This window comes from Natronoarchaeum rubrum (assembly GCF_024494695.1).
In genome coordinates, this window is record NZ_JANHDP010000010.1 from 1 (window position 1) to 43,571 (window position 43,571).

The window sequence follows — 43,571 nt, forward strand, 5'->3', positions numbered from 1 at the left end:
GCCGGCGACGATCTCGTCATCGAGTTCGGAACCGAAGAGGCGGACGTCGATCGCGAGTGGTTCGAGGAAGTGTTCGGCGCCGAGGAGGAGCTACCGGAGGGCGATATGCCGACGATCGCGCTGCTGAAGCCCGCCGACGAAACGCCGTTCGCGGAGTACGAGGAGCTGCCAGAAGACCAGCAATCACTCGACGAGGTGGGGCGATGAGCACGAAGTACGACACCGGCGGCGGTGTCACCACGCTGCCGCCGATGACGGGCCACGCCCGCGGGCGCTACGAGAAGCGCCTGCCCGACGACGCGGTCGAGCCCGAGGTGGCGTGGGATCGCGGCGAGGACATCCAGCACCCGGCCGTTGTCGAGACGTTCCACACTGATCCGCCGAAGCGCGTCCGCGTCTACCACCACAACCAGGAGTACCTCGTGGTGTTCATCGTCGGCAGCGACGGGCCGGACTTCGGCGACGAGTACGTCGCGACGGTCTACAACGGCCAGACGCACGAACACGGCCCCACGAGAGCGTATCTCTACTCGCACGGGCCGCACTACGTCGAGAACGATGTCGGTGGTTCGATATGATCCAGTCCGAAGATTTAGGGACCAGCGTTCCGAAGCGCGGAGTATCGACTAAGAACAAGTCAAACGCCAGTCCAGAATCCGACCGTGCTGACGACACGGTCGCAGACTGGCGTTTCCGCACCAGTACGATGACCTTCGCAAGCCAGCTTAATAGCAGTTACGACAGGAGTAGCGTATACCAGCCGCCGGTGTCGGTTTCCGGGGTGTTTGGCGCGTGAGTGACGAATGTTACTTTTGCGGTGAACAGGAGGCGCTCGACCAGCACCACATCGTCCCGAAACGACACGGCGGATCTGACCGGGACAAGAACCTCGTCACCGTCTGCCCGACCTGCCACCGGAAGCTCGAAATGCTGTACGACGACCAGTTCTACGCTGATCTGGGCGTCGAAGACGACCCGGAAACGGTCTACAACCGACAGGAGCCCACGCTTGATGTCGTGAAAGAGGCAGAGCAGCGGGGTGGGAGCGATGAGTGAGCAGTTTGAGAACATCCCGGACGAGCTCACGCAGCGTGATCAGTGGCTCTACTGGAACGCCTCCGCGGACAAGCCGCGCAAGCCACTCGCCTCGCCGGCGGCCGACTACGGCGCTGCGTGGTCCGACCCCGACGAGTGGATGTCGTTCGACGAGGTCGTCGACGGCGCCGGCATGGTCAGCGATGCCGGGATCGGATACGTAAACGCCAGCGACAACGACGACTACGCCCGCGGGCTGTACGGTGTGATCGACATGGACGGCTGCGTCAACGACGAGGGGCGGCCGAAAGAGTGGCTGCCGTCACTGCAGCCGTTCTTTGACCGTGACGCCTACATGGAGTTCTCGCCGTCGAGCGAAGGCATCCACATCCCGATCGCCGGCTTCGAGCCGCCGGAGTGGTGGACCGACCAGCACTTTAGCGATGACGAGCACGAGGGCGTCGAGGCGCTGACGAACAAGTTCTCGACGTTCACGGGTGACACGCTCAAGAACTCCGGCGAGGAGGTCGTCGACTACGGCGAGTGGGTCGACGAGTGGTTGCTCGAGGCCTACAAGGCGATCACCGGCGAGGATCCGTTCGACAACGAGACCGACGTCGACCCGGACGATGCGCCAGACGGATCGAGCGCCGGCCAGCCTGGCGATCGCGACGAGTGGATGGACGAAGATCTCGCGAAGGAGGCGCTGGACGAGATCAACCCCGACGTCTCCTACTCGACGTGGCGGGACATCGGGATGGCGTTGTCGAACCACTTCGGCGAATCTCGCGGCAAAGCGCTGTTCAGGCAGTGGTCGAACGGCGGGACGAAGTGGGACAGCGAGGCCGAGAAGCAGGCCGACCGGATCGTCAGCGACGCGGGCAACTACAACTACGACATCGGGACCCTCGTGTATCACGCCAGCCAGCACGGCTGGGACGCCTCCAGTGCGGCGCGGCAGGCCATGTCGGATGGCGGGACGAAGACCACCAGCGGAACGAGCGACACGGCGTCGCCCGAGACGACCACGAGCCCCGGCGACGACTGGTCGTTGGCGCCACATGACGTCATCAAGCTCGCGGTCGACGACCCGCTCCACACTCTCGGCTACGACGAGGATGGGCAGCTCACCGGCGGCATCCGAGACATCCGGACGCCCGAGAAGGCGCACTACGTCTGGGAGTTGGCGAAGAAGACGGACAACGACAACGTCCTCGCGCAGTTCAAGGGCCCGTTGTATAGCTACAACGACGGCGTCTGGCGTGACGACGGAAGGCAACGACTCCGTGAGATCGGCGGCCAGGGGCTTAACTCGGCGTTCTCGAAACGCGTCACGGCTGAGCTGGAAGAGCAGGTCCGGATGGACCGGACGAAGCAGCCAGAGGAGCTCGGGGCCCCCGATGGGACGATCGTCACCGAGAGCGGATTGCTCGACCTGCGCGACCTCGACGTCGAGCCTGTCAGACCCGACCACTACGCGCTCGCCAAGATCCCGACTGAGCACGATCCGGATGCGGAGTGCCCGCGCTGGGAGGAGTTCGTCGAGGAGAGCATCGACACCGAGGTCGAGCGCAAGAAGCTCCAGGAATACGCCGGGTACACTCTCTGGCATCACTCGCAGGACTTCGGGAAGGCGATGTTCTTCGTCGGCCCGACTGACTCCGGTAAAGGCACGGCGCTGAAGGCCATCAAGCAAGTGATCGGTGGCGACAACGTCGCCGCGGAGAGCCTGCACGAACTGATCCAGACGCGCTGGGGGGCTGCGCAGCTGTTCGGCAACATCGTCAACATCCGAAACGAGGTGACCCCCAGCGGCCTGAGCAACATCCAGAAGTTCAAGGAACTCACCGGCGGCGAGGACGAGATCAGCGCCGAGTTCAAGGGCAAAACCAAGTTCAATTTCGTCGTCACGCAGAAGTTCATGTTCAGCACGAACGAAGTGCCCACTGTCGAGAACGCTGACGAGGCGTTCTACAACCGGCTGCTGTTCGTCCGCTTCCCGAACACGGTCCCGCCGGAGGACCAGGACAAGGACCTCCTCGACAAGCTGGCTGACGAGCGGTCCGGGATGCTCAACTGGATGCTCGAGGGGCTGAACCGGCTGCTGGATCAGGGGCAGTTCACCGGCGAGCGCTCGATCAACGGCAAGAAGGAGATCTGCGACGCGTTCGGGGGCGTGCTCGACCGGTTCACCCACCACTGTCTCATGGTCACCGGCAACAAGGAGGACACGGTCAAGAAAGCCGACCTCCACGAGCTCGCGCAGGCCTACGCCGACGACATCGACAAAGAGCCCGAATGGGATACGCAGAGCGGCTTCTCCCGTAAGATGGGCAACCAGCGGAGCATCTCTGCCGGCCAGAAGAAAATCGACGGCAAGAACCACAAGGTGTTCAAGGGCGTTCGCGTGAAGCCCGAGGTCGTCTACCAGTTCAACAAGGACATCATCGCCACCAGCGGGACGTCTGACGACACCCGGAACACCGGGCTGGGAAGTTACGACGGGGTCGACCTCCGGCCTGGCTATGACAGTACGAACCCGATCGGCGGTGACGGTAGCAGCGACGACAGCGATGACGAGCGCGGCGACGATGACGAGACCTCGATTCGGGACGAGCCGCTCGCTCCGATCATCATCCAGTACGTCCGCGATCACCAACCTGGCCGCGAAGGCGTTCCCCACAGTGAGGTCCTCGAGGCGCTCGTCGATCGCGGCGCCAAGGAGAGCCGAGCCGAACAGTGGCTCGACAAGTGCCTCAAGCGCGGCGACATCCACGAACCAGTCGACGGTCACTACCGCGTCTGACCGCTGCTATTTTCCTATTTCCGCCGCAGAACCCTTGAGATGCTCCTGTAACGGCCGTAACGGCCCCGTAACCCCCACCCGTTACCGTAGATTCCCGACGCCGTCTTGTGGTTTTGTTGGGCGGGTAACGGTGTAACGGTTATTCTGATATCTAACGCAGGCGGGCACACACGCATACGCACACGCGCACACACGCCCCCAATCCGAGACAAACCGTTACTCCGTTACCGCCGGAGAGAGCCGAGTTTTCGGCAGTGCCCACGCGCGCGTACGCGGATAGCTTTTAGTAGCTGGAGATGTTACGTTACCACAACACCACAGCGCCAGCGTGGCGTCTATTCTCGACCTGGGCGCGTTCACAGCGCGCCGGGTACCCATAGCCATGAGCACAACCACACACCCCGACGGCGACGTCCAGATCTACGAGTGCGCCTACTGCGGCGGCGATCGCCGGGCGTCGGCGTCGGTCGCCGGCTCGTTCTGCTCGATCGAGTGCCACCGGGCGCACAAGCGAGCGAAGCGCGCCGGCGAGATCTTCGAGCTCGTCGAGCACGACCACCGGTTCTGCCGGACGTGCTTCGCGCAACTCAAGGAGGTCTCGAAGCCGGCGCGGACGCTGGTGATCCCGCCGTCGCTGCATGACGAGGACTGGGGCAACGCGTCGGACGTCCTGGTCGGCTACCAGTACCGGACCGAGCACGCGGAGACGGGCGAGATCTCGATGGACGTCGACGCCGAGGGCGACCGGGCGATCGTCGAGGACGGCGTCGCGATGGGGACGATCTGCGAGTGCGGCGCGACGGATCACCGCGACGACGAGCCGGCGATCCGCGAGTCGATGCCCGCCGGCCGCCTGGTACTGCAGCTGGCCGCCGCGGCCGAGACGCTGCGCCAGGAGGGCAAGCACGACGTCGACTACGACGCGGAGCACCTCGGCGTCGCGATGGACGACGGCGCCGACGTCGTCGACGCGCTCGAGGAGGCGGTGATCCTCGATGACTGACGACGACCCCTCGAAGTGTGACAGTTGCGGCCGGACGCTGACTGTCGCCCTGTTCTGCGACTGGTGTGATGACGATGACTGACGTCAAGTGTCGGGCCTGCGGCCACGTCCGCGAGACGACGGAGCCGAACCCGACGCTCGTCGCGTGTGTCGAGTGCGGATCGCACCGTCTCGACTACGTCAACAAATCGGAGGACTGCCATGTCTGACGGCGATATTGAACAGGAAGCGATCGTCAGAACTTGCCCCGGGTGCGGCTCAGAGATGGACGTGTCTGACGGCCCGTACATCTACATCGGCTACCATCTCCGCCCCGATGCCGGCGGGTTCTGCTGTTCAGCCGCCTGCGCTCACGACGTGATCGACGACCGTTCAATGGAACCGGGCGGTGATCAATCGTGATCTGCTCGGTTTGTCAGACGCCGATCTCTGGCACGCCACGGCGCACGGTCGGCGGCGAGCCGGCGCACTCGGACTGCCTCGAGGACGACGGCGACGACATCACGCCGGGCGACGTCGAGGGCGCTCGCGAGGAGCTCTTGGACGACGATCGCCTGGATGATGCGAGCGAGGAGTACGCGGCGGGCTGGATCGACGCCGCGATCGCGTTCGATCGTCTGCTGACCGATCCGGAGCACGGCGCCGAGGACGACGCGGCTTACGGAGTTACTGACTGATCATGTCGGAGACGCCTGACCTGACCCAACGGCTTGAGGAGTACCTGGATGCACTACCAGCTGAGTCCTACACCGAGTGGGGCGACAAGGTCGGCGTCGCGGGGACGTCCGCGGAGTCGGCGAAGGATCGGCTCAACGAGTGCGCCGGCGTCGACGTCCAGAAGGTCGACGGCGAGTGGTGCAACGTGGCCGGCGATCGCGACGTCCAGGCCGGCGTCGGCGATGGCGAGGACGATGACGACGGGCCGGACCCGGACGACCTGACGGGCCGCGAGGAGTACATCGTTCGGGAGCTTCAGCAGGGCGTCGAGCTTGACGACCTGGCTGACGATCTCGACGAGCGCGAGTCGGTCGTCCGGACGCACCTGGACGACCTCGAGGATCAGGGGTGGCGGATCTGCCACGACGAGGACGCGGGCCTGTTCGAGATCGAGGGCGACCACACGCTGCGGTCGTCTGAGCACAAGGGCACACGGACGCGGAAGGCAAACCGTTGGTGGGAGGTCCGACACAACGCGCTCGAACGGCAGTGGAAGCGCCTCGACCCGGCGGACGTCTCGCTGGTTGCGGAGCCCGGCAACGAGGACTGGGTGACGCACATGACCGACCTCCACGCCGGCGACGTCGTCCGCGACTACGCTGGCGAGCTGGTCTACGAGACCGAGGACATCCCGACGGTCGTCGAGTACATCACGGAGCAGTCGCTCAGTCTGGCGAGCAAGCACAACGCCGACTACGACACGGCGCACCTGCTCTACGGCGGCGACATGGTCACGAACGAGGCGATCTACAAGGGGCAGTTCGAGGACCTCGACGCGTGGCTTGACGAGCAGGCCGACGTTATCCAGCAGGCGCTGATCGAGCAGATCATCACGTTCAGCGAGCACTTCGACGCGGTCAACGTCGTCTGCCAGATCGGCAATCACGGCGTCAACCGCGCGGACGGGACGTCGAAGCACAACAACGCGGACCTCCTCGTCTACAAGGCGATCCGGAATTTCATACACAAGAGCCAGGAGCACTGGGGCCGCCTCGATAACGTCCGGATGAAGATCGGCGAGGCGCGACCGTACACGCCGGTCGAACTCCGCGGCGGCAAGCTTCACGGGCACCTTCGTCACGGCCAGGATCGGAAGCCGCAGGCCGAGACGAGTGCCCGACTCAAGGAGTGGCTATCGACGCTTTTGGATACGATCAACAGCTCCTGGGGTTCGTTCGACGTCGCCTGGATGGGCCACCATCACGTCAGCGGCAACATCCCGTGGAACGGCCCGCCGATTATCGTCTCCGGCTCGCCGAAGCCGGGCGGCGACTACGTCGAGAAGCTCGGCGTCAAGGGCGCGGCGACGCAGCCCCAGGAGATCGCGCACTGCCACGGCGTGTCAGATGAGGGTATCACCAGCATCTGGCCGATCGACACACGCCACTACGAACGATGAGACCTCATACTCGCGAGCCGAGCGTGCTCCAGACCTGCCCAGCGTGCGGTACGCTCTGGCAGGATGGCAACGACCGGCCATGCAACTGTGACCTTTCAGACCCATGAACGATCCAACCGTACTCAGCAAGCTGCTGCGCCTGGCGAAGCAAGCCGGCGCTCCCAGCGAAGACACATACGACCGTGACGGCGGGTTTTCGTACCACGCGGAGACGCACGCCGCTGGCGTCGGGTTCGGCGTCGGCGTCGTGGCGATGACGATCGGCGAGATGCGCTACGTGTCGGCACTGCTCGCGATCGCGTTCGGCGCGAACCGCGGCCCGAAGCTGTCGAGCGCGAAGATCGTCGAGGACATCCGGCAGGAACCGCACTACGCGCTGGGCGGGCTGGCGCTCGGGCTACTGCTCGGGGCTCTGATCTCACGATGACGGCGTCGAGTGAAAGCGGAGGAAACGATGCACCATGAGCTTGAAACAGCCCTCGAGCCACCGCCCTTGGTACTGCATCGACGGCCTGGTCGAGGAGTACCGCGAAGTCGCAAAAGGCGACGGTGATCTCAAGATGCTGAAGACGCTCAAGATCATCCGCAGCATCCTGGTCATCGTCGCCATCTCGGCTATTTCGCTCTACGCTCTTTACCTTGGCGCTGACGCGACCGTCGTCGCGGCGTTCAGCCTGCCGTCGCTGGCGGGCTACGCCGGTGCCGAGGCGGCCGACTACGCCGCACTCGTCCAGGGGTTTCTGGAGGCCAAACAGAGCGAGGACAACTCATGATGCGAGCGGAGGACCCCAGCGCGGCGCGGACGTTCGACGCCGACGGCGTCCGTGTGTTCGTCGTCGCGCCGAGCAAGCTGGCGATGTACGACAGCGATAACGACTCGGCTTGGCTGGCCGCCGATCAGCCGACTGACCTGCGAGACTGGCGATAACCATGGCGAAGGAACTCACTTTCGAGAACGGCGAGGTCCGAGATGCACCGCCCGACGAATCCGAGGACGACGTCGACGAGGACGACGGATGAATCCGTTCATCGAACTGTACCGCGACCCGGTCGCCACGCTGACGGCGCTCGCGTACGCGCTGACGCTGTTGACGCTGCTGGTGATCACGCTCGCGGGGACCTGGCGTAACGCGATCTGGCTGGCTACCCGCTGGAAGCGCCAGCGGCCGAACGAGTGGGAGTACATCCCGCCGACGTGGTGGCTGGTCCGCTTGGCGGCGATCCCGGCGGTCCTCGCGGTCGACGCCTGGGCCATGGCGGCCCTCATCTGGCTGGTGTTTTAACCCATGACTGACGATACTGACCTCTGCGGCTACGAGAAGGACGACGGGGAGCCCTGCGGGCTTCCGGCGTCGAAGTCGGATGGTCGTTGCCATCACCACACGGACGACGACGTCGAGCGAGCCCGTGGCGGCCGGCCGACGAAACTGGAGCAGAACCCGGAGCTGTACGACGAGATCATGGCCGCCGCCGAGGAGGGGCTGACTTACGAGGGGATCGCGCGCGTCGCCGGCATCGGCCGCTCGACGCTCGATGACTGGCGCCGGGAGTACGACGAGTTCAGCGCGAGGCTCGAGCAGAAGCGCTCGGTCGGCGAGCGCGAGCTGGTACAGGACGCCGACCCCGAGTTCATCCTGGAGCGGTCGTACGACTACACGAAGGAGCAGGAGATCGAGCACACCGGCGACGGCTTCGATCTCTCGCTGTCGGCCGACGAGAAAGAGCACCTCGACGAACTGTTCGACGTCGACCCGCAGGAGACCGACACCGACGAATGACCTACGAATGTGAGTGCGGCTGGAAGTTCGTAGGAAGCGATGATACCGAGCAACTTCTGGCACGAATAGACCACGTCAAGGAACACCACACATCAGACGTCGAGCAGGAGTTCCACGGCGACAACCTCGATCTCATCGAGATCGTTCACGAGGCTCTTCACCTGATCGACGATGATGACCTCGACGGCTGGTACACGTCGCAGATAGAGAGGATGCGGACTGATGCGGACGAGATCATCAAGTACCAAGGATAACCATGGAGATCGACCCGTCGGCGCTGGCCGAACACAACCCGCTGGCACACCCCGCCGTGGCGAGTGTTCGACTGTTCGACTTCTCGACCCCTCCGGGCGATCACCTGCTGGAGTTCTACAACTCTCTCTGGCGGGCGTGTGATCCGGACTTTCCACACGCGCCGACGCGGATCGCCCGGCTCATGCCCCGCGGCCACGGCAAGACCGAGGGCGCCGGCGTCGTGTTTCCGACGTGGGTGGTGCTCTCGCACCCGGACGTCCGCGTGGCGGTTATCTCGAAGACGAAGGGGCTGGCCGCCGAGCGAACGGAGAAGGCGGTCGAGTACATCGAGCGCTACGCGCCGCAGTTCGACATCGAGGTGACCGACTCGTCGCGCACCCAGCTGACGACGGCGTCGAACGACCACAAGGAGGCGACGATCTCGCCGTACGGCCTCGAGTCCCAGTTGACGGGGAAGCACTTCGATGCCGTTATCTACGACGACATCGCCGACTGGGACAACCAGCGGACGGAGACGCAGCGGCGGAACGTCCGGAACTACTTCGGCGACTACGTCGACAACCTGCCGAGCAACGACTCGGTCCTCCCGAATGGGCCGGTCCAGGCGGTGATCGGGACGCGCAAGCACCCGCAAGACATCTACGAGACGAACATCCTGAACTCGGCGACGTGGGACGTCGGAGTGTATACGGCGATCCACGAGGCCGACTGGCCGGTCGTCGAGACGCGCGACTGGCAGGTGCGCGGTGACGATGGCGAGATCTACGACTCGATCGCCGACCTGCCGCCGGACGTGACGCTCGCGAACAACGGCGTCCTTCCGAACCGCGACGTCGACGTCCTCTGGCCGGAGTTCCAACCGCCCGAGGCGCTGCTGTACGACATCGTCGACGGCGACGACTCGACGGCAGTGTGGCAGCGCGAGAACCAGCAGGATCCCAACGCACTCGCCGGCGAGGTGTTCAAAACGGACTGGCTGATCTACGAGGACGGCCTGCCGACTGACGAGAACGGCGAGGAGATCCCGCTTCGGTGGGTCGCCGGCCTGGACATCGGGCTCGTCGAGGACCCGCAGAAGGCCGCCGAGCAGGATAGCGACTACACGGCGCTGGCGGTCGTCGGCGTCGACCCGCGCAACCAGCGGGCGTACCTCGACGCGCTGCCGCGCAAGCGTGGTCTCTCCGTCTCCGGTATCGTCGACTGGACGGAGGACCAACTGGCCGACTACGACGTCGACAAGCTCCTGGTCGAGCAGAACGCTGGGCGCGGACCGGGGCAGCGGCTCCGCGATACGACGTCAATCCCGACGGAGAACGTCTCCTCAAGCGGTAGCAAGGAGGGTCGGATCCACAGCCTGTCGGCTGACTTCGAGAGCGGCACTCTCCGGATCCACGGTGACGCGACCAACCAGCCTTGGCGTGGCTTCGAGCAGAACGAGTGGCTGCAGTTCCCGACCGGCGCCCACGACGACCGCCTCGACGCGATCGAGCTCGCGATGCGCGCGGTCGCGTTCGGCAACGTGCCGGCGGCGACCGCATCGCTCGACGAGGGTGGCTACACGCCCGCCGGCGAGGACATCACCGCCGAGTCACGCGAGTTCAAGGAGAGCGACGTCGGCCAGGCAATTCACCAGATCGCCGAGCAGCAGCGAGGTAGCTTTCGATGAGCACGAACCCCGGCGGCATCCCACATCCGGAGCCGACGCAGTTCCAGGCGCCGGGGCGTGGAGATCCGACAGATATCCGTGCGCCGCTGGATATGGAGTCGTTCAACTCGTCGAACGTCCACTCGGCACTCTACGACTTCGGTACGGAGGACCTCTACGTCCGCTACGACCGGACGGGCCCGGACGCGATCTACGCGTACCGGTTCGTCCCGGCGTCGGAGTGGGACGGGCTCGCGAGCGCGGGCTCGGCGGGCTCGTACATCAACGAGAACATCGCGTACGGCTATCCGTACGAGCTGCTGACGAAAGGCGACTTCCCGCAGATGGGCCGCGGGCTTGAGAACGACCTGGCCCGGCGGTTCGTGACACAGTTTTAGACAACCATGGGTATCTTCGACGACGCAACTCGAGAGTACGCGGATCGCCTCAACAGCGACGGTGAGCGTGACTCCGAGACGACAATCGGCGCCGAGTCCATCACGATCGCGGACTCGGACACGCAACAGACCACCGAGGACACGTGGCTCTCGGGCAAGAAAAAGTACGGCTGGCCGCGGGGCCGCGAGGCGTACGAGGCACGACAGATCCAGCAGACGTGGGCGATGGAGGTTATCACCAACGGAATTGTCGACCAGCTACTCGGTGGCGAGCTCGCCGCTGAGAACGAGGGCGACGATGACCTCACTGGCCCCGCGGCTGATCTCTGGAATGTTATTCGGGATGTCCTCAAGGGCCCGCACCTGATGGACGACACGCTGGACGACCTGATCTCGGCGGCCGTCGCCGACATGGTCGGCCCGGGCAACGCCTACTGGGATATGCTGCCGGCCGAGAACGCCTCAATCCCGGTAGCGGCGCTCAAGCCGGTCGACGCGCTGACGGTCCGACACAACTACGACGAGAACGGCAACCCGAAGGATCCGGCGTACTGGCAGGCGGCAGGCGCGTTCGGCGGCGCCGGCAACATGAACATGGGCAACGTCAGCCCGACGCCGCTCACCAAAGACGACATCGTCGCGATGCGCTATCCCGGCTCGCGGCGGTCGTTCCGCGTCTACCCGCAGTCGCCGGCGATGCAGGTCAAGAAGACGCTGGAGCTGCTCGCGAACTCGACGTCGCACCACAACCGGTTTTATAACGACGACGAGATCCCCGCCGGCTTCGTCCAGATCATGGGCGCGTCGGACAACTCGGTCAGCAAGATCCAGGACAAGATCCAGGCCGCAGCGGGCGACCCGCGCTCGGTCGAGGTGATCGGCGGCGAGGGCGCTGCGCAGTGGATCGAGATGGGCGGCACGGCGATCAACCTCAACGTGATTGAGGAGCAGAAGTGGTTCCTCCAGCTCTGCCTCGCGGCGTTCGGTCTCGGGAAAGCGGAGATCGGCATGATCGAAGACGTCAACCGCGCCAACGGAGACGTCGAGGCCTCGCGAGTCTTCAAGCGCGTCACCGGCCCGTTTGCAAAGGAGTTTTCCAGAGCGTTCGGGCACATCGCCGACCAGTTTGAGGTTTACCGACAACTCGACCGGCCGTTCGACATCCGGCTCCGGTTCAGCGACCCGCGCGAAGAGCGCGCGCGTGAAGAGCGCCTGCTCAAGATGTACGAAGCGGGCGGGCTGACGCGCCGGGAGTGGTACCAGCGGCGTGGTGACGGGGACGTTGCGGAGGGCGACATGACGGTCGAGATAAACGGCCAAGAGGTCGACTACGGCGCCTTGCCGAAAGATGTCCTCGACCACAAGCTGCGGTCGCTCCGCGGTGACACGCCGGAGGATCAGGCCGAGGATCAGGCCGAAGACATGCCCAGCGAGGACGAGTAGATGGCTCGAGGCAGCTTCTCGCTCCGCCGGCTCACGGAGTACCTGGACGAGGGCCGCGAGGCCTTCGGCCGGCCATTGTCGCTCGGGACGACCAACGAGGCCGACCTCGCGGGCCACTATCCCTACAACCCCGAGCGCTTTCGCGTGTTCGTCAACGGCGAGCGGCAGCTGCTCCAGTACGGATCCGTCGCTGAGTACGAGGACGTCGTCGACGGGCATCGCCTCAAGCCCCAGTCGGCAGGCGACGTCGTCACGATGGAAACGGCGGAGATGTACCGCTACGTCGTCCAGTACGTCGTCGAGTGGTCGGCGGCCCTGCAACTCTCCCAGCAACTGCAGGCTGGCGAGGCGTTGATCTTCGGCTACGGTGATGCGGACCTCGCGAACAGCGCCGACGACTTCCCAGGCCCGGCAGCAGACGGCTGGTTCTGGCACTGGCACAGCGGCCTCGACGCCAACGAGGTCCGGCTGGCGGAGTATCGAAACGGGACGACTGTCGACGAGACGGTTGTCGAACTCGAGAAGGACGTCACGGTCTGGAAGCGCCTGGCGGGCGAGACGAACTGGTACAACGTCGGCAACACGCGGTTCGTCGAGACCTACACCGGGACGTACGACGACGTCGAGTCGTCCCAGCGCAACGACACTGTCGCCCGGACGTCGGTCGACGACGGCAAGGGCCCGCAGACGGCCAACAAGCAGGTCCAACTGAGCATAAAGGCGGAAGCCGGCGCCGGGTCGCTCGAGGCGGAGCTCGGCAGTGTCGGCGTGCGGACGCTGGGCGACGTCGGGGCGATCACCCGCGAGAAGACGTACTCGTTCACGGCATCGGTGTCGGCGACCGGGACGTGGGTGCCGATCGCCGCCCTGCGGATCGACCCAGACCGCGACATCGTCAACGTCCAGGTGAAGAATACGGACGTCACCGAGTTCGGCGGCGATGGCGATGTCACCGTGATGCCGATGGCGGTTGACCCGCAGAACGCGCTGACGGACGGCGGATCGCAGCCAACAGACTGGTCGGCGCCGGTCGAGTTGAACCCGACGAACTCGGTGGTCGAGACGAGCGCGTCTGTGGACCAGATCCCCGACGCGACCGGAACGGTCAGCACGTCGGCCGCCGATCCGGGCGGCTACCAACTCGGCTTTGGATCCCGATACAGCAGCGGGACGGGCTCGAAGACGACGGTGTCCTCGGGCTCGGCGACGCGGAAGCGGGAGATCTCCTCGCGCGACGTCTGTGTGTTCCTCGCGAACGCCTCGGTCGCCGGCGATGTGACGGTCGAGGTCATCACCGAGCAGGACTGGTAACGACACTCCCCGATGACCCCGCCCTGCCGTGGGCGCGGGACGAAAGGGCACCATCACCACGGCAATGCTTTTCACGAGGATCTGACAGACATGACTGACCACGACGACGTCGCACAGCGCGCCTACCACAGCCCCGACCCCGACCGGGTCGAGGTCCGGGATGTCGACGACCCCGAAGACGGAGTGATGACGATCCGGATGCCGATCTCGTCGACGGCCGAGGCTCGCGACGGCAAGGCGTTCGACCGCCGCCGGCTCGAGGGCTGGGCCGAGCAGATCCGCGAGGGCACGGTCGGCGCGTTCCTCGACCACGGCCGAAACCCGGACGTTGCGGGCTCGCGCTACAGCTCGACCGGCAAGGTCGGCTATCTGGACGAGCCCGAGCTCGTCGAGCGCGACGACGGCGAGACGGATCTCGTTGTCGACAACGTCCTGATGGACCCCGAAACGATGCCGTCGGCGACGGGCGGCCTTCGGGAGGCCCTCGCCCGGATCAAGTCCCAGGTCGAGCGCGACATCCCGCTGACCGCATCGGTGGGCTGGAGCGACGACACGGGCGACCGGGACCTGCCCGGCGACTCGGACCTTCTCGAAAACTCGCTGGTCGGCATCCCGAGCGACCCCTCGGCGAGTAGCCACGACGCGGCGGTCGCCCAGGCCCGCGACGTGCTCGCGGACCACGACCTCGACGAGGAGCAGGCCGAGCAGTTGGTCGCGGACTTCCGCGCCGTGGTGGTGGGGTCCGACACACGCAGCGACAGCAGCAGCATGAGCAACGACGACGACCCCGGCGGGGACGCCGGCACGACTGACGACGAACAGAGCTTCTCGTTCGAGCGGGCGGTGAGCGAGAACGAACCCCTTGGCGACGTTGTAGAGCGCCACGGCCCCGATGAGTTTGCGGAGTCGTTCCGCGACTGGTATCGCTGGCTCAAGCGCAACAACGACGACGCCGAGGACCCCGACCGTTCGGCCGACGCGGAGCAGTTCCGCGACTTCATGCGCGAACAGACGGAGCAGCAGACCGAGATCCTCCGCACGCTCGCCGATTCCCTCCGCGAAGACGACGAGGACGACGATGAGGACGAGGAGGAGGAGGAGGAGGAGGAGAGCGACGACGGCGAGGACGACGAGGACGAAGACGACGAGGAGAACAGCGCCGACGCCGACGACGAGCGCACCGTCACCATCGACGGCGAGGAGATGACCGCCGACGAGGCGGTCGAGACCCTTCGCGACGACGTCGACGGCGCCGAGCCTGAGACGCCCGGCGACGATGACGACGAGCGCGACGACGAACCGGCTGACGAGCGCACCAGCGATCCCAAGGAGCTCCTGTAAACCATGAGCGCAACTGACAACACCCCGTACGACGACCTGCAGACTGACCGCGACATCGCGGCCCGACTCGCAACGCCCACCGAAGACAACGCCCGGACGATCTACGACACGCTGCTGCGTGCGTTCGGCCTCCCCGAGGTTCCGATCGAGCGCGGCCGCGTCGGCGTGCCGATCAGTCATCTCCAGGACAAGCTGCTCGACAGCCACCGCGAGCACGAGGACGATCCCGACGCCGAGACGCGTGCCGAGAGCCAGTTCGGCCACCGCTCGCCGTTCGCGGCGGCGGCCGCGGCCGGCACCGGCTACGACGACCTCAGCGACGACGACCGCATCGGCGCCGTCGAGGACATGAGCGAGCGCGCGGCGATCGACCAGACGGTCGTCGGCGCCGCCTCGCCGGTCGCGGTCGACCCGCAGCTGATCGACGTCCAGCGCAGCGCCGCGCCGGTCCTGAGCGTCATCACGTCGCAGGCCCAGGCCGGGTTCGAGGCGAAGTACAACGTCATCTCCGACCGGAACGAGCCGATCGGGATGGTCTCCGAGGCCGACGCCGCCGGGGACATCTCCTCGCTCTCGGAGGGCGACTTCACTCTCTCGACGGAGAGCAAGGACATGAAGATCTACCTCGACCAGGCCCGCATCAGCGACTTCTCGCAGCGCGCCGAGGACACGCTGGGCTACATGGACCTGGGCGAGACCACGCTCGGCCAGCGCACGATCGCGCACGCGCTGTTCAAGGCCAAGCAGATCTTCTACGGCGACCCGAGCGTCAGCGCCGGCGACAACTCGATCGAGGACTCGAACGCCTACGAGGGCATGGCGGCGATCTACGACGCCGCCGGCAACTCGATCGACAAGTCGACGACGTCGAGCGGGTTCCTCGAGGACATGCTCGACGAGGTCACCACGCAGGTCACCAACACCGGCCTGATGTGGGACGCCGCGCGCTACCTCGTCAGCCCGCAGTTCTACAACGCGATCTACGACGAGGTCACGCCGACCATCCGCCTCGACGGCTACGACGCCGATGTCGAGTACGGGCCGCAGGGCCTCGCGATCGGCACCGAGCAGGGCACCGTCCAGATCACGCCCTGTGACAACATCCGGAGCTACTCCGGCCTCACCGGCGTCGGTGCGAACTCTGACGTCGGCGACGTCTTCCTGATCGACGAGCGCGCCATGCAGTTCCGCCAGCTGGCGCCCTTCTCGACCGTCCCGCTGGGCCGCACCGGCCTCGCGGACAAGGTCGCGATGTTCGAGTACGGCACCCTCGTGGACAAGGCCCACGGCGAGCACGGCCTCTGGCTGCAGGGCTACGACATCTGAGGTGACCCATGACGCACAGCACTCAGAGCGTCGAGCGTGAGAGCGGCGGGTCGACGGCGGTCGTGTTCCACACGATCGACGTCACGTCGCTCGACAGCGCCGGCGCCGAAACCTACGATCCGAGCACCGAGGTCGGGCTCGACACCGACCACACCGGCGGCATCTCCGTCGTCGGCCAGGAGGACGCGACGAATCTCGTCCGCTGGGACCACATCAACGAACAGCTCGCAGTCGTCGCCGTCGCCGACGGGACCGACGTCACCAGCGGCACGGACGTCGGCGAGGTCCGGCTCAAGGTCGAGGGGATCTGAGCCATGCGCGTCGAGCACCCACGCGCCGGTGACGGGCCGGGCACGCCGCCGGCGGCGGTCGGCGTCAACGGCGAGGCCGTCCCGGTCGACGAAGACGGCACGTTCGCGGTGCCCGACGACGCGCACTCGTGGCTCGGCCGCTTCGCTGCGGCCTACGACGCCTCGGTTGACGACCTCGTCGCTGGCGAGCGGTGTGATGTCGTGATGAGCAACGACGAGGTCTGCGGACGCGAACTACCGTGTCCGTACCACAACGACGACGAAGGCGAGGAGGAGTAACCCATGCCCACTGGCTACTGTACTGTCGACGACGTCCGCCGGACGCTCCAAGAGACTGGGTTCACCGGCGCGCTCGGCGAGGACTCCAACCAGGCGGTCGTTAACAAGATCGCCAGCCAGACGCCGTGGCTGCGGTCGAAGACAAGCCGGCACTGGTACGAGCCCGGCGGCGTCACTGGCGACACGCAGGACCTCGTCCCGACCGCTCCGCGAACGCATGGGCCCGAGGAGGGCGACATCCCGTCGACGCCGCACCCGCAGCACTCGACGCTGTTCGACGCCGACCGTGGCCGCTATCCGCTGCGGATGGTCGGCCCCTACACTCGGATCCGGCTCGACAAGCACTACGTCGACACGCTCACCAAGCTCGAGGTCCGCGACGCCGGCGGGTCATACACGGACTGGATCGCTGACAGCACCAAGCAGGAGGGCGAAGACTACCGGCTCTACGTCGAGCCAGGGACGACGTCCAGCCCGTCCTACATCGACCTCCGCGTGAGTTCGCTGCCGGCGCTGCGCCACTACGACGGCGCCGTGCGCGTCACCTACGACTACGGCGCCGAAGGGCTCTCGCGGACCATCCGTGAAGCGGTCGCGATGCGGACGGCCGCCGAACTGCTCGCGCCGGACGACGAGGCGAATCTCGGCATCCCCGAGAACGCCAACCTGCAGACGATCGAGACGAAAGTCCAGGCGCTCGAACGGCAGGCCGAGGAGAAGCTGGAGCCCTACCTATGAGCGCCAGCGACACCAGAGCCGCGGCGTCGTTTTCCGTCTCGGGCCCTGAACCCGCGCTCGACGACGCCGAACGCCGGCTCGTCGGCGAGTCTCGGCCGCTCGTCTACCAAGCGATGCGGATCTCGCACGGGACGCTCCGCTCGTACGCGTCGCGGACCGACTACGACGTCGAGGCGATCGTCGACTCGTTCGAGCAGCCGGAGATCTCCCGCTCGGACACGGAGCTGACCGTGACCTGGGCGTGGGATCACCCGGCGGCCGTTTTTATGAACAATGGCACCAGCGATCACACGATCCACGGCGACCCTGTCCTCTCGTTTATCTGGGAGGACCCGCCGGCGGACGCTCGCGAGCGGTGGCCCGAGGAGGGCGATGGCGTGCGCGTGTTCACGGACGAGGTCAGCGTCTCGGGGCTACCCGAGTCGCGGTTCGTCCAGGCCGGCCTCAACTGGCTCCGGCAGGAGGTGAGCTAACCGATGGTTCAGGACGAAGTGACGTGGGTCCTTCAGACGATCAAGTCCAACTGGCCTGGGTCCTCGTTCCCCAGCACCCTCGCGCGGATCAACCGCGACGAGCCGGAGATCCTCGAAACCGACGATCGAAAGCGCTCGCTTGAACTGGAGGAGTGGAACGCGATCGGCGCGTCGCTGGCTGACCGCCAGTCCTCGCCCATCGGAACGGAATACGACAAGCGCGTCGAGACGACGATCTCCTGCCGGCTCGAGGGACTCCACGCCGACGAGTGGGGCCAGGTCGATTCAGCGGCGGAGTTCGAGCAGTTGGTCCGGTACGTCCAGCACGCGCTCGACATCGAGCGGTCCTATCCGACTGTCAACGACGTCGACTCGGACGACATCGGCTCGGTCGCGTACCACACGCTGGTTGTTGAGAACGAGACCGACCTGAGCGACGACAACAAGGATTACTTCCGGCGCGACTGGGACGTGCGGCTGATCGGCTACGCATCCCTACCCTGAGAGTGATACAACCATGATTCGATACGACACTAACGGAGGAACAGCATGACGGGCGGGGGAGCGGCGTCTCTCGCGTTCGGCAAAGAGCAGAGCTTCAAGGGCTCGCTGGTCGACAGCGACTCCGACAGCAACCCGGACTACTGGCAGTTCGGGCGCGACGCCAGCGTCACCGAGCTCGAACTCGACCGGGCGCTCCAAGAGCTGACCGAAGCCGACGAGGCCGAGTACGTCGAGTCGGTCGCGGGCAACCTCGAGGGCGCGTTCGCTGTCGAGGCCGTGATCTCCTCGGATGTCCACGGCGACGTGGAGGATCTCGTCTTCAACGACGGCGGCACGGGCTTCACGCCCGGTCGTGCGGCGAGCGGCCGCGTCTTCGCCGGGATCAACTACCTCGACGGGACTGCCGAGCGCGAACTGATCGGCTGTGTCCCGCTCGACTACTCGGTCAGCTACGAGCAGGGCGAACCGGTCTCGTACACGCTCTCGATGGCCTACGCTGACGAGAAGCTCGACACGTCGATCACGCCGTCGTCGATCAACTCGGTCAGTGACGGCACGTCGGCGATGTTCCACGGCGTCACGCTCGACATCGACGGGACGACCGTGACGAAACTGCAGTCGGCCGAGCTCTCGATCAGCAACATCAGCCGGTTCCAGTGGGGCGCCAGCCACACGGCGGTCGACGCCGTCCTCGCGCGGCCCCAGACCGAGCTGACCGTCGACGCGATCCTCACCGGCCCGAGCCGCACCGAACTCGCGTACGGCAGCGCCGATGCGACCGAGACGGCGGCCCGGATGAACAGCGTCTCGGCGTCGTTCGATGTCGCCGTCGACGGCACGAGCGTCTCGGCGTACAACCTGCCGAAGGTCAAGCCGAACACGCACTCGTGGAACGACCTGATCACGGACGGCGACACGGACACAACCGACTCGACGACGTTCAACGTCAACGGCGGGGTGACCGTCGCGTAACCCATGCCTCTCAGAACTGAAACCTATGACTTCGACGAGGAGGAGCAGCGCCTCGAAGACAAACTCGACGAGCTGGACGACGTCCTCGACGACGTCGACGACGCCGACATCCGGCAGCGCTTCGAGAACGAGCGGCCGCAACTGCGGGCGCATCTCGAGGGCGTCCGCTGGGCCCGTGACGAGGCGTACGACGCCGAGTACGCGCCCATGTGGGACGCCGACGTCGACGCCGTCACGTTCGGCGGCCTGACTGGCGGCGAGTTCGGTGCCCTCGAGGACGACGTCGGCGAGCACGGCGGCGGCAGCGGCGCCGTCCGCGTCTACCAGGTCGCCAAGGGCACGGTCGAGGCGCCCTACGTCGACGACAGCATGGGTGACGACGAGCGCATCGGCACGGTGTCGCAGCTGCCGGTCGCCTATCTCAAGTGGGCTCGGGACCGCATCGACGCCCTGACTGGTGTCGGGGGAAACGGAGAGATGAGCTTCAGAGCGCTCTACGAGGAGATCGTCGAGAACTCTCAGTAGACGCTCGCGCTGATCTGCTCATCGGCGTCGCCGGTGTCTGTGGCATCTCGCCCCGTGAGGCACGGCAGTGCTCGGTGCGCGATCTGGAGCTGATCGAGATCGTCGCCCAGCGGCTGTACGGCGTCAGCGAGTGACGTTTGACAGTAGTTTTAACATATCTCACAATCGAGTTGAAGGCATGGGACTTGATGAGCTATCGACGGAACAGCAACTCGGCTTAGTCGGGGCTGCTGCGATCGTCGTCGGGGCGTTCCTGCCGTGGCTCGAGGCGTCGATCGCTGGCACCACGATCACCAGAACCGGCATCAACCACGATGGCATTGTCACGCTGGCCCTCGGCTTCGCCGCGATCGTCGTGATCGCGTTTGCCGAGTGGCGCGATGCGATCAAAGGACTCATGCTCGCACTCGGCGGCCTCGTCTCTGCGATGGCGGCCGTCTATATCGCCGATCCGCTGATCTTCGGCTATGAAGGCCCCGAAGCACAGCGCCAACTCGCCGAATCCACGATCAGTGCGGGATCCGGTCTCTACGTCACGCTGCTCGGCGGTTTGCTGCTGGTATTTGCCAGCGCGATTGCACTGAACGACTCGCTAACGGGCGACTTCGCGGCGCCGGCGACCGACGTCGACGAATAGCCCGCCGACGCGGCGGCAGGCGCCCTTTTCAGACGGACAACGATAACCATGACAGAATTTTCCACAGAGGCACAGCTGTCGTTCAGCGACTCGTCGCTTCAGAGCGCGAGCCGGCAGCTCCAACGCGAGTTGAGTACGACGATCAACGTGGAGACGGATGGCCCACGCGGCGGCCAGCAGGGCGGTATGAGTGTCGCCGCGGCTGCCGCCGGCGGCTCGCTCGGAGGGGCTGACACGCTCGAAGAGACGGTCCAGTTGGACCAGGAGCGCAACGTGATGCTCTCCGAGCTCCTCGACGCCACCGAACGCTCCGGTGGCGGTGGCGGAGGAGGCGGCAGCGCTGTCGGTGACCTGCTCACCCTTGGCAGCGTCGCGACGCTGTTCTCTGGAACGAGCATCGCCTCGCTAATTGCGCCTGCGAGTCTGACATCGCTGGTGACGAGAGTGTCTGCGTCAGCGCTCCTCAAGGGTGCCGTCGGAGCGGGGACGCTCGTCACCGGAGGGATCATAGTCAAGAACTTGCTCGAGGGCGATGTCGCCGCGTCAGACATCATTAGCCCCCTCAACAATCTTGGCGATCTCGTCGCCGGCCCTGTGCCGCTTCCGGACCTCGTCGAAACCGGCGTCGGGTTAGGAGCGTTCATCGCTGGCGGCGTCTCGATCGGGTCGCTTATTTCTGGGTCGTTGAGTGGGACGGCGTTAGGTGGGCTGCTGGGGACTGTCAGCATGGGATCGCTACTTGTTCCGCTCGCGGTTGGAGGTGCCACGCTCGCGACGTTCTTGGGCACCGTAAAACTCAGCAAGATCCTCGTCGACGACTACAACCTCTCGGACAAAGTCTTCGACAACGAAAGCCCGACCGCCAATGAGGTTGCCCGTGGTGACCCAGATCGGACCGAGGAGCAAGGCGACGTCTGGCGAGACACGAACCGCCCCGGACCGAACAACGTCGACGGCTTTGAGAGCGGCCCTTCGGCCGGTGAGATCGCAGACGCGAAAGCCGACGCGGCATCGGTCGACATCCCGGACTACGGCAGTCGCGCGCCCAGCCAAGAAGACATCGCTGAGTGGTACGATTCTTCGATGCCGTCGTCGGACAGCAACAAAAGCAGTGGCAACGCCAGTACCTCCAACCAGGCGCGCGACCGGTCGGGTGGCGACACGAAGGTCGACTACACGGCGAACATCAACGCCGACCTCTCGTCGGTCGAGCGCAAGCTCAACCGCGATCTCCGGCAGTTCAAACAGCGGGTCGAGAAGCTCGAAAAGGGGCTCCAAGGAGGTCGCCGATGACGTGGGTCAAACCCCAGGTGACGATCTCGAACGCCCAGATCGCCGGCGAGACCGTCACGGGGACGTTCGTCTTCCCGAGCAACGTCCTCGTTGAGTTCGAGACGCGCACACAGGAGTTTTTCCAGAGCGAGGGCACCACGCCGGTGATCGCGTCGACGGTGCTCGACTGGTTCGGCCAGCAGAGCGACGAGGACATCGACGGCGAGGGGCTGCGCCAGGAGTTGAGCTGGGACATCGGCGGCGGCGTCCACGCGATCACGATCGACTTCGCCGGCTACACTGGCTCGCCCCACCAGTGGGGCAACACTGGCGAGGGCGGCACGCCGGCGGACGCGACCGGCGAGGACGTCCACGCCCAGATGGCGGTTTTTGACAGATACTTGCAGACGGCGACGATCGACAGCAAGAATCCGGCCGTGCTGGAGGTCAGCGAGTACAGCAGCGACGCCGAGACGCGGTATGGCCCGCTGAACGTCGTCCCGGAGAACCCCAACGCCTTGTTCGACTCGACTGAGGAGTCCAGCATCTACTCGGGCTCCGTGACGTGGGTCGAGACGCTCAGCCTCGACCAAGCGCTCGGCTCCGGCGGCCAGGAGGATCGATAACATGCCCGACAAGCGCCTGCATCACGTCCGCATCGGAGCGGACAGCCAACGGCCTGGCGAGTCGTCGTCGACGACCAACCTCGCTGCGCTGGGGATCCTCTCCGGCGGGTCAAGTGTGGAGTCGCTGTCGCTCGATCCCGGCCAGCGGCGACTCGAAGCGACGGTCAAGGGGACGTACGCGGAGATGGTCGCCTCGGAGATCGAGGAACTGTTCGCGGCGCCGCAGTTTGGGCCCGTCGTCTACTGTACGCCGAACGCCGAAGCGCCGGAGGACGGCTACTACGTCCTCGAGGACGGGACGTTCGCACGCGCGAACACGCGGTCCGAGGAGGTCCAGCAGGTCGGCGGGACGATCCGCGAGGCCGGGACCAAGGGCGACGACTGGCGAGCGCTGCGGGCCTCGGAGTCGCAGGTTGAGCACGACGAGCAGTGGGGCAACAGCACCGCGGCGGTCGTGTCACTGCCGGCGGTCGCGACCAAAGTCCAGTGGCTCAACGAAGAGACGCGCGACCGCGCGCCGGCGTCGGCGGTCGCCGCGCGAACCGCGCAGTTCGGGGAGGTCGACGACTACAATCTCGCCGATGGCGAGGCCGCGGTCGGAGCGTCGAACCCGACGCTGATCTACGACCTCGACTACGCAGATGAGGTCAGCGTCGGCCAGCGCGTCTACGATACGCGAGGCTTCGCGAGCAAGTACGATACCAACGGCGAACGTCGGTGGATGGTCGTCACTCGGCCACAGCATGACTTCGACGACGCGATCGTTCTGGACTCCGGCGCCCTCCGCCTCAAGCTCGACGAGGTGGGTCAGACGATCGCCGCCGAAGAGTGGGACGCCGGCAGCTCGTCCTGGACCAGCGTCTCGCTCACCAACGACTCGGCCTGGTCGCTGTTCGACGTCGACGTCGTCGAGATCGGGATGGTCCGCGCCGAGGCCCAGCTGACGTTCTCGGCCGGGTCGGATCTGTTCGCCCTGGACGCAATCGTCACGCGTGGCGCCGATGCCGTGCTGTTCGACAACCCACAGATCGACGAGGATGGCAATGGGCCAGCGACCCCGTCGGGTATCGTGGACTGGCTCGACCCGATCGCGGCGTCGACGCTGGTCGCGACGGGCGAGACGAAGGGCCTGGTCTCGCGGGATGACGTCCGCCGGTAGGGGCCGACCACGCGTTTGACACCATGCTTATTACCAACCGCCAGACAGGCAGAATATGGACGACCGCCCGACAGTTCTTCGCCGCGAGATGCTCGCGGCGCTGGGCGCTTCTGCCTCCTTGGCGGGCTGTAGCGGGACGAGAAACGACAGCAGTCAACCAACGACTTCAGACGACACTGACCCCGACATGACTTTCGATGTTAAAAACGAGAACGGCGCGGCAGCACTGGACATCAACTCACTGACGAAGCTGCTGGACGGCTACGGCGTCGTCCTGAGCGACGGGAGCGGATGCGAGGTCACCGCCGGCTCCGGGATGGACGTCGCGGTCGCCAACGGCGCTGTGCTGATCGATGGCTCGTCGGCGTCGATCGCGTCGACGACCGTGACGATCCCGACGGCAGACGCCGATCACCCACGAAAGGACATCGTCTACATCGACAGCGCTGGTACACCGACCGTCGCGGAGGGCGTGCCTGGTGAGGCCCGTCCTCGAGGCGAGACGGGGCGGAATACGTACCATCCCGAGCCGCCGGACCTGTCGGCGACGGAGGCGGTGCCGCTGGCGGAGGTGTGGGTGCCAGCAGGCGCAAGCGAGATCACAGCCGGCGATATCAGCGACCGACGTGTCAGCTCTGAGGTGGCATTCTCGGAGGTCAGTACAGAGGATCTAAACAACGTTCGCCATATCCCCAAAGGTGCGAGCCTGTCAGAGATCAATTCGGAACTGAGCACGCCTGGGACGGTGGTCTTTGACGCCGATACCGACTATTTTGTCAGCGACCGGCTGGAGATCGGGACGAGTGATATCACAGTCGTCATCGAAAAGGGGGCGCGAATCAAGGTGGAAGACAGCGCCTCTCCGACACTCCATACTGACGACCAGGGCACCGATCATCTCTTTGTTCTCTATTCAAACGGCTACGATAACGTCTCTGTCATCAATCGCGGCATCATTGACGGTAACGCAACAAACCATCCTTCTCCGCAGAATGTGGTGTTCTTCGGGGGAGACAATCCACGATACATCCAAGAATCAGGCGAGTTACACGATGTGAACGGAGGGATATTGTTCGTTGATAATCGTCACGCCTTCTCCTTCGGAGCCTCTTCTCGGTCGCTTGACTCAAACGGTGCGACGATTATCGCCGAGGGCGTTCAGTCAGGCCAATTTATCGGGACGCATGGTGCCAACGGCCAAGAAACTATAGATCTAAACGCTCGCTGCACAGACGTGGTTCTGGAAGCGACGACTGGCCAGAACCTCTCGCAGTCGGTGATCGACCTAAACGAAGCTCCTCGGACCGTTGTTGAAGGAGTGTCTGCAGCTGATGATGCATCTGTTGATCAGGTCCTCAATATCAGTGGGGATAGCGGGAGTAGATATACGTCACGTACCGCCCTGGGCAACTCGAACGGCGTCACAGCAACCGGTCTGTCCGGCCGGGTGAGTGGTGTCGGGGTTCGCTGTGTCGGTGGTAACCCAATTCAGAATCTGACTATTGAGGGGACCGTCGTTAGCGCAGGGGATAACGCAGTAAAGATGCTCCCGAACGTTGCCAATCAGTTTGATGGCCTTACGCTTCGAGGATACTACGAGACAGAAGCAAGCACGATTGCTGTCAACCTCGGGTATGATACTCAACAAGTCGGTGCGAATTTGGACGTTGACGTCTATTCGGCTGGGGCTGGCATCGACATTACCGACTGGGCCGCTATGTCCGGCCGCATCCGGGCCAATAACTGTTCTGGGACAGGCGTTAGCATCGCTGAAAACGTTGCAAACGCGGACAATAACACACTGTATGTCGCTGCAGTCGGTAACGGAGGAGACGGTGTTGACGTAACTGGGTCCGCGACACGGAACGTGCTCTTCGGCATTGCCCAGGCGAACACGAACAGTGATCTTGCGATCGGTAGCAGTCCAGTGGACACCGTCTGGTGGGGGCGTGCTGGATCTCTCAACTACGGAGGAACACGTACCCTCATCAACGGTGTCGGGCGGAACTCGGGTGACCCATCCTCTGGAGGCGATTGGAACGGCAACGGCCGAGAAGGTGTGAAGGTCTACGACACCACGAACAGCACGAAATACTGGTACGTCAACGGAAGCTGGGTGTGACGTGCTGACCTGTACTTACCACTCTGGCGCCTGATGACCTGCGCGACCTGACACGTTTTTAGTAATCAACAGACCCATGACCGGATTCACCTACGGCGGCCGCGCCGGCGCGACGTACGGCGGCGAGGACGGCGGCACATACGGAATCGACGGCCGGATCGACCAGCTCTCGAGCACTCGCGTTCCGGCGTCAGGCTGGTACGTCGAGATCGACCACCCGTCGGGGGCGACGCACACACCAAGCATCCTCGACGACGGCGCGCAGGTCGTCCCGCGTGTCAACGGCCTCCCGCGGATCCGCATCCCGGTGAGCAAGAGCACGAAATGGCAGGCTGACGCGTTCGAACTGGCGCCCGTACGTGTGTGGCTGGACGGTGAGCGCCAGCCTGCTGAGGTCCTCTTGGACGTCGAGCAACGCCCCGGGCGCACGGTACTCGTCACGCGTGGTGGCGAACAGCTCCGCGAGCGCGTCGAGACTGAGTTCGAGAGCAAGCCCGTCCACGTGGCCGCCGAGGAGTTGATCGCCAGCGAGACGGACTACGCGGCGCACGTCGACGTCCCGGTGACGACCGAAACGGAGGACGTCGTTCAGGATGTCGATACGGACGCCGACTGGGCTGCCGTGACGCAGTCGGTGGATCTCTCCACCCGACCGCTCGAGATCGTCGATGGCCAGCTGCAGCAGCAACAATCGTGCTTCGTGAGTGAGGCCGAAGACGCCGACCGAAAAGACAGCGGTGCGGATGATAGCGACCAATACAGCCGCGGATTCATCGAGCAAATCCGGCAGAGCACCCACTACTTGGAGTGGGACTTCACACCCGAGTACACGATCCCGAGCGAGGCCGTCGGCGTCCAGCTCCTCGAGGTCAATGATAGTGACGTGCACGCCTGTGATATCATCCTGGACGTGGGCGGGGCCGAGTACACGCTGTTCAGCTTTTCCGGCGGCGAGGGCGTTCAGCGGGGCTGGTTCGACGCCGCCAGTGATTCGCGCAGTAGCAGTCCGTACGACGGCCCGGACCTGCCGGCTGGCGAGACGGTGACGCTCATCGTCCGCGGCACGACGTCCAGCGGCACGGAGTACGGGATCGACGTCGTCGCACTCGCCGACATGCGATACGAGTATACGTGGGACACGGAGGTCCACGAGCCGGGCGGGTTCCTGGATGGCCCGGAGCTCTATCCAGTCGAGCCGACGCGTCTCGATCGCGCCACCACAGTCCAGAGCGTGACCGGCGGCGAGCTCACGACCGCGTTCGACCACGTCGACGGTGAGCAGTCCGTCGGCATTACCAACGACGGCGACGACGCGCTGGTCACGGCGTCGAACAGCGAGACGGTCACCGCGGACTTCGACTCGCGGACTGGATCGATCCAGGCCGAGTTGACGCTCTCGCGCCGGCCGCTCGACCAGAACGCCCAGAGCGCCACACCGCGGTACGGCTACGAGGGCCAGAGCGTCTCGTCGCTCACGCTGACGGGCTACTTCGACGACATGCCGCTGGTGCTAAATCGATCGTTTGACGCCCGGCTCGTCGATGTCCTGCGCGAGCTCGCCGAGCGGCTGGGCGACTTCGTCTTCGCGTTCGAGCTGGACGACGATGGCGGCCACGTCGAGTGGACACGTCGCGAACAGCGCACCACGACCGTCGACGCATCGCTCGCGGACTTCGAACTGGTCACGACCAGGGATCCGATCGAGCGTGCGATCGTCTACGGCAGCAATCAGACCGTCCGGCGCGAGCAGATCACCGCCGACCACGGGACGCCGGTCTCGCTGCAGCACAAGCGCCTTTCTGAGGGCACGGTCGACGTCTATAACCCCGACACCCAAGAGACGTACGAACAGGGCGAGGACTACACGATCTCCCATCGCGACGGCACGATCACGGCGCTCGCCGACGGCGACCTTGTCGACGACGCGACCTACCGTGTGGACTACGAGTTCCAGACGCGCGGCGAGTACATCCTCAGCGACGTTGATCCCGCCGACGCGAACACGGAGGTCAAGGACATCACAGGTCTGACGACCGATCGAGCGTGCGGCCAGGCGGCGATGCGGATCGTCGAGACGGGCAAGGAACCGCGCCACGAGGTGACGGCGACGTGGCCGCCAGACGCCGACCTGCCGCCGGTGACAGATGCGCTGATCGTCGAGGAGTTCCCGATCGACGTCCCGATCCAGACGCGACAAGTCGAGGGTGCGCCCGAGGAGATCGTGACGACGGGCGGCTCTCGGCGCCCGGTCGAAGACGTGATCACGGAGATCAACGAGCGGTTCTCGTCACTCTCGCGACGCGTCTGACGTCGCCAAAAGTCTATGAAGGGCTGCTCTCTTTTTCTGCTATGAATATGTTACGCGCGGCCTATCTGACCGAATTACTTGAATAATCCTGAGTTCTGGCACCAGACCGGCAGAGATGCCGATCCGCGGCGTCTGGAGGCCTGATCAGGCGGCGTTTACCCCGGGTTCGAGCCGCCCGAACCGGCGTCTCGGCCCCGCTGTTTCCGCTGTAGAAGCTTCTATAAACCGTTATTCGGTATATCGATTCCAAGACAGAGCCAGAGAGTCAGGCGTGGTTCTCGACCGTCCACTCCGAGCGGCTCTCCCACTCCTCGATCTGGCCGACCTGGCGCGAGACAGTGCTGGGCGACTTGTCGAGCCGGTCGGCGATCTCGCGGTAGTCGTGCCCGGCCTCGAGGAGCGCCTTCGTCTTCGCCAGCTCCGGCTTATTCTTGAGGACGCCCTGCTGTTCGAGCTCGATCGCGCGCAGTTCCCACGCCTCGGCGTCGAACTCCAGCCGGGCCTCGTATTCGAGGTGCGGGCGGCGGTGCTGATCGCGGCGTTCGCGCACGACATCCGAGAGGGCCGAGCGGGCGACGTCGCGAACGCGGCCGTGCTCGTCCTCGTCGACGTTGGCGTCAGCAAGCGCGTACTTGGTCTCGTGGTAATGTGCCTCCTCGACGTGGCTCGCCCACGCGGTCGTCCCGTCGACGGCCGCGACGCCCTCGTAAACGTTGTCGCCGACGACTTCCTCGCAGCCACGGCGCCATTCTTCGACTAAGTTCGCCGCCACGGCATCGGCGGCGTCACGCAGGTCCTCAAGCCGCCGATCGGTTTTGCCCCACTCATCACGGTCGTCTCGCTGATCGCGCTCGGCGCCCTCGCGGATCGACTCGGCGATCGAGCTGGCGTCGAGGTCGATGCCGGTCAGCGACAGCCGCCCGATGCCCTTGATCGAGTGGGCGCTCTCGTTCGGGCCAGTTTGCCACGAGCGCCACGCCACCCAGATGTCGGACCCCTCGATCTGCGCGAGGTAGTTCGACCGGTTGTTCGTCGAGTCCTTCCAGCGGCACTTGATTTGGTAGTCGATCTCGTTCGGGTCGATGTCGTAGTCGTCGGCGGTGGTGGTGTGTTCGGACATGGTCTGTCTTCCTCTGTACCTATAGATACAACAGCAGCCCACTTATAGCTTTGCATCCATAGATACAACTCACCCAAACCCGAGTTCGTCGCGCATCTCGCTGATACTCCGGCGGCACATCATGTTGATCATCGCGTTCCGGCTCATACCGAGGTGATCGGCGATCTCGTCGACGTCCTCGACGAGGTCCTCCGGCATCCGCTGGGTCAACTGCTCGCGCTCGACGTCCTCCTGATCGCCGGCGTCGTGATCCTCGGCCCGGTCGGCCTGCTCTTGCGTCTGCTGTTCGGCTTCGTCCGTGATCTTCCGGCGTGGCGTCATACTGATATCACTCTGGGTTCGTTCTGCAGTCAATCTGCGATCGGGCGATGTCGCTCCGAGGTCGTTCTGATATCATTCTGCGATCTCCTTGCCCTCGACCAGCGGGTCGGCGAACTCGACCGCGTCGACAAGGTCCGTGTCGATCTCGGCGCCGAGGCCGTTCGCGTAGCGGTAGGCGGCCAGTCCGACGAGCTCCGCGCAGGCCGCCGTGATCACCGCGGGGACGCCCTGGGCCCGCTCGTAGATCTCGTCGAGCGCGGCCTCGGTGAACGGGGCGACGTCGACGCCGGCGTACTCGTCGTGGTCCAGGCCGAGCGCAGTGGCCTGCCGGCGCTGGACAAGCTCCGCGGTCTGGTGGCGATCGAGCGGCGACAACTGCAACTGGTAACTGACGCGGCGCTGGAACGCCCGGCCCTCGCTGCCCAACTGGCCGATCGCCTCCCACTGCGACGTCATCCCGGTCAGGATCACCTTCACGTCTTCGAGGTCGTTCAAGAACTGGATGACGTGGAGCGTGTCCGGATCGTTCAGCCCGAACTCGTCGATGCCGAGCAGCACCGGCTCCTCGAGGTCGGCGTCGCGAATCTTCTGCTCGGTCAGCTTCGTCGACGAACTCTTGCCGACGCCGATCTCGTCGGCGACGATCGACGCGAGCTCGTACGGCGTCACGTTGTGCTCGCCGACGTGGACGGTCTGGTACTCGTCGGCGTACTCGGCCAGGAGCACGCGCAGCAGCGTTGTCTTTCCGACGCCCGAGTAGTGAGAGTGGACAAGCACCGGCCCGGTGTAGGAGCGGATCGCCGCCGCGATGTCGGCGATGTCCTCCTCGCTCGGCAGGACGTACTCGTCAAGGCCGGCCTCGCCGGCGAACGGGTTATCGGCCCAGCCCTGCTCGGCCAGGTACTCGTCGAGCTCCGCGTCCGTCGCCTCCGCGATCTCCTTGATGCGTCCCATGGTATCTACGTGATATCACGGTGATTGCAGAGTGGCCTCAAAAAGCTACGTCAGACGCCGACCGCAGAACGATGTCGTTCTGATATCAGTCTGCTATCGGCGACATCGGAGTGATATCACTCTGGATCGTACTGACGCCGCTCGGTCTTAACCAACAGACTGGTGCGCTCACCCGGCAGTGTTGGTTAACACGAGTCGGCGGAAACGGATCATCATGGCGCCGTCCTGCGGTGCGGCCGGTCGATCACTGAGTTGGGGTAATCGAGAGCAGCATCAAAAGGAGCAAACCGCCGCAAGAATCCTCGAGGGCTTAGTTTCCGGTTCTCTCCTCGATGTTATCGCTCTCGCAGCGGATGCACGGGACGTCTTTCTCGTCGTGGGTGTACTGGACCCAATCGCGCCCGCAATCGTTGCACACGAACCGTGCGCGTCGGTCGACTACCTTCATGTGTTACTTCGGGGTGTTTTCGATCGCGCTGTTGTTTTCGCCGTAAAACTGGTCGTTGTACGATTGCGCAAGGTCTCGGACGTTCTGCTCGGTGGCGTCCCGTTCTACCGGGTCCGGTTCCTCGCCCTTCGCGAGGTCGGCCGTAACGAGCTCGGCGGTGTCCCCGTCGACGCCGATGAAGCCCGGCCCGTCCAGGTGGACGAACAACTGATCGACGCCACGGGCGGCCGGCTCCGAATCCTCTTTCCAGCACGGGGGCAGAACGACGTCGAGTTCTGGACGCTCGAAGTAGACGCACCGCTCGCATTCGGCGGTCGCGTCACTCGCCTCCGATGGCACGAGATCGCCGCCGCAACTGGGACAGGATCGGTCGGTTGTCTGTTGCATGGTATGTCTACTTCGCGGTGTTCGCGGTCTCGTCGTGCTGTTCGGCGAGCTCCTCGGCCATCTCTCGGCCCATCCGCTCGATGCAGTCCTCGCAGTACAGACGCTCGGGGTCCGGCTGGTCGGCGTCGCACGGACAGTCCCAACCCTCGAACGTTCCGGCGGTTGCGTTGCTCATCATCTATTCCTCCGTGATCGGGATGCTGTCGTACAGGTAGCTGTCCGTCTCGTAGTCCCCAAGGTTCGCGTTCTCGGCGATGTACAGCGCGGCCTCTTCGGCAGTCCACTCTCGGTCGTCGATCTTCTCTTGGGCCGTTTCGATCAGTTCGGCGTCCTCGCGGAGCTGTTCTGCCGTCCGCTGCATGTCGTCGGTGTTGACCCGGCCCTTGAGGTTGCAGAGCCAGTACGGGTCGTCCATACCGACGTCGAGTGCTTCGCGGGCGATCTCCGATCGACGGTCTCTGTCTAGCGCAGTCATGATCTATTTCTCTGCGATTTGGTCAGTGCCCGGCTCCGTTGGTCGGACAGTAAACCGCTCGTCGCACTCTTTACACTCGATCTGGAGACCCTTCCATTCGTCAGGAACATCACCGCTCAACCCGCATTCGGGGCATTCCATCCGAATCGTCTCGTCGAAGTTTTCGGGATCGACGATAGTCTCATTCTGCTCAGCACCGCCGCTCTCGGTCTCAGTTGTTTCAGTCATGATCTCGTGATTGTAACTCCGCGATTCGTTCGAGCCGCTTCTCGATCTCCATCCGAACGTCGTGGTACTCGTCGATCGGCATCCGGATCATCGACCACGTCTGGACGAGCTGGCCGAGCTTGTAGCCCAGCCAGAGCACCATCACCGTACTGGCGATGTTGCGGATCTTCTTGTTCATCGGCGACCGCCCTCCGTGATCGCACCGCACTTGCCGCACTTCCAGCGCTCGACGATCCCGGCGTGGGTGCCGTCATCGACGGCGTGTTCGCCGTCCTTCTCCCAGTCCGTGTGCGTGCGCTCGCACTCGTGGCAGCGCATCCCGTCAGAAGGCATCCAGATCACCCTCCTCGCGCGGGTCGGTCTTGAGTTCGTAGAGTCCTTCGTACACACGCGTCACGTGGTCGTGCTCTTCGAGCCGCCGCAGTCGGTTGCGGACATGGCCGTTCGACGAGTCGATCTCGTCGGCGATGTACGGAGCTGTACCTCGGCCGCCCTGGAGGACATCGAGGATCTCCTCGTCGGACGGGCTCAGTTGGTCCGGGGATAGCATTGGTGTCTGTATACTCATCACCTCACACGCGTATATGCTTCCGTCGTACTTACAACTTTGGGGTAACGACTACGTAGTTCGGAGTGCGTGGTGTAGATCGCACACAAGTTTTATAGTGGTATAGCCACAAGTGGGTAGTAGACACGGGGAGGCCGGGATCAAAACCAGATCTCGGCCGGGTGTTCCAGCACCCGACCTGTGTCCCATATACAGGACGATGGCAGCTACGACCCCCACCCAGAAAATGGGTACGATTGACGCACAGCACGACAACCTTGACGCCCGCGACGTCAGCGCTCTCACCGAGTGCATGACCGTCCTCGAGGACGTCGGCCCGGTCGCCGACGACGACGAGATGTACGAGGTCACCACCGAGTCCGGCTCGACGTACGTCGTCGACCTCGCCGGCGACGAAGCGCACTGCGGCTGCAAGGATCACCAGTTCCGCGCGAGCACCTGCAAGCACATCCGCCGCGTCCGGATGGCGACCGGCCGCCGCACGATCCCCGGCTGGGTCAACTTCGACGCCGTCGATCCGCAGCTCGGCCAGCACGTCGCCGGCGAGCCCCGCGTCGCGATGGCCGACGGCGAGGGCGGCACGAGAACGATGTCGGCCTCGACGCCGCCCGCCACGTTCGGCTACGACACCGAAGAGGTCGACGGCGGCGTGCTCGTCTACGACCCGACGATCGACAAGCCCGGCAAGCGCCTGGTCGGCCTCGCGATCGAGGACCGCGAGGCGATGCGCTCGTCGCTGATCAAGCTCGGCCACGGCGTCGGCGCGATCCACCAGCTCGAGCAGTTCGACGTCGAGGAGGTGCGGTAAGATGAGCGACGAGTCGATGCGCCGCACGCCCGGCGTCAACTACGAGCCGGACAGCGGATCTGACGTCGAGGACTTCGTCGCGGACTACGCCTTCGACGCGATCGACGCCGGTGTGCATCCCACTGCCGTGCGTGACGCGCTGCGCGAGGCCGCCGAGGAGATCGAAAACAGACAGCGCACCGGCGAGTTCCGAGACACGCCGAAGCGCTCCGAGCCGGCGGACTTCGGTGGCGGCGAGAGCACGGGGGTGCAGGACCTATGAGCGACGAGGACCACGTCCAGCGGAACATCTCGGAAAGTGCGGACAAGATCCGCGTCGAAACCCAGGTGAAGCGCGGCTCTGGAACGCGAGACGAGGACCGGATCAAAGTCAAGGTCAAGGGCGACGACCCCGACGACGTCGTCGAGCGGCTGAACGACACGATCGAGAACCTCCACGAGACTGGCGACGAGCTCCGCGAGCTCCAGCCGGGTGATCGAGATGCCGAGTGATGGGACTGGACGCATCGCCTGCCCCGAGTGCGAGCACGGAAACCTCGACGTGTCCGACGCAGTCTACGCAGACTGTGACAATTGCGACGCCGCCGTGCTCCGAACCGAGGTGGGTGTCTGATGCCGGTCGGGCTAAAAGGCGCGCCTGAATGTAGTCGCGCCGCCTGCTACAAGAAAATCTACCGCTGCGCAGAGGATGGCCGACCCCTTTGCGTCACTCACTACCGTGAGAAGTTCGACGAGCCGGAACGGGGAGCAAACGCGCGCGAAGATCAGGCGGGTGGTTGTGATGAGTGACGTCGACCCGCTCGCGCCGTTCGTCGACCGCGCCGCCGAGGCCGACGATTACGCGATGGAGTACGAAGCCGCCATCAACGGCGACGGGCTGACAATCTTCGCCGTCGACAGCCTGGACGAGCAGTGGATCACCTGCGACACTGTCGCCGAGATTCGGCGGTAGGCGACGCTTACGGCATCTAAACGTTTCTGTTCAAGTCCCGCGGCTGGATCCGACCCGACATCAACCGTTCTCCCTTGTCTGCAAGTCGATAGCGACCGCGCTCGACCTTCTCGACGAGATCGTGATCAGCGAGATGCCGACAGCGGTTGCCGACGTGCTTGCGCGACAGGCCCGTGTTGTCCGAGATGATCGCCGGCGACTGGATCGCAGGGTTGCCGCGCGTGTCGCGAGCAGCATGTAAAAATTCGAGAATGGTTACATCGGCCCGAGTGAGCCACTCGATTTGCCGATGCATTTGTGTTTCCTCGTCACCCGATTCTCGCATAACAATACCGCTCTCTCCCGAATAAAGACAATTGGGAACTTACAATTCCCGATAGGGGTTCTTACAGTCCCATTTGGGAAGTCAAACTTATGCCATTTCGGCAATAATTCGGCAAGTATGGCTAATAGCCATGTGGTCACGCCACAGGGGACACAGTCAGGAGAATTAGGTAAGCAGCGCTTCAGTTTCACTTTCACTCCGGGGATGGCTGGCGCTTTTACTACCCAGACACCAACACCTAACAGTCTATGATCTATCCACAATCAGCGCCGCAAACAAAGCGGAATCAGTCCGCAAGAAGAGGCTCACCGCCGTCAGTCTCGACGCTCTCCTCCGACTCGGCGTCGAGCCGCATCCGGATCGCTTCGCGGATCCACTCAGCCATGGTGTCGCCGTACTCCAACTCCTCCGTGATCTCCTCCTTCATCGCGCCGGGCATCGGGACCGTGATGTCTTGTCTATTTTCCATGGTGGGAACATGGGAATCAGCCTTCATAAGTATGTGGGTCGTTGGGACGTGTGGTAAGATGGTAAGGAGGGACTATAGGACAGTGGCACAACCATTATGTACCACCAACCCAAACGTGGTGATGTCGCATGAGTAGCCAGCCAGATAGTCAGGGGAGCGAGCAGGCGAAGACATCCTTGCCGCCGGATATGAAAAAAGACATCAAGGATCGGCTGGAGTACGGCGATTCGATATCAGGCTGGATCCGCGAGGCGTGCCGCCAACGCCTCAACGCCGAATCCGGCGGCAGCGACACCACAGACAACTAACCGCTCTCTGCGTGCTCGGTCACGGGTACCAATCGAGCCCGAGCACGCAGGCGGCGGCCCTCACGCAACCTTCCATGGCACACGAGAGCCTCACGGGCCACAACAATATGGACCCGCACGACGGTACGCGCAGCACAGACCTAAAAGTTAGTAGTTCGGTCGAAGTAACCGAGGTGCGAGTTTAATGGCGTTCTCCGCCATTATCGCCGGCGACACGCTCGCCAAGGCGCTGGAGCCGGTCTCCGCACTCGTCGACGAGTGCAAGATCCGACTCAACGACGACGGCATCGGCATCTGCGCCGTCGACGCCGCCAACGTCGGCATGGTCGACATGGAGCTCGACGCCAGCGCCTTCGAGTCCTACGAGGCCACCGGCGGCGTCCTCGGCGTCAACCTCGAACGTCTCGAAGACGTCCTGTCGATGGCCGAGTCCGGCCAGGTCGTCCACTTCGAACTCAACGAGGAAACGCGCAAGCTCGACATCGAGATCGGCGGCCTGGAGTACACCCTCGCGCTGATCGACCCCGACTCGATCCGCCAGGAGCCCGACATCCCCGACCTCGACCTGAGCGGGACGTACGTCTTCGAGGGCGATCACCTCGATCGCGCCGTCCGCGCCGCCGACCTGTGCTCGGACCACATCAGCGTCGACGGCGTCGCCGACGATAAGCTCGTCTTCAGCGCCCAGGGCGACACCGACGACGTCGACGTGACCGTCGAGCGCGACGACCTCCCCTCCGGCCAGCTGGGCGACGAGTGTAGCTCGCTGTTCAGCCTCGACTACCTCAGCGACATGAAGGGCCCGATCGGCAGCGACACCAAAGTGTCGCTCCGGGTCGGCGACGAACTGCCGATCAAGCTGCGCTACTCGCTGGCCGACGGCGGCGTCGAGGTCGTGAATATGCTCGCCCCGCGGATCCAGAACGACTGAGGTGTCAGACATGAGCAACACCAACCAGGCCACCTTCGACAGCGCGCAGCAGAGCCTCACCGGCGACACGCCGAACGGACAGCTCACGCTCGACGCCGCGATCGACCGCGACGGAGGTGACGAGTGATGTACCTCCCGTCTCTCGACGGCGAGCCGCGCCGTGTCTACCACTTCGAGGTGGGCGACCCGGTCGGCACGGTCGGCCTCTGGAAACGGTACGCCAGCGACGAGTTCGACGAGTTCGTCGCCGAGTATCCGATCTACCAGAACACGCGCGGCCAGGGCGTCTGGAACTCCGAAGACGTCGACACACGGAACACCGACGAGACCGACCCCTCGGCGGCGTTCTGGCGAGCCCTCAAAACGATCACCACCGCCGAGCCGGGCGAGCCGATCGACGTCCGCGAGTGCGAGTGGTACGAGCGCGAGCTGATCAACTCGCTGCTCAGTATGCGCGAACTGGAGCACGCCGGCGAGGAGTTGCCGCACGAGATCGGCGAACTGCTCGCCTACGCCGAACTGCGGGGTGAGAGCGATGAGTGACGAGCCGACGAACCGGAAGATGCCGTCCGGCGACGAGATGGCTGCCTCGCTGCTGCTGGACACGGCCGACCTGATCAACGACGATCGCGACACCCACGGCGACGCAGTCGAGAACCAGCAGCACATCGCCGCCGGCTGGACCTGGTTCCTGCGCGGCCAGGGCACGCTCGACGACGACGAGCGCCTCACCGGCACCGACGTCGCGTTCATGATGGCGCTCCTGAAGATGAGTCGCCACTCGGTCGGCACCTTCGACGTCGACCATCTGCGCGACACCGCCGGCTACGCCGGGATCGGTGCGGCCTGCGCGGTCGCCCGCGGCGAGGCGTCGCTCGACGAGCTCGAACGCGGCGCGTACGAAGACGAACATCTCCCCGACGACGTGGGTGATGGCGATGAGTGAGACGACGATCTACCTCGCCGGGCCCGTGATGAGCCTCGAGGACGGCGGCGCCGAATGGCGCGACGAGATGATCGATGTCTTCGGCGACAAGTACGAGTTTCGCAACCCGCTCGGGAAGTACAACGTCCCAGCCGACGAACTCGCGGTCGTCGACGGCGAATCCGGTTCAGACAGCAACGTCGTCAGTGTTGACGAGATCGTCGAAGAGGACAAGCGACTACTTCGCGAGAGCGACGCCGTCCTGGTCGGCTACGAGCGCGTCCGCTCGATCGGGACACCGATGGAGGTCATGTGGGCGCGCGAACGGGGGTATCCGGTCGCCATCTGGGTCCGACACGATACGGTCCCGGTCGACGATCTGTCGCCGTGGTACCGGCACCACGCGACGAGAATAACCTACATCGCCGAGCGGGCTCTCCAGCATCTCGACAAACGGGCGTCGGGTGATCAGGATGACTGATACCCTGGTCATCGAGTGGGGAGGTTGGCAGTGGACCTTCGGCTTCGTGACGGGACTGGCGGTCGCCGGCGCCATGAACGTGCTGGGGACACTGCCCGCTGATCCCGAGTGGTGGTACCTGCCCTCGCTGGCCGTTTGCGTTGTGATCACCGCGACGATCGCCGGGGCGAAATCTGCAGGTGATGCCGATGACTGACGCCAAGACCGTCTTCGTGATCGCGGCGCCACGCGCGGCGTCGTCGAACCGGCGGTATCACACCGACGAGGACTGCCACCGCCTGGAGCAGTCGCAGGGCTACCGCGAGAAGCGCCTTGACGTGCTCGCCGACGGCATCAAGGAGTGCTCGTTCTGTTCGGGCGAACACACTCCGCCGAAGGGTACCGACACGCTGGCGACGCGCGACCACCTGCTCGCGATGGATCCCGACGACGTGGGTCCGACCGGAGGTGACGCCTGATGGAGTCTCCGGTCGAGGCGCTGCTGACCGTCCACGAAGGCGAGCACGTCGAACTCGAAGCCGAGCAGTACGAGTGGGCGTCGCCGTTCGAGGTCGCCGCGATCGACGAAGATGAGTGGCAGGCACCGACCGGCGACGTGTGGCGCTCCCGCAGCGTCGAGCTCGAACCCGGCCACCCGGCAGGCTCCGCGCGGACGTTCGACGTCTACGAGGGCGGCCCGGCGCCGCACGTCGGCCCCGCGTACGGCCGGCTCGTCGAGGCCAGTCACGTCCTTAACGAGGATCCCGAGACGCCGAGCGAGGACAGCGAAGATCTCGATCACCCGGACTGGCTCGCACGCGACGGCCGCGACATCGTCGCCGACTCGCCGGTCCCGCGGACGCTCGCGGAGGTGCTGAACACTGTCGAGCGTCAGGACTCGCTGCTCAACGTCCACAGGCGCTTGGCCTCAACCAGGATGAAGCAAACGAAGGACCTACTCTGGCAGCTCGGGCTTCGCGGCCAGACCGGGCAGCTCCTCGAGGACGACCTCCTCCAGGAGCACATCGACGAACTCCGCGAGGTCTACGTCGATGAGTAGTTCCACAAGCGACGGGCTTGCCGCAACGATCGCCGACCGTCACGAGCACCGTGAGCCGTTCGACCGAATCACGAATCAAGCTCAGGTCGCCGAAGCGATCCAGGCTGCAGATGAACCGCTGTCCAAGCGCCAGCTTCGTCACGAAGCACATCCGCTTTCGGACGCGCAAATCTCGCGCGCGCTGCGGAAGCTGGCCGATCTGGGCATCGTCAAACACGTCCAGGATCCCGACGATGGGCGGATCACACGCTACCGTCTGTGTGAGACTCAGGAGGACACCGACCGCGGCCAGATCACGCCGGTCGCCGCCGGCGTGCTGATGCTGGCCGTCGGACTACTACTGCTCGCCGCGATCACGATCGGGGTGGTGGCATGAGCGACGGTGCTGAGCAGGAGGTTCCAGACGGATGGGTGCGAGAAGAACTCGTCGCAGGGATGGATACTGTCGGCACTCTCGGATATGCCGACGAGTACGTAGGCATGGGCGGTGGCTACAAGTGCCGTCACTGTTCGCACTACATCCCGATCGAATCGCTTGATGACGACACTTGCCCGTTGTGCGAGACGGGCGGGATGATCGGGACCATCATCATGGGTATGCAGGAGGTTACAGCGTTGTACCCAGAAGGCTGGTTTGACGATGCTGATCAGGCAGGTGATCAGTCGTGAAACGAACAGCACTCGCCCGTCGCAACCGGATCGAGTGTGACGAGTGCGGCGAGGAGATCGGCGGCGGTGACCGACTGCCACGGATCGTCCGCTGGGGGTTCTGGGACCGCGAAGCCCAGAACTTCGACGGGCGCAGCCGCCTCGAATACTACTGCGACGCCTGCTGGAGCGAAGAGTTCGAGCGGGACGCGGCCGCGCACTACGAGGTCACCAACGGCCAGCGGCTCTGGGACATCCTCGAGGCTGCCGACGGCGACCTCGTCGCTGACCTGCGCCCGATCTTCGTCGGCGGGCGCCCGTGGATCCGCGTCGTCGACGGCGAACTCCAGGGGATGAAATCAACGCGATCGCGGAAGCAAGCCGGCGACGATCTCGTCATCGAGTTCGGAACCGAAGAGGCGGACGTCGATCGCGAGTGGTTCGAGGAAGTGTTCGGCGCCGAGGAGGAGCTACCGGAGGGCGATATGCCGACGATCGCGCTGCTGAAGCCCGCCGACGAAACGCCGTTCGCGGAGTACGAGGAGCTGCCAGAAGACCAGCAATCACTCGACGAGGTGGGGCGATGAGCACGAAGTACGACACCGGCGGCGGTGTCACCACGCTGCCGCCGATGACGGGCCACGCCCGCGGGCGCTACGAGAAGCGCCTGCCCGACGACGCGGTCGAGCCCGAGGTGGCGTGGGATCGCGGCGAGGACATCCAGCACCCGGCCGTTGTCGAGACGTTCCACACTGATCCGCCGAAGCGCGTCCGCGTCTACCACCACAACCAGGAGTACCTCGTGGTGTTCATCGTCGGCAGCGACGGGCCGGACTTCGGCGACGAGTACGTCGCGACGGTCTACAACGGCCAGACGCACGAACACGGCCCCACGAGAGCGTATCTCTACTCGCACGGGCCGCACTACGTCGAGAACGATGTCGGTGGTTCGATATGATCCAGTCCGAAGATTTAGGGACCAGCGTTCCGAAGCGCGGAGTATCGACTAAGAACAAGTCAAACGCCAGTCCAGAATCCGACCGTGCTGACGACACGGTCGCAGACTGGCGTTTCCGCACCAGTACGATGACCTTCGCAAGCCAGCTTAATAGCAGTTACGACAGGAGTAGCGTATACCAGCCGCCGGTGTCGGTTTCCGGGGTGTTTGGCGCGTGAGTGACGAATGTTACTTTTGCGGTGAACAGGAGGCGCTCGACCAGCACCACATCGTCCCGAAACGACACGGCGGATCTGACCGGGACAAGAACCTCGTCACCGTCTGCCCGACCTGCCACCGGAAGCTCGAAATGCTGTACGACGACCAGTTCTACGCTGATCTGGGCGTCGAAGACGACCCGGAAACGGTCTACAACCGACAGGAGCCCACGCTTGATGTCGTGAAAGAGGCAGAGCAGCGGGGTGGGAGCGATGAGTGAGCAGTTTGAGAACATCCCGGACGAGCTCACGCAGCGTGATCAGTGGCTCTACTGGAACGCCTCCGCGGACAAGCCGCGCAAGCCACTCGCCTCGCCGGCGGCCGACTACGGCGCTGCGTGGTCCGACCCCGACGAGTGGATGTCGTTCGACGAGGTCGTCGACGGCGCCGGCATGGTCAGCGATGCCGGGATCGGATACGTAAACGCCAGCGACAACGACGACTACGCCCGCGGGCTGTACGGTGTGATCGACATGGACGGCTGCGTCAACGACGAGGGGCGGCCGAAAGAGTGGCTGCCGTCACTGCAGCCGTTCTTTGACCGTGACGCCTACATGGAGTTCTCGCCGTCGAGCGAAGGCATCCACATCCCGATCGCCGGCTTCGAGCCGCCGGAGTGGTGGACCGACCAGCACTTTAGCGATGACGAGCACGAGGGCGTCGAGGCGCTGACGAACAAGTTCTCGACGTTCACGGGTGACACGCTCAAGAACTCCGGCGAGGAGGTCGTCGACTACGGCGAGTGGGTCGACGAGTGGTTGCTCGAGGCCTACAAGGCGATCACCGGCGAGGATCCGTTCGACAACGAGACCGACGTCGACCCGGACGATGCGCCAGACGGATCGAGCGCCGGCCAGCCTGGCGATCGCGACGAGTGGATGGACGAAGATCTCGCGAAGGAGGCGCTGGACGAGATCAACCCCGACGTCTCCTACTCGACGTGGCGGGACATCGGGATGGCGTTGTCGAACCACTTCGGCGAATCTCGCGGCAAAGCGCTGTTCAGGCAGTGGTCGAACGGCGGGACGAAGTGGGACAGCGAGGCCGAGAAGCAGGCCGACCGGATCGTCAGCGACGCGGGCAACTACAACTACGACATCGGGACCCTCGTGTATCACGCCAGCCAGCACGGCTGGGACGCCTCCAGTGCGGCGCGGCAGGCCATGTCGGATGGCGGGACGAAGACCACCAGCGGAACGAGCGACACGGCGTCGCCCGAGACGACCACGAGCCCCGGCGACGACTGGTCGTTGGCGCCACATGACGTCATCAAGCTCGCGGTCGACGACCCGCTCCACACTCTCGGCTACGACGAGGATGGGCAGCTCACCGGCGGCATCCGAGACATCCGGACGCCCGAGAAGGCGCACTACGTCTGGGAGTTGGCGAAGAAGACGGACAACGACAACGTCCTCGCGCAGTTCAAGGGCCCGTTGTATAGCTACAACGACGGCGTCTGGCGTGACGACGGAAGGCAACGACTCCGTGAGATCGGCGGCCAGGGGCTTAACTCGGCGTTCTCGAAACGCGTCACGGCTGAGCTGGAAGAGCAGGTCCGGATGGACCGGACGAAGCAGCCAGAGGAGCTCGGGGCCCCCGATGGGACGATCGTCACCGAGAGCGGATTGCTCGACCTGCGCGACCTCGACGTCGAGCCTGTCAGACCCGACCACTACGCGCTCGCCAAGATCCCGACTGAGCACGATCCGGATGCGGAGTGCCCGCGCTGGGAGGAGTTCGTCGAGGAGAGCATCGACACCGAGGTCGAGCGCAAGAAGCTCCAGGAATACGCCGGGTACACTCTCTGGCATCACTCGCAGGACTTCGGGAAGGCGATGTTCTTCGTCGGCCCGACTGACTCCGGTAAAGGCACGGCGCTGAAGGCCATCAAGCAAGTGATCGGTGGCGACAACGTCGCCGCGGAGAGCCTGCACGAACTGATCCAGACGCGCTGGGGGGCTGCGCAGCTGTTCGGCAACATCGTCAACATCCGAAACGAGGTGACCCCCAGCGGCCTGAGCAACATCCAGAAGTTCAAGGAACTCACCGGCGGCGAGGACGAGATCAGCGCCGAGTTCAAGGGCAAAACCAAGTTCAATTTCGTCGTCACGCAGAAGTTCATGTTCAGCACGAACGAAGTGCCCACTGTCGAGAACGCTGACGAGGCGTTCTACAACCGGCTGCTGTTCGTCCGCTTCCCGAACACGGTCCCGCCGGAGGACCAGGACAAGGACCTCCTCGACAAGCTGGCTGACGAGCGGTCCGGGATGCTCAACTGGATGCTCGAGGGGCTGAACCGGCTGCTGGATCAGGGGCAGTTCACCGGCGAGCGCTCGATCAACGGCAAGAAGGAGATCTGCGACGCGTTCGGGGGCGTGCTCGACCGGTTCACCCACCACTGTCTCATGGTCACCGGCAACAAGGAGGACACGGTCAAGAAAGCCGACCTCCACGAGCTCGCGCAGGCCTACGCCGACGACATCGACAAAGAGCCCGAATGGGATACGCAGAGCGGCTTCTCCCGTAAGATGGGCAACCAGCGGAGCATCTCTGCCGGCCAGAAGAAAATCGACGGCAAGAACCAC

At 64.6% G+C, this 43,571-nt stretch carries 63 protein-coding genes and 1 pseudogene; 52 read left to right on the forward strand and 12 right to left on the reverse strand.

Annotation, left to right across the window (positions count from 1 at the left end; genetic code table 11):
• The 34 genes and pseudogenes from NO931_RS19805 to NO931_RS19970 all read left to right on the forward strand — a co-directional run.
• Positions 1-207: pseudogene (locus NO931_RS19805) on the forward strand (hypothetical protein); the annotation flags it as partial.
• On the forward strand, positions 204-578 hold the full coding sequence (locus tag NO931_RS19810) for a hypothetical protein (protein WP_256394091.1): 375 nt from the start codon (positions 204-206) through the stop codon (positions 576-578). The pseudogene NO931_RS19805 and the gene NO931_RS19810, both read left to right, overlap by 4 nt.
• A gap of 214 nt (positions 579-792) precedes the next feature.
• Positions 793-1,056 carry an HNH endonuclease gene (locus NO931_RS19815; RefSeq protein ID WP_256394092.1) on the forward strand — a complete coding sequence of 88 codons (264 nt, stop codon included), beginning with the start codon at positions 793-795 and terminating at the stop codon, positions 1,054-1,056.
• On the forward strand, positions 1,049-3,841 hold the full coding sequence (locus NO931_RS19820) for a phage/plasmid primase, P4 family (protein ID WP_256394093.1): 2,793 nt from the start codon (positions 1,049-1,051) through the stop codon (positions 3,839-3,841). The genes NO931_RS19815 and NO931_RS19820 overlap by 8 nt, the downstream gene beginning before the upstream one ends.
• A gap of 382 nt (positions 3,842-4,223) precedes the next feature.
• The gene (locus NO931_RS19825; protein WP_256394094.1) at positions 4,224-4,844 is read left to right on the forward strand and encodes a hypothetical protein; all 621 of its coding nucleotides are present in this window, start codon (positions 4,224-4,226) and stop codon (positions 4,842-4,844) included.
• Between the two features lie 74 nt (positions 4,845-4,918).
• The gene (locus NO931_RS19830; protein WP_256394095.1) at positions 4,919-5,053 is read left to right on the forward strand and encodes a hypothetical protein; all 135 of its coding nucleotides are present in this window, start codon (positions 4,919-4,921) and stop codon (positions 5,051-5,053) included.
• Positions 5,046-5,246: a hypothetical protein gene (locus NO931_RS19835; RefSeq protein WP_256394096.1), complete on the forward strand. Its 201-nt coding sequence runs from the start codon at positions 5,046-5,048 to the stop codon at positions 5,244-5,246. Before NO931_RS19830 ends, NO931_RS19835 begins: the two co-directional genes overlap by 8 nt.
• Complete coding sequence (locus NO931_RS19840) at positions 5,243-5,521, forward strand: hypothetical protein (protein ID WP_256394097.1); 279 nt, start codon at positions 5,243-5,245, stop codon at positions 5,519-5,521. The genes NO931_RS19835 and NO931_RS19840 overlap by 4 nt, the downstream gene beginning before the upstream one ends.
• Positions 5,522-5,523: 2 nt before the next feature.
• A complete protein-coding gene (locus NO931_RS19845) occupies positions 5,524-6,960 on the forward strand; it encodes a hypothetical protein (RefSeq protein WP_256394098.1) in 1,437 nt (478 codons plus the stop codon).
• Positions 6,961-7,063: 103 nt separating this feature from the next.
• On the forward strand, positions 7,064-7,387 hold the full coding sequence (locus tag NO931_RS19850; protein WP_256394099.1) for a hypothetical protein: 324 nt from the start codon (positions 7,064-7,066) through the stop codon (positions 7,385-7,387).
• 34 nt (positions 7,388-7,421) lie between these two features.
• Positions 7,422-7,733, forward strand: a complete 312-nt coding sequence (locus NO931_RS19855; protein WP_256394100.1) for a hypothetical protein — start codon at positions 7,422-7,424, stop codon at positions 7,731-7,733.
• Positions 7,730-7,888 (forward strand): hypothetical protein, encoded by a 159-nt coding sequence (locus NO931_RS19860; RefSeq protein WP_256394101.1) that lies wholly within the window; start codon positions 7,730-7,732, stop codon positions 7,886-7,888. Before NO931_RS19855 ends, NO931_RS19860 begins: the two co-directional genes overlap by 4 nt.
• Before the next feature lie 88 nt (positions 7,889-7,976).
• A complete protein-coding gene (locus tag NO931_RS19865; protein ID WP_256394102.1) occupies positions 7,977-8,243 on the forward strand; it encodes a hypothetical protein in 267 nt (88 codons plus the stop codon).
• Positions 8,244-8,246: 3 nt separating this feature from the next.
• Positions 8,247-8,738 (forward strand): helix-turn-helix domain-containing protein, encoded by a 492-nt coding sequence (locus NO931_RS19870; RefSeq protein WP_256394103.1) that lies wholly within the window; start codon positions 8,247-8,249, stop codon positions 8,736-8,738.
• Positions 8,735-8,992 carry a hypothetical protein gene (locus NO931_RS19875; RefSeq protein WP_256394104.1) on the forward strand — a complete coding sequence of 86 codons (258 nt, stop codon included), beginning with the start codon at positions 8,735-8,737 and terminating at the stop codon, positions 8,990-8,992. Before NO931_RS19870 ends, NO931_RS19875 begins: the two co-directional genes overlap by 4 nt.
• A gap of 2 nt (positions 8,993-8,994) precedes the next feature.
• The gene (locus tag NO931_RS19880; RefSeq protein WP_256394105.1) at positions 8,995-10,659 is read left to right on the forward strand and encodes a terminase large subunit domain-containing protein; all 1,665 of its coding nucleotides are present in this window, start codon (positions 8,995-8,997) and stop codon (positions 10,657-10,659) included.
• A complete protein-coding gene (locus tag NO931_RS19885) occupies positions 10,656-11,036 on the forward strand; it encodes a KTSC domain-containing protein (protein WP_256394106.1) in 381 nt (126 codons plus the stop codon). The genes NO931_RS19880 and NO931_RS19885 overlap by 4 nt, the downstream gene beginning before the upstream one ends.
• Positions 11,037-11,042: 6 nt before the next feature.
• A complete protein-coding gene (locus tag NO931_RS19890) occupies positions 11,043-12,479 on the forward strand; it encodes a phage portal protein (RefSeq protein ID WP_256394107.1) in 1,437 nt (478 codons plus the stop codon).
• Entirely contained in the window at positions 12,480-13,790 is a 1,311-nt protein-coding gene (locus NO931_RS19895; RefSeq protein WP_256394108.1) for a hypothetical protein, read from the forward strand.
• Positions 13,791-13,880: 90 nt separating this feature from the next.
• Positions 13,881-15,131 (forward strand): hypothetical protein, encoded by a 1,251-nt coding sequence (locus tag NO931_RS19900; protein WP_256394109.1) that lies wholly within the window; start codon positions 13,881-13,883, stop codon positions 15,129-15,131.
• A 3-nt stretch (positions 15,132-15,134) separates the two neighbouring features.
• Positions 15,135-16,457 (forward strand): SU10 major capsid protein, encoded by a 1,323-nt coding sequence (locus NO931_RS19905; protein WP_256394110.1) that lies wholly within the window; start codon positions 15,135-15,137, stop codon positions 16,455-16,457.
• Positions 16,458-16,465: 8 nt separating this feature from the next.
• The gene (locus NO931_RS19910; RefSeq protein ID WP_256394111.1) at positions 16,466-16,768 is read left to right on the forward strand and encodes a hypothetical protein; all 303 of its coding nucleotides are present in this window, start codon (positions 16,466-16,468) and stop codon (positions 16,766-16,768) included.
• A gap of 3 nt (positions 16,769-16,771) precedes the next feature.
• On the forward strand, positions 16,772-17,047 hold the full coding sequence (locus NO931_RS19915; RefSeq protein ID WP_256394112.1) for a hypothetical protein: 276 nt from the start codon (positions 16,772-16,774) through the stop codon (positions 17,045-17,047).
• Between the two features lie 3 nt (positions 17,048-17,050).
• On the forward strand, positions 17,051-17,785 hold the full coding sequence (locus NO931_RS19920) for a hypothetical protein (RefSeq protein WP_256394113.1): 735 nt from the start codon (positions 17,051-17,053) through the stop codon (positions 17,783-17,785).
• Positions 17,782-18,258 carry a hypothetical protein gene (locus tag NO931_RS19925; RefSeq protein ID WP_256394114.1) on the forward strand — a complete coding sequence of 159 codons (477 nt, stop codon included), beginning with the start codon at positions 17,782-17,784 and terminating at the stop codon, positions 18,256-18,258. The genes NO931_RS19920 and NO931_RS19925 overlap by 4 nt, the downstream gene beginning before the upstream one ends.
• 3 nt (positions 18,259-18,261) lie before the next feature.
• Positions 18,262-18,762, forward strand: a complete 501-nt coding sequence (locus NO931_RS19930) for a hypothetical protein (protein ID WP_256394115.1) — start codon at positions 18,262-18,264, stop codon at positions 18,760-18,762.
• A 45-nt stretch (positions 18,763-18,807) separates the two neighbouring features.
• Positions 18,808-19,734, forward strand: coding sequence for a phage tail tube protein (locus NO931_RS19935; protein WP_256394116.1), 927 nt, complete (start codon positions 18,808-18,810; stop codon positions 19,732-19,734).
• Between the two features lie 3 nt (positions 19,735-19,737).
• Positions 19,738-20,259 (forward strand): hypothetical protein, encoded by a 522-nt coding sequence (locus tag NO931_RS19940; protein ID WP_256394117.1) that lies wholly within the window; start codon positions 19,738-19,740, stop codon positions 20,257-20,259.
• Positions 20,260-20,437: 178 nt separating this feature from the next.
• Positions 20,438-20,896 carry a hypothetical protein gene (locus tag NO931_RS19945; RefSeq protein WP_256394118.1) on the forward strand — a complete coding sequence of 153 codons (459 nt, stop codon included), beginning with the start codon at positions 20,438-20,440 and terminating at the stop codon, positions 20,894-20,896.
• A gap of 48 nt (positions 20,897-20,944) precedes the next feature.
• Complete coding sequence (locus NO931_RS19950; RefSeq protein ID WP_256394119.1) at positions 20,945-22,189, forward strand: hypothetical protein; 1,245 nt, start codon at positions 20,945-20,947, stop codon at positions 22,187-22,189.
• On the forward strand, positions 22,186-22,794 hold the full coding sequence (locus NO931_RS19955; protein ID WP_256394121.1) for a hypothetical protein: 609 nt from the start codon (positions 22,186-22,188) through the stop codon (positions 22,792-22,794). The genes NO931_RS19950 and NO931_RS19955 overlap by 4 nt, the downstream gene beginning before the upstream one ends.
• A 1-nt stretch (position 22,795) precedes the next feature.
• The gene (locus tag NO931_RS19960) at positions 22,796-23,953 is read left to right on the forward strand and encodes a hypothetical protein (RefSeq protein ID WP_256394122.1); all 1,158 of its coding nucleotides are present in this window, start codon (positions 22,796-22,798) and stop codon (positions 23,951-23,953) included.
• A gap of 55 nt (positions 23,954-24,008) precedes the next feature.
• The gene (locus NO931_RS19965; RefSeq protein WP_256394123.1) at positions 24,009-26,075 is read left to right on the forward strand and encodes an autotransporter outer membrane beta-barrel domain-containing protein; all 2,067 of its coding nucleotides are present in this window, start codon (positions 24,009-24,011) and stop codon (positions 26,073-26,075) included.
• 76 nt (positions 26,076-26,151) lie between these two features.
• Entirely contained in the window at positions 26,152-28,383 is a 2,232-nt protein-coding gene (locus NO931_RS19970; protein ID WP_256394124.1) for a hypothetical protein, read from the forward strand.
• Between the two features lie 265 nt (positions 28,384-28,648).
• Here NO931_RS19970 and NO931_RS19975 read toward each other — a convergent pair whose 3' ends face one another.
• From NO931_RS19975 to NO931_RS20020, 10 genes are all read right to left on the reverse strand, one after another.
• Positions 28,649-29,503 carry a helix-turn-helix domain-containing protein gene (locus NO931_RS19975; protein WP_256394125.1) on the reverse strand — a complete coding sequence of 285 codons (855 nt, stop codon included), beginning with the start codon at positions 29,501-29,503 and terminating at the stop codon, positions 28,649-28,651.
• Positions 29,504-29,572: 69 nt separating this feature from the next.
• Positions 29,573-29,824, reverse strand: coding sequence for a ribbon-helix-helix domain-containing protein (locus tag NO931_RS19980; protein ID WP_256394126.1), 252 nt, complete (start codon positions 29,822-29,824; stop codon positions 29,573-29,575).
• A gap of 72 nt (positions 29,825-29,896) precedes the next feature.
• Entirely contained in the window at positions 29,897-30,778 is an 882-nt protein-coding gene (locus tag NO931_RS19985; protein ID WP_256394127.1) for an AAA family ATPase, read from the reverse strand.
• 451 nt (positions 30,779-31,229) lie between these two features.
• Positions 31,230-31,613, reverse strand: a complete 384-nt coding sequence (locus NO931_RS19990; protein WP_256394128.1) for a TFIIB-type zinc ribbon-containing protein — start codon at positions 31,611-31,613, stop codon at positions 31,230-31,232.
• 7 nt (positions 31,614-31,620) lie between these two features.
• The gene (locus NO931_RS19995; RefSeq protein ID WP_256394129.1) at positions 31,621-31,791 is read right to left on the reverse strand and encodes a hypothetical protein; all 171 of its coding nucleotides are present in this window, start codon (positions 31,789-31,791) and stop codon (positions 31,621-31,623) included.
• Positions 31,792-32,088 carry a hypothetical protein gene (locus NO931_RS20000; RefSeq protein ID WP_256394130.1) on the reverse strand — a complete coding sequence of 99 codons (297 nt, stop codon included), beginning with the start codon at positions 32,086-32,088 and terminating at the stop codon, positions 31,792-31,794.
• A 3-nt stretch (positions 32,089-32,091) separates the two neighbouring features.
• Positions 32,092-32,316, reverse strand: coding sequence for a hypothetical protein (locus NO931_RS20005; protein WP_256394131.1), 225 nt, complete (start codon positions 32,314-32,316; stop codon positions 32,092-32,094).
• Complete coding sequence (locus NO931_RS20010; RefSeq protein ID WP_256394132.1) at positions 32,309-32,494, reverse strand: hypothetical protein; 186 nt, start codon at positions 32,492-32,494, stop codon at positions 32,309-32,311. Before NO931_RS20010 ends, NO931_RS20005 begins: the two co-directional genes overlap by 8 nt.
• Positions 32,491-32,649: a hypothetical protein gene (locus tag NO931_RS20015; protein WP_256394133.1), complete on the reverse strand. Its 159-nt coding sequence runs from the start codon at positions 32,647-32,649 to the stop codon at positions 32,491-32,493. The genes NO931_RS20010 and NO931_RS20015 overlap by 4 nt, the downstream gene beginning before the upstream one ends.
• Complete coding sequence (locus tag NO931_RS20020) at positions 32,639-32,866, reverse strand: helix-turn-helix domain-containing protein (RefSeq protein ID WP_256394134.1); 228 nt, start codon at positions 32,864-32,866, stop codon at positions 32,639-32,641. The genes NO931_RS20015 and NO931_RS20020 overlap by 11 nt, the downstream gene beginning before the upstream one ends.
• Before the next feature lie 244 nt (positions 32,867-33,110).
• On the opposite strand from NO931_RS20020, the gene NO931_RS20025 reads away from it, so the two are divergent.
• The 4 genes from NO931_RS20025 (at position 33,111) to NO931_RS20040 (ending at position 34,644) form a co-directional block, all read left to right on the forward strand.
• Complete coding sequence (locus tag NO931_RS20025; protein ID WP_256394135.1) at positions 33,111-33,692, forward strand: hypothetical protein; 582 nt, start codon at positions 33,111-33,113, stop codon at positions 33,690-33,692.
• 1 nt (position 33,693) lies between these two features.
• Entirely contained in the window at positions 33,694-33,954 is a 261-nt protein-coding gene (locus NO931_RS20030; RefSeq protein WP_256394136.1) for a TCP-1/cpn60 chaperonin family protein, read from the forward strand.
• Positions 33,951-34,184: a DUF7389 domain-containing protein gene (locus NO931_RS20035; protein ID WP_256394137.1), complete on the forward strand. Its 234-nt coding sequence runs from the start codon at positions 33,951-33,953 to the stop codon at positions 34,182-34,184. The genes NO931_RS20030 and NO931_RS20035 overlap by 4 nt, the downstream gene beginning before the upstream one ends.
• A gap of 289 nt (positions 34,185-34,473) precedes the next feature.
• On the forward strand, positions 34,474-34,644 hold the full coding sequence (locus tag NO931_RS20040) for a hypothetical protein (RefSeq protein ID WP_256394138.1): 171 nt from the start codon (positions 34,474-34,476) through the stop codon (positions 34,642-34,644).
• A gap of 16 nt (positions 34,645-34,660) precedes the next feature.
• On the opposite strand, the gene NO931_RS20045 is transcribed toward NO931_RS20040, so the two are convergent.
• Positions 34,661-34,939, reverse strand: a complete 279-nt coding sequence (locus NO931_RS20045; RefSeq protein ID WP_256394139.1) for a winged helix-turn-helix domain-containing protein — start codon at positions 34,937-34,939, stop codon at positions 34,661-34,663.
• 316 nt (positions 34,940-35,255) lie between these two features.
• Complete coding sequence (locus NO931_RS20050) at positions 35,256-35,438, reverse strand: hypothetical protein (RefSeq protein ID WP_256394140.1); 183 nt, start codon at positions 35,436-35,438, stop codon at positions 35,256-35,258.
• A 128-nt stretch (positions 35,439-35,566) separates the two neighbouring features.
• On the opposite strand from NO931_RS20050, the gene NO931_RS20055 reads away from it, so the two are divergent.
• The 14 genes from NO931_RS20055 to NO931_RS20120 form a co-directional block, all read left to right on the forward strand.
• A complete protein-coding gene (locus NO931_RS20055; RefSeq protein WP_256394141.1) occupies positions 35,567-35,746 on the forward strand; it encodes a hypothetical protein in 180 nt (59 codons plus the stop codon).
• 184 nt (positions 35,747-35,930) lie between these two features.
• A complete protein-coding gene (locus tag NO931_RS20060) occupies positions 35,931-36,677 on the forward strand; it encodes a DNA polymerase sliding clamp (RefSeq protein WP_256394142.1) in 747 nt (248 codons plus the stop codon).
• A gap of 126 nt (positions 36,678-36,803) precedes the next feature.
• Entirely contained in the window at positions 36,804-37,220 is a 417-nt protein-coding gene (locus NO931_RS20065; RefSeq protein WP_256394143.1) for a hypothetical protein, read from the forward strand.
• Entirely contained in the window at positions 37,213-37,623 is a 411-nt protein-coding gene (locus tag NO931_RS20070; protein ID WP_256394144.1) for a DUF6378 domain-containing protein, read from the forward strand. The genes NO931_RS20065 and NO931_RS20070 overlap by 8 nt, the downstream gene beginning before the upstream one ends.
• Positions 37,616-38,083 carry a hypothetical protein gene (locus tag NO931_RS20075; RefSeq protein ID WP_256394145.1) on the forward strand — a complete coding sequence of 156 codons (468 nt, stop codon included), beginning with the start codon at positions 37,616-37,618 and terminating at the stop codon, positions 38,081-38,083. The genes NO931_RS20070 and NO931_RS20075 overlap by 8 nt, the downstream gene beginning before the upstream one ends.
• Complete coding sequence (locus NO931_RS20080) at positions 38,076-38,279, forward strand: hypothetical protein (RefSeq protein ID WP_256394146.1); 204 nt, start codon at positions 38,076-38,078, stop codon at positions 38,277-38,279. The genes NO931_RS20075 and NO931_RS20080 overlap by 8 nt, the downstream gene beginning before the upstream one ends.
• Positions 38,272-38,541 carry a hypothetical protein gene (locus NO931_RS20085; RefSeq protein WP_256394147.1) on the forward strand — a complete coding sequence of 90 codons (270 nt, stop codon included), beginning with the start codon at positions 38,272-38,274 and terminating at the stop codon, positions 38,539-38,541. Before NO931_RS20080 ends, NO931_RS20085 begins: the two co-directional genes overlap by 8 nt.
• Positions 38,541-39,122 carry a hypothetical protein gene (locus tag NO931_RS20090; RefSeq protein WP_256394148.1) on the forward strand — a complete coding sequence of 194 codons (582 nt, stop codon included), beginning with the start codon at positions 38,541-38,543 and terminating at the stop codon, positions 39,120-39,122. The genes NO931_RS20085 and NO931_RS20090 overlap by 1 nt, the downstream gene beginning before the upstream one ends.
• On the forward strand, positions 39,115-39,498 hold the full coding sequence (locus NO931_RS20095; protein WP_256394149.1) for a helix-turn-helix domain-containing protein: 384 nt from the start codon (positions 39,115-39,117) through the stop codon (positions 39,496-39,498). Before NO931_RS20090 ends, NO931_RS20095 begins: the two co-directional genes overlap by 8 nt.
• Complete coding sequence (locus NO931_RS20100) at positions 39,495-39,791, forward strand: hypothetical protein (RefSeq protein WP_256394150.1); 297 nt, start codon at positions 39,495-39,497, stop codon at positions 39,789-39,791. Before NO931_RS20095 ends, NO931_RS20100 begins: the two co-directional genes overlap by 4 nt.
• On the forward strand, positions 39,788-40,357 hold the full coding sequence (locus NO931_RS20105; protein WP_256394151.1) for a hypothetical protein: 570 nt from the start codon (positions 39,788-39,790) through the stop codon (positions 40,355-40,357). Before NO931_RS20100 ends, NO931_RS20105 begins: the two co-directional genes overlap by 4 nt.
• Positions 40,354-40,728, forward strand: a complete 375-nt coding sequence (locus NO931_RS20110) for a hypothetical protein (protein WP_256394091.1) — start codon at positions 40,354-40,356, stop codon at positions 40,726-40,728. Before NO931_RS20105 ends, NO931_RS20110 begins: the two co-directional genes overlap by 4 nt.
• Before the next feature lie 214 nt (positions 40,729-40,942).
• Positions 40,943-41,206: an HNH endonuclease gene (locus tag NO931_RS20115; RefSeq protein ID WP_256394092.1), complete on the forward strand. Its 264-nt coding sequence runs from the start codon at positions 40,943-40,945 to the stop codon at positions 41,204-41,206.
• The coding region (locus NO931_RS20120; RefSeq protein ID WP_256394152.1) for a phage/plasmid primase, P4 family at positions 41,199-43,571 on the forward strand (2,373 nt) is incomplete at its 3' end. The genes NO931_RS20115 and NO931_RS20120, both read left to right, overlap by 8 nt.

What these genes read in the sequence shown, in the direction of transcription:
- NO931_RS19810 (WP_256394091.1), top strand. Translation starts at nt 204, where the DNA reads ATGAGCACGAAGTACGACACCGGCGGCGGTGTCACCACGCTGCCGCCG.
- NO931_RS19820 (WP_256394093.1), top strand. Translation starts at nt 1,049, where the DNA reads ATGAGTGAGCAGTTTGAGAACATCCCGGACGAGCTCACGCAGCGTGAT.
- NO931_RS19825 (WP_256394094.1), top strand. Translation starts at nt 4,224, where the DNA reads ATGAGCACAACCACACACCCCGACGGCGACGTCCAGATCTACGAGTGC.
- NO931_RS19830 (WP_256394095.1), top strand. Translation starts at nt 4,919, where the DNA reads ATGACTGACGTCAAGTGTCGGGCCTGCGGCCACGTCCGCGAGACGACG.
- NO931_RS19835 (WP_256394096.1), top strand. Translation starts at nt 5,046, where the DNA reads ATGTCTGACGGCGATATTGAACAGGAAGCGATCGTCAGAACTTGCCCC.
- NO931_RS19845 (WP_256394098.1), top strand. Translation starts at nt 5,524, where the DNA reads ATGTCGGAGACGCCTGACCTGACCCAACGGCTTGAGGAGTACCTGGAT.
- NO931_RS19850 (WP_256394099.1), top strand. Translation starts at nt 7,064, where the DNA reads ATGAACGATCCAACCGTACTCAGCAAGCTGCTGCGCCTGGCGAAGCAA.
- NO931_RS19855 (WP_256394100.1), top strand. Translation starts at nt 7,422, where the DNA reads ATGAGCTTGAAACAGCCCTCGAGCCACCGCCCTTGGTACTGCATCGAC.
- NO931_RS19860 (WP_256394101.1), top strand. Translation starts at nt 7,730, where the DNA reads ATGATGCGAGCGGAGGACCCCAGCGCGGCGCGGACGTTCGACGCCGAC.
- NO931_RS19865 (WP_256394102.1), top strand. Translation starts at nt 7,977, where the DNA reads ATGAATCCGTTCATCGAACTGTACCGCGACCCGGTCGCCACGCTGACG.
- NO931_RS19870 (WP_256394103.1), top strand. Translation starts at nt 8,247, where the DNA reads ATGACTGACGATACTGACCTCTGCGGCTACGAGAAGGACGACGGGGAG.
- NO931_RS19875 (WP_256394104.1), top strand. Translation starts at nt 8,735, where the DNA reads ATGACCTACGAATGTGAGTGCGGCTGGAAGTTCGTAGGAAGCGATGAT.
- NO931_RS19880 (WP_256394105.1), top strand. Translation starts at nt 8,995, where the DNA reads ATGGAGATCGACCCGTCGGCGCTGGCCGAACACAACCCGCTGGCACAC.
- NO931_RS19885 (WP_256394106.1), top strand. Translation starts at nt 10,656, where the DNA reads ATGAGCACGAACCCCGGCGGCATCCCACATCCGGAGCCGACGCAGTTC.
- NO931_RS19890 (WP_256394107.1), top strand. Translation starts at nt 11,043, where the DNA reads ATGGGTATCTTCGACGACGCAACTCGAGAGTACGCGGATCGCCTCAAC.
- NO931_RS19895 (WP_256394108.1), top strand. Translation starts at nt 12,480, where the DNA reads ATGGCTCGAGGCAGCTTCTCGCTCCGCCGGCTCACGGAGTACCTGGAC.
- NO931_RS19900 (WP_256394109.1), top strand. Translation starts at nt 13,881, where the DNA reads ATGACTGACCACGACGACGTCGCACAGCGCGCCTACCACAGCCCCGAC.
- NO931_RS19905 (WP_256394110.1), top strand. Translation starts at nt 15,135, where the DNA reads ATGAGCGCAACTGACAACACCCCGTACGACGACCTGCAGACTGACCGC.
- NO931_RS19910 (WP_256394111.1), top strand. Translation starts at nt 16,466, where the DNA reads ATGACGCACAGCACTCAGAGCGTCGAGCGTGAGAGCGGCGGGTCGACG.
- NO931_RS19915 (WP_256394112.1), top strand. Translation starts at nt 16,772, where the DNA reads ATGCGCGTCGAGCACCCACGCGCCGGTGACGGGCCGGGCACGCCGCCG.
- NO931_RS19920 (WP_256394113.1), top strand. Translation starts at nt 17,051, where the DNA reads ATGCCCACTGGCTACTGTACTGTCGACGACGTCCGCCGGACGCTCCAA.
- NO931_RS19925 (WP_256394114.1), top strand. Translation starts at nt 17,782, where the DNA reads ATGAGCGCCAGCGACACCAGAGCCGCGGCGTCGTTTTCCGTCTCGGGC.
- NO931_RS19930 (WP_256394115.1), top strand. Translation starts at nt 18,262, where the DNA reads ATGGTTCAGGACGAAGTGACGTGGGTCCTTCAGACGATCAAGTCCAAC.
- NO931_RS19935 (WP_256394116.1), top strand. Translation starts at nt 18,808, where the DNA reads ATGACGGGCGGGGGAGCGGCGTCTCTCGCGTTCGGCAAAGAGCAGAGC.
- NO931_RS19940 (WP_256394117.1), top strand. Translation starts at nt 19,738, where the DNA reads ATGCCTCTCAGAACTGAAACCTATGACTTCGACGAGGAGGAGCAGCGC.
- NO931_RS19945 (WP_256394118.1), top strand. Translation starts at nt 20,438, where the DNA reads ATGGGACTTGATGAGCTATCGACGGAACAGCAACTCGGCTTAGTCGGG.
- NO931_RS19950 (WP_256394119.1), top strand. Translation starts at nt 20,945, where the DNA reads ATGACAGAATTTTCCACAGAGGCACAGCTGTCGTTCAGCGACTCGTCG.
- NO931_RS19955 (WP_256394121.1), top strand. Translation starts at nt 22,186, where the DNA reads ATGACGTGGGTCAAACCCCAGGTGACGATCTCGAACGCCCAGATCGCC.
- NO931_RS19960 (WP_256394122.1), top strand. Translation starts at nt 22,796, where the DNA reads ATGCCCGACAAGCGCCTGCATCACGTCCGCATCGGAGCGGACAGCCAA.
- NO931_RS19965 (WP_256394123.1), top strand. Translation starts at nt 24,009, where the DNA reads ATGGACGACCGCCCGACAGTTCTTCGCCGCGAGATGCTCGCGGCGCTG.
- NO931_RS19970 (WP_256394124.1), top strand. Translation starts at nt 26,152, where the DNA reads ATGACCGGATTCACCTACGGCGGCCGCGCCGGCGCGACGTACGGCGGC.
- NO931_RS19975 (WP_256394125.1), bottom strand. Translation starts at nt 29,503, where the DNA reads ATGTCCGAACACACCACCACCGCCGACGACTACGACATCGACCCGAAC.
- NO931_RS19980 (WP_256394126.1), bottom strand. Translation starts at nt 29,824, where the DNA reads ATGACGCCACGCCGGAAGATCACGGACGAAGCCGAACAGCAGACGCAA.
- NO931_RS19985 (WP_256394127.1), bottom strand. Translation starts at nt 30,778, where the DNA reads ATGGGACGCATCAAGGAGATCGCGGAGGCGACGGACGCGGAGCTCGAC.
- NO931_RS19990 (WP_256394128.1), bottom strand. Translation starts at nt 31,613, where the DNA reads ATGCAACAGACAACCGACCGATCCTGTCCCAGTTGCGGCGGCGATCTC.
- NO931_RS19995 (WP_256394129.1), bottom strand. Translation starts at nt 31,791, where the DNA reads ATGATGAGCAACGCAACCGCCGGAACGTTCGAGGGTTGGGACTGTCCG.
- NO931_RS20000 (WP_256394130.1), bottom strand. Translation starts at nt 32,088, where the DNA reads ATGACTGCGCTAGACAGAGACCGTCGATCGGAGATCGCCCGCGAAGCA.
- NO931_RS20005 (WP_256394131.1), bottom strand. Translation starts at nt 32,316, where the DNA reads ATGACTGAAACAACTGAGACCGAGAGCGGCGGTGCTGAGCAGAATGAG.
- NO931_RS20010 (WP_256394132.1), bottom strand. Translation starts at nt 32,494, where the DNA reads ATGAACAAGAAGATCCGCAACATCGCCAGTACGGTGATGGTGCTCTGG.
- NO931_RS20015 (WP_256394133.1), bottom strand. Translation starts at nt 32,649, where the DNA reads ATGCCTTCTGACGGGATGCGCTGCCACGAGTGCGAGCGCACGCACACG.
- NO931_RS20020 (WP_256394134.1), bottom strand. Translation starts at nt 32,866, where the DNA reads ATGCTATCCCCGGACCAACTGAGCCCGTCCGACGAGGAGATCCTCGAT.
- NO931_RS20025 (WP_256394135.1), top strand. Translation starts at nt 33,111, where the DNA reads ATGGGTACGATTGACGCACAGCACGACAACCTTGACGCCCGCGACGTC.
- NO931_RS20030 (WP_256394136.1), top strand. Translation starts at nt 33,694, where the DNA reads ATGAGCGACGAGTCGATGCGCCGCACGCCCGGCGTCAACTACGAGCCG.
- NO931_RS20035 (WP_256394137.1), top strand. Translation starts at nt 33,951, where the DNA reads ATGAGCGACGAGGACCACGTCCAGCGGAACATCTCGGAAAGTGCGGAC.
- NO931_RS20040 (WP_256394138.1), top strand. Translation starts at nt 34,474, where the DNA reads ATGAGTGACGTCGACCCGCTCGCGCCGTTCGTCGACCGCGCCGCCGAG.
- NO931_RS20045 (WP_256394139.1), bottom strand. Translation starts at nt 34,939, where the DNA reads ATGCATCGGCAAATCGAGTGGCTCACTCGGGCCGATGTAACCATTCTC.
- NO931_RS20050 (WP_256394140.1), bottom strand. Translation starts at nt 35,438, where the DNA reads ATGGAAAATAGACAAGACATCACGGTCCCGATGCCCGGCGCGATGAAG.
- NO931_RS20055 (WP_256394141.1), top strand. Translation starts at nt 35,567, where the DNA reads ATGAGTAGCCAGCCAGATAGTCAGGGGAGCGAGCAGGCGAAGACATCC.
- NO931_RS20060 (WP_256394142.1), top strand. Translation starts at nt 35,931, where the DNA reads ATGGCGTTCTCCGCCATTATCGCCGGCGACACGCTCGCCAAGGCGCTG.
- NO931_RS20065 (WP_256394143.1), top strand. Translation starts at nt 36,804, where the DNA reads ATGTACCTCCCGTCTCTCGACGGCGAGCCGCGCCGTGTCTACCACTTC.
- NO931_RS20070 (WP_256394144.1), top strand. Translation starts at nt 37,213, where the DNA reads ATGAGTGACGAGCCGACGAACCGGAAGATGCCGTCCGGCGACGAGATG.
- NO931_RS20075 (WP_256394145.1), top strand. Translation starts at nt 37,616, where the DNA reads ATGAGTGAGACGACGATCTACCTCGCCGGGCCCGTGATGAGCCTCGAG.
- NO931_RS20080 (WP_256394146.1), top strand. Translation starts at nt 38,076, where the DNA reads ATGACTGATACCCTGGTCATCGAGTGGGGAGGTTGGCAGTGGACCTTC.
- NO931_RS20085 (WP_256394147.1), top strand. Translation starts at nt 38,272, where the DNA reads ATGACTGACGCCAAGACCGTCTTCGTGATCGCGGCGCCACGCGCGGCG.
- NO931_RS20090 (WP_256394148.1), top strand. Translation starts at nt 38,541, where the DNA reads ATGGAGTCTCCGGTCGAGGCGCTGCTGACCGTCCACGAAGGCGAGCAC.
- NO931_RS20095 (WP_256394149.1), top strand. Translation starts at nt 39,115, where the DNA reads ATGAGTAGTTCCACAAGCGACGGGCTTGCCGCAACGATCGCCGACCGT.
- NO931_RS20100 (WP_256394150.1), top strand. Translation starts at nt 39,495, where the DNA reads ATGAGCGACGGTGCTGAGCAGGAGGTTCCAGACGGATGGGTGCGAGAA.
- NO931_RS20110 (WP_256394091.1), top strand. Translation starts at nt 40,354, where the DNA reads ATGAGCACGAAGTACGACACCGGCGGCGGTGTCACCACGCTGCCGCCG.